The 57,671-nt window shown below is 44.3% G+C and carries 52 protein-coding genes, 5 tRNA genes and 2 pseudogenes (1 of these 59 cut by a window edge); 25 read left to right on the forward strand and 34 right to left on the reverse strand.

Annotation, left to right across the window (positions count from 1 at the left end; all coding sequences use genetic code 11):
* The 4 genes from AR383_RS02230 to AR383_RS02245 form a co-directional block, all read right to left on the reverse strand.
* On the reverse strand, positions 1-55 hold the beginning of the coding sequence (locus AR383_RS02230) for a cbb3-type cytochrome oxidase subunit 3 (RefSeq protein ID WP_055731660.1). It extends 128 nt beyond the left edge of the window; the window shows 55 of its 183 coding nt (coding positions 1-55); it begins with the start codon at positions 53-55; its stop codon lies off the left edge, out of view.
* Between the two features lie 11 nt (positions 56-66).
* Complete coding sequence (ccoO, locus tag AR383_RS02235; protein WP_055731661.1) at positions 67-669, reverse strand: cytochrome-c oxidase, cbb3-type subunit II; 603 nt, start codon at positions 667-669, stop codon at positions 67-69.
* Position 670: 1 nt separating this feature from the next.
* Complete coding sequence (ccoN, locus tag AR383_RS02240; protein ID WP_055731662.1) at positions 671-2,104, reverse strand: cytochrome-c oxidase, cbb3-type subunit I; 1,434 nt, start codon at positions 2,102-2,104, stop codon at positions 671-673.
* A 643-nt stretch (positions 2,105-2,747) separates the two neighbouring features.
* The gene (locus AR383_RS02245; RefSeq protein ID WP_055731663.1) at positions 2,748-3,104 is read right to left on the reverse strand and encodes a YibL family ribosome-associated protein; all 357 of its coding nucleotides are present in this window, start codon (positions 3,102-3,104) and stop codon (positions 2,748-2,750) included.
* 192 nt (positions 3,105-3,296) lie between these two features.
* On the opposite strand from AR383_RS02245, the gene AR383_RS02250 reads away from it, so the two are divergent.
* Positions 3,297-4,589: a tyrosine-type recombinase/integrase gene (locus tag AR383_RS02250; protein ID WP_055731664.1), complete on the forward strand. Its 1,293-nt coding sequence runs from the start codon at positions 3,297-3,299 to the stop codon at positions 4,587-4,589.
* 347 nt (positions 4,590-4,936) lie between these two features.
* Positions 4,937-5,341 carry a DUF3653 domain-containing protein gene (locus tag AR383_RS02255; RefSeq protein ID WP_055731665.1) on the forward strand — a complete coding sequence of 135 codons (405 nt, stop codon included), beginning with the start codon at positions 4,937-4,939 and terminating at the stop codon, positions 5,339-5,341.
* 56 nt (positions 5,342-5,397) lie between these two features.
* On the opposite strand, the gene AR383_RS02260 is transcribed toward AR383_RS02255, so the two are convergent.
* The 3 genes from AR383_RS02260 to AR383_RS02270 form a co-directional block, all read right to left on the reverse strand.
* Positions 5,398-5,760: a hypothetical protein gene (locus tag AR383_RS02260; protein ID WP_055731666.1), complete on the reverse strand. Its 363-nt coding sequence runs from the start codon at positions 5,758-5,760 to the stop codon at positions 5,398-5,400.
* Positions 5,757-5,951, reverse strand: a complete 195-nt coding sequence (locus AR383_RS02265) for a hypothetical protein (RefSeq protein ID WP_055731667.1) — start codon at positions 5,949-5,951, stop codon at positions 5,757-5,759. Before AR383_RS02265 ends, AR383_RS02260 begins: the two co-directional genes overlap by 4 nt.
* A 401-nt stretch (positions 5,952-6,352) precedes the next feature.
* Entirely contained in the window at positions 6,353-7,906 is a 1,554-nt protein-coding gene (locus AR383_RS02270; RefSeq protein WP_229711039.1) for an arylsulfatase, read from the reverse strand.
* A 640-nt stretch (positions 7,907-8,546) separates the two neighbouring features.
* On the opposite strand from AR383_RS02270, the gene AR383_RS02275 reads away from it, so the two are divergent.
* From AR383_RS02275 to AR383_RS21665, 3 genes and pseudogenes are all read left to right on the forward strand, one after another.
* Positions 8,547-10,877 carry a S8 family serine peptidase gene (locus AR383_RS02275; protein WP_055731668.1) on the forward strand — a complete coding sequence of 777 codons (2,331 nt, stop codon included), beginning with the start codon at positions 8,547-8,549 and terminating at the stop codon, positions 10,875-10,877.
* Between the two features lie 317 nt (positions 10,878-11,194).
* Positions 11,195-11,338, forward strand: a pseudogene (locus AR383_RS21660) (DUF2061 domain-containing protein); the annotation flags it as partial.
* Between the two features lie 42 nt (positions 11,339-11,380).
* The gene (locus tag AR383_RS21665) at positions 11,381-11,581 is read left to right on the forward strand and encodes a DUF2061 domain-containing protein (protein ID WP_198150229.1); all 201 of its coding nucleotides are present in this window, start codon (positions 11,381-11,383) and stop codon (positions 11,579-11,581) included.
* A 119-nt stretch (positions 11,582-11,700) separates the two neighbouring features.
* Here the strand turns inward: AR383_RS21665 and AR383_RS02285 are convergent, their stop codons facing one another.
* From AR383_RS02285 to AR383_RS02315, 7 genes are all read right to left on the reverse strand, one after another.
* Positions 11,701-12,195, reverse strand: coding sequence for a P-loop nucleotide/nucleoside kinase family protein (locus AR383_RS02285; protein WP_055731670.1), 495 nt, complete (start codon positions 12,193-12,195; stop codon positions 11,701-11,703).
* A gap of 267 nt (positions 12,196-12,462) precedes the next feature.
* On the reverse strand, positions 12,463-13,542 hold the full coding sequence (modC, locus tag AR383_RS02290) for a molybdenum ABC transporter ATP-binding protein (protein ID WP_055731671.1): 1,080 nt from the start codon (positions 13,540-13,542) through the stop codon (positions 12,463-12,465).
* Between the two features lie 9 nt (positions 13,543-13,551).
* The gene (gene modB / locus AR383_RS02295) at positions 13,552-14,223 is read right to left on the reverse strand and encodes a molybdate ABC transporter permease subunit (protein ID WP_055731672.1); all 672 of its coding nucleotides are present in this window, start codon (positions 14,221-14,223) and stop codon (positions 13,552-13,554) included.
* A 22-nt stretch (positions 14,224-14,245) separates the two neighbouring features.
* Positions 14,246-14,980 (reverse strand): molybdate ABC transporter substrate-binding protein, encoded by a 735-nt coding sequence (modA, locus tag AR383_RS02300; protein ID WP_055731673.1) that lies wholly within the window; start codon positions 14,978-14,980, stop codon positions 14,246-14,248.
* 169 nt (positions 14,981-15,149) lie between these two features.
* A complete protein-coding gene (locus tag AR383_RS02305; RefSeq protein WP_083481470.1) occupies positions 15,150-16,172 on the reverse strand; it encodes an NAD-dependent epimerase/dehydratase family protein in 1,023 nt (340 codons plus the stop codon).
* Positions 16,173-16,248: 76 nt separating this feature from the next.
* Complete coding sequence (locus AR383_RS02310) at positions 16,249-16,827, reverse strand: Crp/Fnr family transcriptional regulator (RefSeq protein ID WP_055731675.1); 579 nt, start codon at positions 16,825-16,827, stop codon at positions 16,249-16,251.
* Between the two features lie 94 nt (positions 16,828-16,921).
* Complete coding sequence (locus AR383_RS02315) at positions 16,922-17,884, reverse strand: GlxA family transcriptional regulator (protein ID WP_055731676.1); 963 nt, start codon at positions 17,882-17,884, stop codon at positions 16,922-16,924.
* A 101-nt stretch (positions 17,885-17,985) separates the two neighbouring features.
* Between AR383_RS02315 and AR383_RS02320 the strand changes: the two genes are divergently transcribed.
* Positions 17,986-18,540 (forward strand): cysteine hydrolase family protein, encoded by a 555-nt coding sequence (locus AR383_RS02320; RefSeq protein ID WP_055731677.1) that lies wholly within the window; start codon positions 17,986-17,988, stop codon positions 18,538-18,540.
* Between the two features lie 22 nt (positions 18,541-18,562).
* Here AR383_RS02320 and AR383_RS02325 read toward each other — a convergent pair whose 3' ends face one another.
* The 10 genes and pseudogenes from AR383_RS02325 to dmeF all read right to left on the reverse strand — a co-directional run bounded on the left by AR383_RS02325 (position 18,563) and on the right by dmeF (position 27,075).
* A complete protein-coding gene (locus AR383_RS02325) occupies positions 18,563-19,972 on the reverse strand; it encodes an ATP-binding protein (protein WP_055731678.1) in 1,410 nt (469 codons plus the stop codon).
* The gene (locus AR383_RS02330) at positions 19,962-20,618 is read right to left on the reverse strand and encodes a response regulator (protein WP_055731679.1); all 657 of its coding nucleotides are present in this window, start codon (positions 20,616-20,618) and stop codon (positions 19,962-19,964) included. The genes AR383_RS02325 and AR383_RS02330 overlap by 11 nt, the downstream gene beginning before the upstream one ends.
* A complete protein-coding gene (locus tag AR383_RS02335; RefSeq protein ID WP_157051624.1) occupies positions 20,618-21,256 on the reverse strand; it encodes a tetratricopeptide repeat protein in 639 nt (212 codons plus the stop codon). The genes AR383_RS02330 and AR383_RS02335 overlap by 1 nt, the downstream gene beginning before the upstream one ends.
* Before the next feature lie 9 nt (positions 21,257-21,265).
* The gene (locus AR383_RS02340; protein WP_055731681.1) at positions 21,266-22,072 is read right to left on the reverse strand and encodes an SDR family oxidoreductase; all 807 of its coding nucleotides are present in this window, start codon (positions 22,070-22,072) and stop codon (positions 21,266-21,268) included.
* A gap of 11 nt (positions 22,073-22,083) precedes the next feature.
* Positions 22,084-22,767: a TenA family transcriptional regulator gene (locus AR383_RS21895; RefSeq protein ID WP_055731682.1), complete on the reverse strand. Its 684-nt coding sequence runs from the start codon at positions 22,765-22,767 to the stop codon at positions 22,084-22,086.
* A 27-nt stretch (positions 22,768-22,794) separates the two neighbouring features.
* On the reverse strand, positions 22,795-24,288 hold the full coding sequence (locus AR383_RS02350; protein ID WP_055731683.1) for an AMP-binding protein: 1,494 nt from the start codon (positions 24,286-24,288) through the stop codon (positions 22,795-22,797).
* A gap of 4 nt (positions 24,289-24,292) precedes the next feature.
* Positions 24,293-24,904, reverse strand: coding sequence for a thermostable hemolysin (locus tag AR383_RS02355; protein ID WP_055731684.1), 612 nt, complete (start codon positions 24,902-24,904; stop codon positions 24,293-24,295).
* A gap of 199 nt (positions 24,905-25,103) precedes the next feature.
* Positions 25,104-25,541, reverse strand: coding sequence for a hypothetical protein (locus AR383_RS02360; RefSeq protein ID WP_055731685.1), 438 nt, complete (start codon positions 25,539-25,541; stop codon positions 25,104-25,106).
* A gap of 201 nt (positions 25,542-25,742) precedes the next feature.
* Positions 25,743-26,159: a MarR family winged helix-turn-helix transcriptional regulator gene (locus AR383_RS02365; RefSeq protein WP_055731686.1), complete on the reverse strand. Its 417-nt coding sequence runs from the start codon at positions 26,157-26,159 to the stop codon at positions 25,743-25,745.
* A pseudogene (gene dmeF, locus AR383_RS02370) lies at positions 26,156-27,075 on the reverse strand (CDF family Co(II)/Ni(II) efflux transporter DmeF). The gene AR383_RS02365 and the pseudogene dmeF overlap by 4 nt, the downstream one beginning before the upstream one ends.
* Positions 27,076-28,352: 1,277 nt before the next feature.
* On the opposite strand from dmeF, the gene AR383_RS02375 reads away from it, so the two are divergent.
* Positions 28,353-28,685 (forward strand): PBPRA1643 family SWIM/SEC-C metal-binding motif protein, encoded by a 333-nt coding sequence (locus AR383_RS02375; protein ID WP_055731687.1) that lies wholly within the window; start codon positions 28,353-28,355, stop codon positions 28,683-28,685.
* Here AR383_RS02375 and AR383_RS02380 read toward each other — a convergent pair.
* Both AR383_RS02380 and AR383_RS02385 read right to left on the reverse strand, forming a co-directional pair.
* A complete protein-coding gene (locus tag AR383_RS02380) occupies positions 28,682-29,212 on the reverse strand; it encodes a YaeQ family protein (protein ID WP_055731688.1) in 531 nt (176 codons plus the stop codon). The two genes, AR383_RS02375 and AR383_RS02380, sit on opposite strands and share 4 nt — an antisense overlap.
* A gap of 129 nt (positions 29,213-29,341) precedes the next feature.
* Positions 29,342-30,880, reverse strand: a complete 1,539-nt coding sequence (locus AR383_RS02385; protein WP_055731689.1) for a DUF3369 domain-containing protein — start codon at positions 30,878-30,880, stop codon at positions 29,342-29,344.
* 176 nt (positions 30,881-31,056) lie between these two features.
* Here AR383_RS02385 and AR383_RS02390 point away from each other — a divergent pair, with 176 nt between their 5' ends.
* On the forward strand, positions 31,057-31,536 hold the full coding sequence (locus tag AR383_RS02390) for a hypothetical protein (protein WP_055731690.1): 480 nt from the start codon (positions 31,057-31,059) through the stop codon (positions 31,534-31,536).
* A complete protein-coding gene (locus AR383_RS02395; protein ID WP_055731691.1) occupies positions 31,536-32,276 on the forward strand; it encodes a GGDEF domain-containing protein in 741 nt (246 codons plus the stop codon). Before AR383_RS02390 ends, AR383_RS02395 begins: the two co-directional genes overlap by 1 nt.
* Before the next feature lie 64 nt (positions 32,277-32,340).
* Here AR383_RS02395 and AR383_RS02400 read toward each other — a convergent pair whose 3' ends face one another.
* Positions 32,341-33,531 carry an amino acid aminotransferase gene (locus AR383_RS02400; protein ID WP_055731692.1) on the reverse strand — a complete coding sequence of 397 codons (1,191 nt, stop codon included), beginning with the start codon at positions 33,529-33,531 and terminating at the stop codon, positions 32,341-32,343.
* Between the two features lie 215 nt (positions 33,532-33,746).
* Between AR383_RS02400 and AR383_RS02405 the strand changes: the two genes are divergently transcribed.
* Together AR383_RS02405 and tpiA are read left to right on the forward strand one after the other, a co-directional pair.
* Positions 33,747-34,523, forward strand: a complete 777-nt coding sequence (locus AR383_RS02405; RefSeq protein ID WP_055731693.1) for a YdcF family protein — start codon at positions 33,747-33,749, stop codon at positions 34,521-34,523.
* A gap of 115 nt (positions 34,524-34,638) precedes the next feature.
* Entirely contained in the window at positions 34,639-35,391 is a 753-nt protein-coding gene (gene tpiA / locus AR383_RS02410; RefSeq protein WP_055731694.1) for a triose-phosphate isomerase, read from the forward strand.
* Between the two features lie 45 nt (positions 35,392-35,436).
* Here the strand turns inward: tpiA and uvrB are convergent, their stop codons facing one another.
* Positions 35,437-37,428 (reverse strand): excinuclease ABC subunit UvrB, encoded by a 1,992-nt coding sequence (gene uvrB / locus AR383_RS02415; protein ID WP_055731695.1) that lies wholly within the window; start codon positions 37,426-37,428, stop codon positions 35,437-35,439.
* A 677-nt stretch (positions 37,429-38,105) separates the two neighbouring features.
* Between uvrB and AR383_RS02420 the strand changes: the two genes are divergently transcribed.
* The 6 genes from AR383_RS02420 (at position 38,106) to AR383_RS02445 (ending at position 40,593) form a co-directional block, all read left to right on the forward strand.
* A tRNA-Asn gene (locus AR383_RS02420) sits at positions 38,106-38,182 on the forward strand.
* 27 nt (positions 38,183-38,209) lie between these two features.
* Positions 38,210-38,285, forward strand: a tRNA-Asn gene (locus AR383_RS02425).
* Positions 38,286-38,319: 34 nt separating this feature from the next.
* Positions 38,320-38,395, forward strand: a tRNA-Asn gene (locus AR383_RS02430).
* 25 nt (positions 38,396-38,420) lie between these two features.
* Positions 38,421-38,497 (forward strand) — tRNA-Asn (locus tag AR383_RS02435).
* 32 nt (positions 38,498-38,529) lie between these two features.
* Positions 38,530-38,606, forward strand: a tRNA-Asn gene (locus tag AR383_RS02440).
* Positions 38,607-38,748: 142 nt separating this feature from the next.
* On the forward strand, positions 38,749-40,593 hold the full coding sequence (locus AR383_RS02445; protein WP_055731696.1) for an EAL domain-containing protein: 1,845 nt from the start codon (positions 38,749-38,751) through the stop codon (positions 40,591-40,593).
* On the opposite strand, the gene nrdG is transcribed toward AR383_RS02445, so the two are convergent.
* Together nrdG and nrdD are read right to left on the reverse strand one after the other, a co-directional pair.
* A complete protein-coding gene (gene nrdG, locus AR383_RS02450; protein ID WP_055731697.1) occupies positions 40,594-41,064 on the reverse strand; it encodes an anaerobic ribonucleoside-triphosphate reductase-activating protein in 471 nt (156 codons plus the stop codon).
* Positions 41,064-43,184: an anaerobic ribonucleoside-triphosphate reductase gene (gene nrdD, locus AR383_RS02455; RefSeq protein WP_055731698.1), complete on the reverse strand. Its 2,121-nt coding sequence runs from the start codon at positions 43,182-43,184 to the stop codon at positions 41,064-41,066. The genes nrdG and nrdD overlap by 1 nt, the downstream gene beginning before the upstream one ends.
* Before the next feature lie 346 nt (positions 43,185-43,530).
* On the opposite strand from nrdD, the gene rsxA reads away from it, so the two are divergent.
* From rsxA to nth, 7 genes are read left to right on the forward strand one after another with little or no spacing between them, the layout of a single operon-like run.
* The gene (rsxA, locus tag AR383_RS02460) at positions 43,531-44,109 is read left to right on the forward strand and encodes an electron transport complex subunit RsxA (protein WP_055731699.1); all 579 of its coding nucleotides are present in this window, start codon (positions 43,531-43,533) and stop codon (positions 44,107-44,109) included.
* 1 nt (position 44,110) lies between these two features.
* On the forward strand, positions 44,111-44,680 hold the full coding sequence (rsxB, locus tag AR383_RS02465) for an electron transport complex subunit RsxB (RefSeq protein WP_083481471.1): 570 nt from the start codon (positions 44,111-44,113) through the stop codon (positions 44,678-44,680).
* Positions 44,680-47,022, forward strand: a complete 2,343-nt coding sequence (gene rsxC, locus AR383_RS02470) for an electron transport complex subunit RsxC (RefSeq protein ID WP_055731701.1) — start codon at positions 44,680-44,682, stop codon at positions 47,020-47,022. Before rsxB ends, rsxC begins: the two co-directional genes overlap by 1 nt.
* On the forward strand, positions 47,012-48,082 hold the full coding sequence (rsxD, locus tag AR383_RS02475; RefSeq protein WP_055731702.1) for an electron transport complex subunit RsxD: 1,071 nt from the start codon (positions 47,012-47,014) through the stop codon (positions 48,080-48,082). The genes rsxC and rsxD overlap by 11 nt, the downstream gene beginning before the upstream one ends.
* Entirely contained in the window at positions 48,072-48,704 is a 633-nt protein-coding gene (gene rsxG / locus AR383_RS02480; RefSeq protein WP_083481472.1) for an electron transport complex subunit RsxG, read from the forward strand. Before rsxD ends, rsxG begins: the two co-directional genes overlap by 11 nt.
* A 13-nt stretch (positions 48,705-48,717) precedes the next feature.
* Complete coding sequence (locus tag AR383_RS02485) at positions 48,718-49,404, forward strand: electron transport complex subunit E (RefSeq protein ID WP_055731703.1); 687 nt, start codon at positions 48,718-48,720, stop codon at positions 49,402-49,404.
* Positions 49,401-50,036 (forward strand): endonuclease III, encoded by a 636-nt coding sequence (nth, locus tag AR383_RS02490; RefSeq protein WP_055731704.1) that lies wholly within the window; start codon positions 49,401-49,403, stop codon positions 50,034-50,036. Before AR383_RS02485 ends, nth begins: the two co-directional genes overlap by 4 nt.
* 93 nt (positions 50,037-50,129) lie before the next feature.
* Here the strand turns inward: nth and rutR are convergent, their stop codons facing one another.
* From rutR to preA, 4 genes are all read right to left on the reverse strand, one after another.
* On the reverse strand, positions 50,130-50,813 hold the full coding sequence (gene rutR, locus AR383_RS02495; protein ID WP_055731705.1) for an HTH-type transcriptional regulator RutR: 684 nt from the start codon (positions 50,811-50,813) through the stop codon (positions 50,130-50,132).
* A 179-nt stretch (positions 50,814-50,992) separates the two neighbouring features.
* Positions 50,993-52,465 carry a dihydropyrimidinase gene (gene hydA / locus AR383_RS02500; protein WP_335338381.1) on the reverse strand — a complete coding sequence of 491 codons (1,473 nt, stop codon included), beginning with the start codon at positions 52,463-52,465 and terminating at the stop codon, positions 50,993-50,995.
* On the reverse strand, positions 52,410-53,642 hold the full coding sequence (locus tag AR383_RS02505) for a Zn-dependent hydrolase (protein ID WP_198150202.1): 1,233 nt from the start codon (positions 53,640-53,642) through the stop codon (positions 52,410-52,412). Before AR383_RS02505 ends, hydA begins: the two co-directional genes overlap by 56 nt.
* 2 nt (positions 53,643-53,644) lie before the next feature.
* A complete protein-coding gene (gene preA / locus AR383_RS02510) occupies positions 53,645-54,940 on the reverse strand; it encodes an NAD-dependent dihydropyrimidine dehydrogenase subunit PreA (RefSeq protein WP_055731707.1) in 1,296 nt (431 codons plus the stop codon).
* 1,528 nt (positions 54,941-56,468) lie between these two features.
* Here preA and AR383_RS02515 point away from each other — a divergent pair.
* Positions 56,469-57,386: a hypothetical protein gene (locus AR383_RS02515; protein ID WP_055731708.1), complete on the forward strand. Its 918-nt coding sequence runs from the start codon at positions 56,469-56,471 to the stop codon at positions 57,384-57,386.
* Positions 57,387-57,671 lie beyond the last annotated feature (285 nt).

The following is a 57,671-nucleotide window of genomic DNA, read 5'->3' on the forward strand; positions in this document are numbered from 1 at the left end:
TGAAAATCGCCATTAGGAACGCAGTATATAGGCCACTAAATGTACCAAAGTCCATAAACTAACTCCTTATTTTAATGCTGTACCTAACACTTGTAAGTAAGCGATAAGCGCTTCCATTTCAGTTTTACCTTCAACGGCGTCTGCAGCGCCGGCTATATCTTCATCGGTGTAAGGTACACCAAAATGATCTCTAAATAGCGCAAGCTTATCGGCAGTTAATGAACCATCTACCATGTTATCGGCTAACCAAGGAAAACCGGGCATGTTTGATTCAGGTACAACATTTCGTGGATTAATAAGGTGAACACGGTGCCACTCGTCGGAGTAACGTTGTCCTACACGCGCTAGGTCTGGCCCGGTACGCTTAGAGCCCCACAAGAACGGATGCTCCCAAACACTTTCGCCAGCAACAGAGTAGTGGCCATAGCGTTCGGTTTCGGCGCGGAAAGGACGAATCATTTGGCTATGACAGTTACTACATCCCTCACGAATGTAGATGTCACGGCCTTCCATTTGTAGCGCGGTGTAAGGCACTAAGCCTTCAACGGGTTCGGTAGTTTCGGGTTGGAAAATAAGCGGTGTAATTTGCACCAATCCACCAAAACTAATGGCAATAACAATGAAAATAGCCAGCAAACCAACATTTTTTTCAATTAATTCGTGCTTCATGTTATGCCTCCTGCGCCAGTTCAATTGCTTTTAACGAACCTTTCTCAGCAGTAATAGTTTTAAAGGCGTTGTAAGCCATAACCAACATCCCGCTAAGGAAGAACAAACCACCAACAAAACGAACAAAGTAGAAGGGGTAAGACGCTTGCAGCGACTCAACAAAGGAGTAAGTTAGAGTACCGTCTTCGTTAACCGCACGCCACATCAAGCCTTGCATCACACCAGAGATCCACATTGCTACGATGTATAACACCACGCCAATGGTAGCTAACCAGAAGTGAGTATTAATCAGCTTGATGCTGTACATACGGTCTTGACCGAATAGCACAGGAACCAAGTGGTAAATACTACCGATAGACACCATAGCAACCCAACCTAAGGCACCAGAGTGCACGTGACCTACGGTCCAGTCGGTGTAGTGTGAAAGAGCGTTAACGGTTTTAATCGCCATCATCGGGCCTTCAAAGGTAGACATACCATAGAAAGACAAAGATACGATCAGGAAGCGCAAGATAGGGTCGTAGCGTAATTTATGCCACGCTCCAGACAGAGTCATAATACCGTTAATCATGCCGCCCCAAGAAGGCGCGAACAAAATTAGCGACATCACCATACCTAAAGACTGAGCCCAATCGGGTAAGGCTGTGTAATGTAGATGGTGAGGACCTGCCCAAATGTAAATTGAGATTAATGCCCAGAAGTGCACGATAGACAAACGGTAGCTGTATACTGGGCGGCCAGCTTGTTTCGGCACGAAGTAGTACATCATACCCAAGAAGCCTGCGGTTAATAAGAAACCAACCGCGTTATGGCCATACCACCACTGCACCATGGCATCTACTGCACCTGCATAGATAGAGTAAGACTTAGTCATGGTAAGCGGAATGGCGGCATTGTTAACAATGTGCAATACCGCAACAGTAATAATAAACGCACCGAAGAACCAGTTCGCTACGTAAATGTGCGAGGTTTTTCTTTTAACAATAGTGCCAAAGAATACGATCCCATAGGCAACCCACACTACCGCAATGGCAATACCGATAGGCCATTCCAATTCAGCGTACTCTTTCGAGGTAGTAAAGCCCATGGGTAGGGTAATCGCCGCAGATAAGATAATTAATTGCCATCCCCAAAATACAAATGAGGCAAGAGGGCCACCAAATAAGCGGGTTTGACAGGTACGCTGTACCACGTAGAAAGAACAAGCCATTAATGCACTGGTACCAAATGCAAAAATAACGGCGTTAGTGTGGAGGGGGCGTAACCGGCTATAGGTTAGCCAAGGAGTATCGAAGTTTAGAGCAGGCCAAATTAATTGCGCAGCAATTAATACGCCAACACCCATGCCAACAATACCCCAAACAATGGTCATTACAGTAAACTGGCGTACAACTGTGTAGTTGTAATCAGTCTCCGTGCTAGCTGCTTGGTTCATAAATACATGCTTCCGTTGCTATTATTATTTGTTTAAGCGAGTTAAATGCAGGTGCATTAACAACATGAAACGAATTGTTAAACCACATTTTCAATAACATTTGTTAAATGCATAACATTAGTAGCTTAACGGCGCGATCATACTTGATTGATAGGGCAAATAACAGTTTGAAAACCCCCTTATTTGCATAAGTTCGCTAATTTTTTAACAAAAAATTTCCAAGCAGATACGTGCATTGATCTGGATCAATTATGGCTGGATTTGTTACAAATTGGCAATCTGAATGTCCCATAGCAAGAACTCAATATTAACAAGGTGTTTTCCAGCTAGTGATACCGCGGATTCTTATCAGCCTTAAATGCAACAATACAGATGCAAAAAGGAGCTGAACGCCGTCAAATTGTAGCAAAGTGTTACAGTGGGGTTAATTGCTTCACGTAAGACTAGCCACAGTGAGCGCGCGTATGAAAAACTAATTTTTTATTAGCATCGGGGGGGGAGTGTCTGCAAATGTCGAAGCATAGTGCTTTGCCAAGCCAACATCGACACAAGCGGGGAGAGCAATATCACTACGCATGTTAACTAAAGCTTGTGGTAAACGCGCTGTGATTAACATGCAGAGTCCGGCAAGAAGGGGAGCGTTTTAAAACTCCTTACTTGCGAAGCCCGTGACTTCTTTAATACCCATTTCACGACCCAATTTAGTCATAGGGTGAACCACCACTAAGCCCTTAACCGATTTTTTTAGTTTACCCATGTCGGCCTGTTCTTGTTTGGTTAAGACGCGACTAAAGGGAAGGGTGCTTAGTTCTTTTCCCTGTTGGTTAAGCTGCTTATTGAGCTGTGCTTTAACACTATCACGCTTTTTACTTAGGGCTTCGATAGTTTTATTAAATTGTTTAACCACATCAACATCACCACGTTCATGAGCAGCATTAAGTTTTCTGTTGGCGACATCCAATTTGTTATGAATGGTTTGCAGTTCGTTTTTTAAATTCATGTTGGTTCCTAAAGGTGTTGATGCGTGCTCATCGCAGAAGCTTAGCAGGCGCGAAGTATAGCAGCAAAATTTGGTCACGTTCAGATTTGTTCTATTTAGTATTTTTAGCAAGCTTATTGCCGATAATGCTATTTATCGGCAATTGCTATATAGTAGGTTTATATCCATAAAAATCATTAGGTTAGTCTTATTATGTCTTATTTGCTGCCGCCCGCGATTCCTTTGTTTGATTCAATTCAACATTTAGAAGAAGGTAACGCCGTAGTTAACCAACACTTAGCAGAGATAAGCGTAAACGCCGTGCCCGATGCCGGTTATGTGTATGAATTTGCGGTGGATTGGTTGCTAGAACAACGCTTTAGTGAGAATAATTACAAAACTTACCGCAGCGAGCTAACCACTTTTCTTCATTGGGCCTTTAAGGTCGAAGAAATATCGCTCAGCGACATTACTCGGCGAGTATTAAGCCGCTACCTAGAATATTGTAGCCAACCACCGGAAACATTAATTGCCTACAGAAATGTGGCGCAATTTATTACCGACAAGCAACTTAAAGAACGTTTACCAAATCCTTTGTGGCGACCGTTTTTAGGCAAAAAGCGAGATGGGATTGAGCAAAGCTATGCGATTAGTGAAAAAGCGCTGAAGACTAAATTGGCTATTTTGTCGGCGTTTTATGCTTATCTAATCAATGAAGAATACACCGAGCGAAATCCCGCCATGGCCCTGATGAAAAACGGCCGCTTCAAACATACCAGCCAACACCTTGTTAGTGGCGAAGATCAAGACGATATTAAAGCTTTCAGCGATTTGCAGTGGTCCTACGTGATGGCGGCTGCCAATCAACTGGCAGCCAGTCATCCAGAAGAAAATGAGCGAATTCTATTTTTGGTCAGCCTAATGTACGGCTGTTATTTAAGGATTTCTGAAGTCGCGGCTAAACCTGGCTTTTCGCCGATTATGGGTCAGTTTAAACGAGATACAAAAACTGGAGTTTGGGGATTTTATATTCCGCGCAGTAAAGGCGGCAAAAAACGTAGCGTTGCTGTCTCCAAACAACTGCTTAAAGCATTGCAACGTTACCGCACGTTTTTAGGCTTAACGCCACTGCCAACGCCGAATGACAAAACGCCACTATTTATAAGACACCGCGCACCAGGTCGCGGACGTGACAGCGGAATTCTCAACGCCAACTTAGGAGTAAGACAATTACGCGAGCAAATTTACACAGTGATTGAACATGCCGCCAACTTAGCGCAACAAGATGGCTTTGAGCAGGACGCTAACGAAATGCGTCAATTAACACCGCATAGTATTCGCCATACCGGAATATCTCACGATATTAATTTAGTTGGGCGGCCGCTAGCGCATGTACAAGCCGATGCCGGACACGACAGTATCGACACCACATCGCAATATCTGCATACATCTAGAGTTGAACGACATCAGTCCGCTGAGAATAAGCCATTGGACCACTTAGCTTAATTTGTATATTTCACCGATAATCACAGGCCAAACTTTGCAGAATATCAAAAACCAACCCATTGGGCGCATAATGTATATTATGTTAAATTGAATATATTGGTTTATATATAAATCAATCACTTACAAATACTGCAATTGCCGGACTCCCCAAGCCCCTTGTTTACTGGGGTTAATGTCAATAAATGTTGATTTTGCTCACTAGCAACAAAAACTAAATGTTATGTAATGAAAATCTTTGTTTATGCACTTTCGGCAATAGTCGCCTAACACAGCAATTTCATTATAAAAATAATTTTGAGAATTATTGCAACTGTGAGCTATGTCACGCATATAAAGGAGTTTTGCACATGATTAATAGCCAACTTTACCCAACGTTTAACGGTTCAGACTTGAAAAACTATTTCGATTCACCGGCACAGGTCGCCGACTATTTTGGGATTCCAGAGCGCACCGCTCGCGATTGGTACAGAAAGAACCAAGCGCCGAACACAGCAAAGCGCCTAATGGATGTTGCCGCAAGTGGATTTTTGCCTTGCTCTTTGGGTTGGGAGGATTTTCGGATTTTTAACGGGCTTCTATATACACCCACAGGCCAATGCCTTAAGCCTGAGCAGCTTAATGCTATTTGTCAGGCATTTGACCTACCTCAATATGAGCGTGTCCAAAAGTGGCTAAATGGTCGAAGGACTGCGAAAGTCCCGGATTGGGTTGTTGAAGAACAAGTTAATGCGAAGGTTGTCTCATTTAAGTAAACCTAATGCTAAAGCGCCGGTAATTAACATTATCGGCGACTAGCTCAGGATACCATTCAGCGAACTTCAGTTAGCGCCTTAGCCATACCTTTATCTATAAGTTGTAAAGCCTTTCCCTGCGCTAAATCGCCATAGTGCTCCAAATGACAAGTAACTATGTACTGTTTTCCCCCTTCGCCACAACAGATTGAAAAGGTGAGATATCTATTACTGAGACTCTCTTTGAATACCTGAGTACCTGAAATCATTTTAAAAGATGGCTCTCGATATGGTAGGTAATTAACACAATTGCTAACCCTGTCTATTGCAGTTCCCACATTAAAAGAAAGGTTAGTGCTAAACGTATCTCTGCCCGAAGGGGTCAAGCTGGGTGATATATTTGCATTTACAGCATACATCGGCATAAATTCGCGCTTCATTCTTTTTCCTCGCTAAAGCTCTTGGCTATTTTCTCTTGTATATTTTCGTTGCACACAAACCGCAATTTTCCTTCCTCAAGCAAAATCTTAGTTGCAGCAAATTCATCATCAGTTAAAAACGTCTTTAATCGCTTTGCCGCTAGACCAATTACCCCTTCACTAGCTGGCCTAATATTTTTTCGTATCGGCATAGATACCTCTATTCTGATAAATGTATACCACTACGTTACCACAACAAATTAAAAGCTAGCCTTAAGTTTTTTGTAACGAGCTTAGTGAATCTATAAAAAAACCCGCATTAAGCGGGTTTTCTTTATTTAAACAACTTAAACGCTTCTTGCGGCTGGTTTTGCGCTTGGTGGAGCGTTTCTTTTTAGCGGTTTTGGCCTTGGCTTTCACCTTATCAATGCCACCGCCTTTGGTGTATTTGTAATCTGGCTTAAACTTGCCTGTTGGAAATTCTACGCAGAGTTCATAATAGCGATGTGAGTATTGTCCCCATGGTTCGGAGTTGTCTCAGGGATCTCTTGGCTATTAAGTTGATAAACTGGAGCCTAATCATATTTGAATAGGCTCCATCAATACCCCTTAGTTATTCGCGTCCCTTTTGTAGCTCGCTAATCAGCTCACTAAAGTCGTGGGTATCAGCTTTTTGCACTGGCGGGTAATCTTGTAGTGACTTGATATGTTCCATCAGCAGCTTTTGTACAGGCTCGTTTAACCATTGTTTTCGCTGTAAAGCTTGTGAACGATCGATCGTTGAACTGAAAGACTCATATGGGTCCATATGCAAATTGTAAATAATCGGGAATTTTTGTTTTACATACGGTTCATAGTAGTTTTCGCTAGTTTCAAAATTTAGCTTCCACTGTTTATACCGTATCGCTTTGATGCTGGACTCGTAGTAATAGATAAAGTTATCTCGAGCGCTGTCTTGGGTTTTACCTTCCCAATAATCCAGATTATTTACACCATCGATGTATTGTTTCCGTTTTTTCAGCATTTTTTCACGTACATCTGGCGCACCAGCGGCTGCCGATAAGGTAGTAAAAACATCCATATGTGATTGCATGCCAGTTCGAACTTCACCAGCAGGGATATGACCTGGCCAGCGAACAATCATAGGGACTCGAACACCACCTTCATATGTGGTCATTTTCTCACCGCGAAATGGCGTTGTGCCACCGTGTGTTTTAGCACTGTGCTCAGGACCATTGTCAGTGGAGTAAACAATAATCGTGTTATCAAGTACTCCCATTTTCTGCATAGAGTCCAGCAACTCACCTATTTGCATGTCATGTTCAATCATGCCGCTACCGTAGGCGTCATGCTCGGTATTTGAGTCGGCAGCTAAGTAACGATGAGATTCTCTGAGGTGGGTAAACATGTGCATACGACTGGTATTTAACCAAACAAAAAACGGCTTGTTGCTGTCTTTGCTTTGTTGCATGAAGTTTTCTGCCGCTGCGATAAATTCATCATCCACGGTTTCCATACGTTTAGTCGTTAGTGGACCAGTATCTTCACACTTCTGTTTACCTACTACGCCAAAGCGCGGATCCTCAGTTTTATCGACCTTGTCGGTCGCATAACAATGTAGCACCCCGCGAGTACCGAACTTTTCCTTAAACGCTGGGTCTTTGGGATAATCATATTGCTCAGGTTCTTCTTCGGTATTTAAATGGTAAAGATTGCCAAAAAATTCATCGAAGCCATGAACAGTAGGCAAGTGTTCATTGCGATCGCCAAGGTGGTTCTTACCAAACTGGCCACTACGATACCCCAGTTCTTTTAGCACTTCTGCTAACGTTGGCGTCTTTTCATTGAGTCCAAGTTTTGCCCCCGGTCGTCCAACGGTAGTCATACCGCTACGAATTGGATATTGGCCTGTAATCAGAGCGGCTCGGCCAGCAGTGCTTGAAGGCTGGGCGTAATGCTCTGTAAACATAATCCCTTCGTTGGCTAGTCGGTCGATATTTGGAGTTTGGTAACCAATCACCCCTCGCCCATAAGCGCTGATGTTAGTCCAACCAACATCATCGGGGAAAATGATTAAAATATTGGGTTGCTTTGCTTCTGCGGCCCTTACCGCAGGGGCGAGGCTCATTGAAGCCAACAAAGCCGTTGCTAGTAATGTTTTTTTCATTTAAAAGTACCTTAAAAATTTACTTCTTTTAGAAATAATTGTTCTAGACACTATCGACATCACTGCTTTACGTTTAAATATCTAGCCTAGTAGTAAACAAGTTTTAAACGTTCATACATATTGTTTTCAAAGACGATAACTGGTCATTCAGCCAGTTATATTTTGAGTTAGTCGACAAATTTGAAAAACTTAACGCAACGCTAAATATAGACCATTTTTAATGGCCCTTAGCTTGATTCTTGATTCTTGATTATTGTCTTTATAAGAGGTTATTCCCCTTAAATCACTGATATTAAAACTGCTACTGTATAAATTAGTTCAATATATGACAAAGGAAACGCGTCAATAATCTTAGGTGGCAGACACCGGCCAGGAATGACTTAGGTAACTTAGTGTGCTAATCGTACGCTTAGGTGGAGCTATTTAGTTACCAGTGCCAGATTGTTTATCTGCTAGTACATAAAACCTAACTCAAATAGAGCCTGCCACATGCCCTAGCCCTGCTCTTTTTTGCGGATCTCGTAGTAAACCATGCTGCTTTTCAACTACTCCAACCACTAGGCATTAGCCACTCGTCGCTAAGCTAGCCAACTATACTTCTGGTAAGTTTCGAAATCGCCCACTGAGTTGGAGGTCTATAATGCAATTTATCAAATTTTTAGGCTTTGATGCTGTTAAATGGCTTCTGCTATTAACAGTCTTTGTAGTACCTCCAGCCTTAGCTAGCGTAGATAAGCAACCGCAACTCCGACCCGGCACGGTGCTTTATAAAATCAATAAGAATGCTCAAGCGGACGAGCTTAAAGGATTGAACGCGCTGCTTAAAAGCCAAGGACTGATTAAACAAAAAATATTAAATGGCAGCCAAATCACTATCGCTACCTTCCAAGATCATGGGCGTGAAACAGCGATTGCTAAGATACTCAAGCACAGTGGCTATGTGGAATTTGCCGAGCCTGATTACGCCTTACCGCCCAGCTTGCAAGCTAATGATCCAGATTTTGCGCTGCAATGGCACCATAACAATGCCAAAACCGCCCTAGCTTGGGATGTGGCCACCGGTAGTAACGCAGTATTAGTAGCGGTGTGTGATACTGGATTCGACGTTAACCACCCAGATCTTGCTGCCAACCTGCGAACCGATTTGGCCTTCAATGCTCAAGATGGCTCTAACTATATTCATGATGCCAACGGTCATGGCAGCGGTACAGCGGGTACCCTGGGTGCGGTGGGCAATAACGCTACTGGTGTGGCCGGAGTCAATTGGCATGTAGACATTATTCCAGTTCGCATCGCTATTAGTGATAGCAACAGCTCTGCTTACATCTCTACTATGGCGACTTGTATTGAATACGCCGCGGATAATGGGGCGCGTGTGGTCAACCTCAGTTACGGCGGTATTCAATATTCCTCCATTGACGCAGCGGCGCAGTATTTACGCGCACGAAACGGTTTATTGTTTATGTCTGCCGGCAACGATGGTCGCGAGTTTAGCACTTATCCAGACTACATCAGTTTTGTCGGTGTGGCAGCTACAGATAAAAACGACAACCGTGCTAGCTTCTCAAACTGGGGCACATACGTTGATATTACCGCGCCAGGGGTAAGCATTCGTACCACCTATAAAAACGGCCAATATGTTTACTACAGCGGCACTTCGTTCTCATCGCCACTGGTAGCGGGTGTGGCGGCGCTAATGGTAGCGGCTAACCCCGCGATTACAGTCAGTGAGCTTGAAAATGGATTGTTTTCCACCGCGACGGATATTGGCACAGCTGGCGATGACAACGTTTATGGGCATGGCTTGGTAAATGCTCAAGCCGCGGTAAATTACGCCTTAAATCTGGGCAATAGCGTCGCACCAGTCGCCACTATTGATGTAGCTAATAACTCAGTACCTTATGGCACTGCGATAGAATTAAGCGCCCTATCGTCTTATGATGAAGATGGCAGCATCGTGTCTTACCAGTGGAACTTGGGTGATGGCACCAGCTCAAATCAAGTAGAGCTCAGCCACCTCTATGCGGCGGCGGGTACTTACCAAGTGAGTTTAACGGTCACCGATAATGATGGCCTAAGTGGCAGTGCTACACAATTGGTTCAAGTCACTAACAACCTACCTGTTGCCGTTATCAATGACTTAGCCGCGAGTTACCCTATCAACCAAAGCATTGCTTTTAACGCTTCGGCCTCTAGCGATAGTGATGGTTACATTAGCCTCTATGAATGGGATTTTGGCAACGGAGCAACAGCCACAGGAGAAACGGTGGATTATGCCTACGCTTCAGCAGGAGATTACATTGTTACGCTTACTCTAACCGACAATGCGGGTGGCATGAATAGCGCTACGGTGAGTATTCAAATTACCGATCCTAATGTACTTAACGCGCCCAGTAGTTTAAGCGCTTCAGTTGAAGCGGCGATTGTCACTTTGAACTGGTTAGATAACAGCAGCACTGAAGACCACTTTATTATTGAAAGAGGCGTGAAATACCGAGGCAAACTACGCTTTGAGCAAATAGCCACCTTGAGTGCAGACTCCACCACTTTCCAAGATGCGGTGCCAGACAGTGGTGAATATAGCTATCGGGTTAAAGCGGTCAATAGCTACGATGAAGCGTATTCAGACACCATTAAGGTCACGGTGGATACCGGTGGTGCTGTGCCTCCCGAGCCAGAGCCAGGAGCAATGTCTGCACCTAGTAAGCTAAGCGCTGTACAAACTGGTGCGCTGGTTGAGCTTAACTGGCAGGATAATTCTTCCGACGAGTTGGGCTTTTATATTGAACGCGGTGAAAAAACCAAAGGGCAAATCCAGTTTTCTCGTATTGCGGTGGTCGTTGCGGGGATCTCGTCATTTGCCGATGATGTCAGTTCACTCGCCTCTGGCAACTATGCCTACCGCGTACAGGCCTATCAAGATGGAGAAGTCTCGGATTTCAGCAATGTGGTAGAGCTGCGTATTAAGTAGCGAAGCTAGCTTCAGCCTATTGATAAGGCCGCCGGGGTAGCCGGTGGCCTTATTAGCCCTGAGTATATGCAGCCTTTAGCTATCTGATTCACGGCTATAGTTGGCCGCACACCAGGCTTGCAAATTCTGCTTTTAAGCTGCGTTAGCTTAGAAGAAGCCACAGATCGCACGGCCAATTATTCTATAACGCCTATTAACACCTCATTAAACAATCGCCTATACCTATCATAAGCATAGAAACAGTCGCTTTTACTAAATGATAATAATTATCAATACTAAGACTGTAGTAACAAATACAGTTTAAAGAGGACACAACGATGATTAAAACAATAACTTTTGCCGCAATTCATTTCACTATCGCGACCTTGGTGGCATTTATCTTAACCGGCGATTTTTTGTTAGGTAGCTTGATCGCCATGATTGAGCCCACCATCAATACCGGTGCATTTTATGTTCATGAGAAAATTTGGCAAAAAGTGCCTCAGTTAAAGCGTCATGAAGCCATGACCCAAGTAAAAACCGCGAGTTTCGCCGTTATACACTTTAATGTGGCCTTCAGCGTGACTTACTTGTTAACTGGTGATGCCTTTATCGGTGGCCTAATGGCAACCGTAGAGCCAACAATTAACTCTTTTGCCTACTTCTTCCATGAAAAAGTGTGGTTAGCCAAAATGCGGACTCAAAACCACGTAGTTTGTGCTTAAATCGTTTGTTGTGTTTCCTCTACTAAAGCCTCTGCAAAGAGGCTTTATCTTTTCTCGGCGACTTGCTGCTTAGTTAGATCTAAACTCATTCCCTAGCCCGTGTATCTCTTTGCCTCATATTATCCGCCTAAGCATTGTTGGATGTTTGCGCCTTCTGCTTCGCTTGGCGCTTCAAAATAGCTGGATACATGGTGAAACATGGTTTCAGTATCAAATTGGGCTCGCTCAGGCTGCTCAATACGACGTTGCGCGAGCTGCGCTAAGCATTGCCGATCACTCAGATTTAAGTAAATAAGTTGATGCTCACAACCGAGCTCCGCGCATAGTGTTAAAAACCAGCTACGTTGTTGGCGAGTATTAGCCGGGAAATCCATTACCACAGCGCAGCCAGTCGCTAATAGCTGTTGTACATGTTGTTTAATAAAGGGCTTTATTTGCCGAGATAAGTTGATGTAGTCGTCAAAGCTGTTGATTTGCTGAGGGTAATGCGCCGCTAACCACTCATCTTCAGATATGAGAATCGCCTGCTGTTGCTTGGCGAGTGCTTTAGAGCGGGTCGACTTTCCCGCGCCCATTTTACCGCAGAAGAAAAATAATTTGCCTAGTTGTGCCATACGCTGTGTTGTCTCTTTTTTGCCCTTAAGTAGGCAGTCTACAAAACTTAAAGAGTTAGGCTAAGTAATATTTAGCTGATTGAACAAATTCGAACTGTGGCGGCGGGTGTTTGTTTAGCCCAGTTGTTCACGCCGTTATATTGGCAGCTATAAGCCAGAGTTGTTAGTGCTACGAGATTCATCTAAGTCTCGGTTTATCTAACTAAAGCAAGCTTGCTCAGCATATCAGCCTAGGTGAACAGCAGTGCCGACTTATCTATATCGAAGCTAAGATAAGGCCACCGATTTAATCGAGCACCACACCGACATACCCAGTTTTAGCCCTAAATCATTCAGTGATTTTCGAGTGATGTTGGCTAACAGGTGGGCTCCATTGCTTAATTCTAATACCAGCAATTCGTGACCATTGGCTTGGTCGGGCGAGCGTTGCTCTACAATCACTGCGGGCAAGCGATTGATTACCGAGGTATCTTGCGGCTGGTTGAGGCTAATTGATACGTCTGAAGCTAATACCCTACAGCGATAACGCTCACCTATCTTGCCTATGTGTCGGGGGGCCAAAATGTTTAAGCCGTTCATATCTAGTTGGGTAATGTCGTAGTCTAAGTAGGCTTGTACTTTGGTATCGAAAATACTGCCTAGCTCGCTATCAAATACCGATTCTAAGCGAGGGTCAGACATCACTTTAGGTGCCGCGTCACTCACCACCACCGAGCCCTTGTCAAATACCACGATGTGATCGGCTAAGCGCGCGAGCTCTTGCACCGAGTGCGTCACATACACAATGGGTATCGATAGTTGGTTACGTAGCCGTTCTAAATAAGGAAGAATTTCTTGTTTGCGCTTAACATCCAGCGCCGATAACGGTTCATCCATCAGTAATAAACGAGGAGAGGTTAACAAGGCACGGGCAATTGCGACTCGTTGTTTTTCACCACCCGATAATTGGTGAGGAGCACGATTTAATAGATGCTCTATACCCAACAAGGCGGTCATCGCTTCGAAGCTAATTTTTCGCTGTGACTCTGCGACCCGTTTCAGGCCAAACAGGAGGTTATCTTTCACCGACAAATGAGAAAACAAGCCAGCTTCTTGAAACACATAACCCAATGGTCGCTGATGTGTTGGCAAAAACTGTTGTTTGCTGGAGTCTTGCCATACCTGGTCGCCAATGGAGAAATACGAATGCTCAAACTGCTCTAGTCCTGCCATGGCACGCAAACAGGTGGTTTTGCCCGAACCAGATGGACCAAACAATACGCTAATGCCTTTATCGGGCAAGAGTAAATCAACGTCAAGAACAAAGCCTTGGCGTCTAATACAAAATTTTGCGTAAATCTCGCTCACAGCTTGTCCTTAACTAAAACGAAGTCGATAACGGTTGTTCACCCAATGCATCAACAATAAAGAAGCAAAAGAAAACAGCATTAAGCCGCCGGCCAACAGGTGCGCCTTGCCGTATTCCAAAGCTTCAACATAGTTGTAGATCTCCACCGACATTACTCTGGTTTTGCCCGGAATATTACCACCAATCATCAATACTACGCCGAACTCTCCCAAGGTATGACAAAAACCCATAATGGACGCAGAAAAAATCCCCGGCCAAGCTAATGGCAAGGTAACGTGAAAAAAGGTATCGCTTGGGCTGGCTCGCAAAGTGGCCGCCACTTCGGCGGGTTGAGAACCAATGGCTTCAAAGGCATTTTTTAAGGGTTGAATAACGAAAGGCAGCGAGTGAATAGTACAAGCCACGGCAATGCCAGCGAACGAGAATGGCAGTTGCGCGATGCCCAATTTATCTAAAGCTTGGCCAAAGGCGCTATTGGGACTGAGTAACACCAATAGATAAAAGCCCAGCACGGTAGGCGGTAATACCATGGGCAAGGTACATACGGCCTCCACCACGCCTTTAAAACGGCTTTGGCTGTGACTTAGCCACCAACTAATTGGAATGCCTATCACCAGTAGTGCGGCGGTAACGATAAACGCCAGCTTGAGCGTTGTTGCAACCACTAACCAATCGACCATATTACCGTCCTAGCCTTTAAACTTACTGATATCCATAGCTTTTTATAATCGCTTGGGCGCGCTCAGTTTTCAAATAATTTATAAAGGCATTTATTACCGGGTTATTTTGCCCCTTTCGTAAAATCACCGCATCTTGCAAAATGGGCTGATAATAATCTATGGGAACTTGCCACACCGAGCCCTCACGATATTGACCTTGCTTAAAGACTTGGGACTTAGCCACAAAACCTAATTCGGCGTTGCCACTAGCAATAAACTGATAGGTAGGATTTAGCCCATTACCCAACACCAATTTGGCTTGAACTGCCTGCCATAACGCCATCTTGCTTAAGCTTTGCTGGGCCGCGAGCCCATAAGGGGCCAACTTAGGGTCGGCTATAGCTAAGTGAGTAAAGTCTTGCTGGGTAAGAAGGCTGACAAGATCAAGCCCCGGACTTGTTGACCAAAGCACTAAGCAGCCCTGTGCGTATGTAAAACTGCTAGAACCCAAGCCCTTCTCTATTAGTGTTTGTGGGCGCAAGGTATCTGCAGCGAAAAACAAATCAAATGGTGCGCCATTAACAATTTGCGCGTAAAGCTGACCGGTAGAGCCCGTGCTTAACTGTAAGGCATGCTCGGTTTGTTGACTAAAATCGGCATTTAAGGCCTTCATTGGCCCATAAAAATTGTTGGCAACGGCGACAATCGCGCTAGCTGCATACAGCGGCTTGAACCAGAAACAAAGCACAATCAAGCTAATTCGCCATAACCTAAGCATATACATCCTTATACAAGACAAGCAAAAGTGTAGTTTTAACACCTAGATTGGCGCAAAAATTTCATGCCAATCTTAGCATCATCCGATATCTGGGTTCACGGTTAATCGTTCTCGCAAATGATGTCTTCTTCTGGCTCAATTAAACACGGGCTTGGGTTTAATCAAGGCCTCAACTAGACGAGGCAGATGGTTCGCGTAGCCGACTCTGTTTGCTTTCGCTCATCAAGGCTTTAACCACTTGTTCAGCAGGCCGCGGCCGATAGCCCAGCTCGGTTTTAGCCTTATCAATGCAAAGCAGTTCGTCCTTTTTAAAATAGTGGCGAACATTGCCCCTCATTAGCAATGGCGGCTGGCCGCTGATGAAGGCCCAACTTTCAAATAATGTCGCCAGCAATAATTGCAATGATTTACCCAGCTTGTTAGGAATTTTAATCAAAGGATTAATCTGATGGGCTAAGTGGAACAGTTCAGTGGTACTCATAGATTGTTCAGTACCTAGGATATAACGATGCCCCACCCGGCCTTTTTCGGCAGCTAGAATCATCCCCTTGGCGACGTCTTCAACATCGACAAAATTAATATGGTACTGCGGATCGAAGGGTAAGCTATTACTTAAGATTTTATCGATTAAATTCATGGTAGGAGTTAGCTGACGATAAACGTGCCCACCAATCATGGCAGATGGTAATACACTAACCATATCAATATTGAGTTGTTCAGCTAGCCTCCAAGCTAGCTGCTCGGCAGCGTTTTTTGATTTGAAATACATATTGGGAAAATGGCTTCCCCAAGTACTTTCATCCATCACGGCTTGGTTTGCATCTAAAGCTGCAATCGAACTGACATATACGACTTTATCGACACCGTATTCTTTAGCTAGCTCGAAAACATTTTTAGTCTGGGTTAAATTAGCCTGAAGAATGTCTCGTTTGGGATGTCTAGACCAATGAGAAAACACCGCAGCAACATGAAATAAAATATCTACATCGCGAAAAGCACTGGCTAGAGATTGGCGGTCAAACATATCTGCATAAACAATATTGCAATCAAGTCCGATAAACGGCCTTTTATCGTTTATATTCCTCACCGAGCCTTTAACCTTGAAGTGTCCGTGTTTAAGCAACTCCCGTAGCAAGTTGTTTCCCAAATGTCCATTCGCACCAGTCACCAGAACGTGTAGTTGGCTAGTCATAAGCACTCCTATTAATAGTTAGGACTTTAAGCTAACAAACTCGCGCATAATGGAATTTCACAAATGTTAAAAGCGTTTAAATAAGCGCTAATTTTTTTCTTATACGGCTAAGCGAAGGCTGAGTGATGCCTAAAAATGATGCAACATGCCCCAACTGAACTCGCGATTCTAGGTTAGGAAAACTAGCTACAAAATGCTGGTAGCGCTGCTCGGCAGATAAATGTAGGTAAAAGCTGGCCTTGTCTACTTTTTCTGCTAGTAAATATTCTGATATACGTCGTACCAAACTCGACCACTTTGGCAGTTCGCGACTTAGTTGCTGATCAGAGAGTTTGCTAAAGTAAACAAATTCCAAATCGCTAAGTGCTTGAAAATAAAATTGGCTTGGGCCTTGTTGTTGATAACTCGTTAAGTCTACGACAAATTGATTTTCTGCATGAAAGCTCTTAACTATTTCATTACCTTGTTGGTCAAAATAGAAGTCGCCAACCACACCGCGAAGAATGAAATAAATTTTGTTAGAAATGTCGCCCGCCCGCAATAGGAAGGTTTTTGCAGGTACTCGGCCAAACTTTAAATGAGACTGAATAAGCTGTTGCTCAACATCATTAAGCTGCTCAAATTCTTTTAAATAGGTGATAAATGGGCTAGTCACAGTAGTCCTTAAGCGGCTTAGCTCAACCAGAAATGTGCTGATAGATGATGATACTGCCTTATAGCTGAATTTTCGACCACAGCAGGCTCGAAATTTAACTATCCCTTGAAAAGCGTCGTCGGTATTCTCCGGGGCTTAAGCCTAAGGTGCGTTGAAATAGTTTGCGAAATGCACCGCTATCTTGGTACCCGACTTGCCAAGCTATGGTGTCGATTGGTAAACGAGTAAATTGTAGTAACTCACAGCCTTTGGTCACTCTGAGTTGCTGGCAGTATTGCGACACGTTCAGGCCACAGGCCTTATTGAAACGACGCTGAAAGGTGCGCAACTGCAAGCCTGCTAAGGCGGCGAGTTGGGCGACACTAAGTGGCTGAGCAATATGCTCTTGAAGCCAATGTTGTACCCGCAGTATCGCTTTGTCGCCGTGTTGTAGCTTTGGTGAAAACAAACTGTAATAGCGCTGTTCTTGTCTAGGAGGGTCAAGTAACAGACTGCGTGAAACATCGAGCATGCAAGCGGGTCCACATAACCTTTCCACCAAACTTAAGCCTAAATCGGTCCATGCCATTACTCCTCCTGCGGTAATGATGTCGCCATTATCGACTAATAGTTTGTCGATATCCCATTTCACTTGAGGAAACTGCTTGTTTACTTGTTCACGATATTTCCAATGGGTGGTAGCTGCTCGTCCATCTAGTAAACCAGATTCGGCCAGCATAAAAACGCCCACGCAAACACTGGCAAGTATTGTTCCCTGAGAGTGAAGTTGAGTTAGAAAGGGGGCGTGCGCAGCTAGCTGTGGCGGCCCAGCTAAACTGGGAGGTACGATTAATACCGCCAACGTTCTATTGTCAGCTTTCGGCGCTGTATCATATATACGCTGAGCAATGGACTCGCTTAACTGCCAATGACTAATTCGTAACTGAGTTTGGCTTGTATTTTGCGGCCGCTCAAGGTAGCGCTGAGCCATACCAAACAGATCGCTTAAGCCTAATACCGCCGACTGCTGGGCTTGTGGGTAGTTTAAGATCCCTAATTCAATAATGCTGTTTTCCATAATTGTCGCTTTTAGCCTGAATAATGTCATTTATGCCACCAGACAATTCTGCGCCTTCCGGCAACAATGTCAATCTATCAACACAGACTAAGGACGCCAGCATGAAGCAAACCGCACTGTTATTAATCGACTTACAGCAAGAATATGCAACCGAGGGCCTGCTGCCCCTAGAGAACATTGATGAAACCAGCAGCAAGGCCGCGCAACTGCTGGCCTTTGCTCGTCACCATAACTATTTGGTGATACATATACATCATGTTAATCGCCAGGCAAAAGCTAGCTATTTTAAACCTGATTCAATCGGGGTTAAGGTGATTCAAGGAGTAGAGCCAAAAGGGAGTGAAGCTGTCATCATTAAGCATCGCCCCAATGCTTTTGTGGAAACCGATTTACAAACACGTTTAAGCAAACATGGCATCACCAATCTAGTTATTGCCGGGGCAATGAGTCATATGTGTATAGAGGCAAGTACCCGAGCCGCGGTAGACATAGGCTTACAATGCACGGTGATTGAAAATGCCTGCACCACTCGCGAGCTGGAATTTAATGGTGTAACCGTTCCGGCTAAGCAGGTACATGCTGCTAGCATGGCGGCGCTGGCCTTTGCCTACGCCGAGGTGGTGCCATATGAGCAATATATCAGCGCTGTGGATTGAATTCACGGCTGCGACAATCAAGCTATTTAGCAAAGCTAACTAGAAAGGTATTTTTATGGTTAGCCCGGGGCAACAACGCTAATTCAGCGTTGTGTACTGCGACAATGTCTTTACATATCGACATGCCTAAGCCAGCGCCGTTTCCTTGGTCGGAATGGCCCCGATAAAAAGCCTCAAAAATACGTTCGCGGGTGGTGTCGGGAATTGCCTCGCCGTTATCACAGATCAATACCTCTACTTGCTGGGGCTGGTTTTTGAGTTGCAATTGAATTTTGCTGCCATGCCCAGAGTAACGAATGGCATTATCCACTAGATTGCGGAAAAGAACTTCTAATAAAGCCGGATCGCCTAGTACTTCGGCGGTATCGGCTTTCAAGCTGATTTCTTGCTGTTGAGTCAGTGCCAGAGGAACCAAATCGGCAATAATCTGCTGTAGTAAAGGCTTGAGCCTAACCGTGGTAATTTGCGAATGGGATGATGAACCATCCACCTTGGCAAGGGTAAGTAATTGATGAATCAACCTGTCGGTACGGTCGATGCCCAACAGTAGATTATGCAGATCACGCTCGCGCTGCTTGGGATCTTCGGTTTGCATCGCATTTTCGACGTTTAAGCGCAAAATAGTTAACGGGGTTTTTAATTCATGGGCGGCAGCACGAGTAAAGCGTTTCTCTTTCTGCCAAGCTAACTCTAACTGAACTAACAAGGTATTAATCGCATCCACTAGGGGCTGGAGCTCTATTGATTGATCAGCCACATGGATCCGATCTAAACAATGGGCGCTACGTTGTGCCATGGCGATGCGCAGTTGGTCAATGGGTTTAAAATACTTTCTGATTAACCATAATAACACCACCAACAGCGTTGGCAGAAGGAACAGCTGCTCGACCAAAGTGGATAAGGCGATTTCATTGATAATTTCTTCACGAATGCTTTGATTCTCACCTGCCACAATGTACTCGCCTTGACGCTTATCGTCTGGAAAGGAGAGCTGAAAGGTTCGCCATTGCTCTCCTGAGACGAAGGTATCGGCAAAACCTTTAGTGGTAGCCGATTGCGATAAAGCACTCAATTCTGAGGCCGAGCTCCACAGTAACTTTCCGTCTCGATAGAACTGAAATACTAAAAACTGTTCATAGGGGTGGCCAAAGGGGGTCGGTTGGCTATCGTGCTCAGCCAGTTGTTCAATGCGCTGCATCCACAAATCAAAATCATTACGCTGATTAAGCACCCCTTTTTCCGCGTTGGATAAGGACATGGCCAGAAGCATTAATTTGGCCGATTGGCCTAACCTAGCATCATAGACTTCTTCGACTTCGCGCTTGGCTGAGTTAAAACTAAAATACAAGGAAATGATGAGCAATACACTCACCAAAATACCCACTGAGAGGGTCAGCCGGCGTTTGATTGAATAAGGAGTACTATTTTTCAAGAATATAACCTACGCCACGAATCGTTTTTACCGCCACTGTGGGTATTTTTTTTCGCAAATTATGGATGTGAACTTCAATGGCGTTATCGCTAGCGCCTTCGTCCCAGCCATGTAATGACTGTTGCAGTTGCTCTTTGCTTTGTACCCGTCCGGCATTAGTCAGTAATTGGGCTAAAATTTTGTATTCATTGCGGGTCAGTTTTAAAGGCTGTTGCTCAAAACAAATGGTTTGTTCCGATAAGGATAGGGCCAACGGCCCCACTTGGATCAACTGGTTGGCCGTGCCGGAGCGGCGCCGAATAAGTACTCTTAACCGAGCTAACAACTCTTCCAGTGCAAACGGCTTACCAAGGTAATCATCGGCGCCGGTGTCTAAACCTTGCACCCGGTCTTCAATATCATCACGCGCGGTTAATATCATAACAGGAAGATCGTAACCGGCTTGACGGATTTGTCGTAACAGCACAAGCCCGTCAATATCGGGCAAGGTCAAATCTAATATCACCGCGGTAAAATCTTCAGCTTTGAGAGCATTCACCACACCAGCCGCACGGTCTAGCCAGTCAATAGTATAGCCATGGCGACTTAAGGAAGTCACCATGGATTGCCCCAATAAGCTATCGTCTTCAATTAGTAATAAGCGCATTAGTCGGTTAGTTTCGCCATCTTAAGGTTGATTTCTTGCCTGCGACCTTGGTCCGCTAAAGGACGCTCTGCCCTTGGTGCGGCATTTAAAGCCTTAGTAAAGTACATTTTTGCTTCTTGGTTACGCCCTTCTTCTAACAAAAAGTCGCCATAAAAATAGTTAGGGTCAATGCCATTGGGATTAATGGCTAATGCCTGTTTTAACAATTGTTCAGCTTTGCCGTCATCACCGAAACCAATCGGCCACCCCGGTACTTTATAGTATAGAGAACCTAGGCTGGTATAGGCAGAACCGTCTAAAGTTTCTGGCGCGGTTTCAATTACTTGTTCTAACAAGGCCTTGGCCTCTTTGGCCAACGATAACGCGCCCAGGCCTCCTTTTACCCCCGCCAATGAAGCCTTATTAATCGCTAACCATACGGTTAACGCTGGCGTAGGCGGTTCATGGGCTAGCACCTCTTCGGTATGCTGAACTAGTGTTTGAAAACACTGCTTTTGTTCAGACTTTTCCGGCGTATTATACTGGCAAATAGCCCAATTACTTTGAATTTCTTGAAGTTTTGTTTGGTTTGCTTGCGCTGGCAGACTGCTTAAAGTAGATAGCAGCGCCAATGCGCTAATAACGGAAATTGATCTCATGATGCACTCCTAATGCTTAACCCGGTTTAAATGCTGATGAATACTTTCTTTTTGTTTATCAATTGCCGCTGCAACCAAACGAGGAAACAATTGATTAAGCCGAGCAAAAAATTTCTCAGGCCAACCAATCCATTTACACGGAATTTCCTTACGCAACATCGTTAAAAGGTGCTTGGCTACTACCTCGGGGCTATCGGTTTTATTACCTAGTTGTTGATTTAAGCGATTAACGGCTTGGCTATTTAAGGCGGTATCGGTGGCTCTGGGGGCGAGATAGAAAGAGCGGATCCCAGTGTGACTCAATTCTCTATCTAGTGCCTCAGTGAAACGTTGTAAGCCGGCTTTAGCTGCACAATAACTGGTATAGCCGGGGTAGCCAATTGAACCAAAGGTGGAACCGATGTTAACGATATACCCCGGTTGTTTAAGGTGACTCAGCAAGGCTTGGCAGATTTGCATCGGCGCTAGTAAATTCACCTTTAACTCTTGCTCGATTTGTTGTGCCGAACGCTGGCTAAGTAAGGCAAAGCTGTTGTAACCCGCATTGTTTATCAATACATCAATCGCTTGACCTTGCTGAGCCAAGGCTTGCGCCAATTGCTTAATTGCCAAAATACCTGAGGGGCTGGAGATGTCAGCAAGCAAAATTTGGTGCTGTTGGCTATTAGTAAGTTCACTTTGCAAGGTACTTAAGCTGGCTTGGTTTCGGCCAACTAATATCAGCCTAGCCCCTGCTGCAGCCAATGCTTTGGCAGTAGCTTGGCCAATTCCGCCACTGGCGCCAATAAGCATAACTTGGCTGTTGTTAATGTTCATTCTGGCGTACCTCAGGCAGCGTCTTGGGTGCTAAATAACGACAGTGTTTGCAACATATCGTGGTACAAACTAAATACCATGTTAGCGGCATCAATAATGACTTGTTGGTCTTCGCTGTTATCAACTTTGTTCATTAAAGATTCGAAGAATTTTAAGTGTTCATGGTCTAAGACGCTGTGTGAAGTTAAATAGCTCATGGCGCTGTCAGGTAAATTAAGTTGTTGCTGAATTTTTTCAGCCATTTGTCCACCAATACCTACACTGGTGCCCTCTAATACCCAAACCATACCAAATAGTGCCAGTGGATTATGACGGTCAATTTGATGATATAAATATGCCACCATCAACTCTATGGCTGGGCAAACCTTACCCTCGCCTTCATTTTTACGAACCGCTTCGGCATCAGCGCCACACGCGGCAATATCGGCTAAGATCCACTCTTGATGGCCTTTCTCTTCATCAATGTACTCGGCAATAGCCTCTCGTAGCCATTCCTGTTCGCTTGGCAGGCGTCCACCGCAAGCCATGAGTAAGGGCACGGTATGTTTAACGTGATGGTAAGCCTGAGTGAGAAAAGCGATGTACATAGACTTTGAAATCTGCCCCTGTTGTACCTGCGCAATCACAGCAGCAGAAAGTAATTGCTGTTGCTTTACAGCAGTCGCTTGTTTGAGTTGTTCAAAAAATGAAGCCATGGGATTTTCCTTTTTAATATTAATTGGTTACGACTTTGGTAAATCGATTCGAGTCACCATTTGTCTATGGAAACTCACGTTTGATAGGTTTTGCGAAAGTAATTCACTAACCGATTGCTCTAACTGGTCACGGCGAATTTTGCCGTTGGCTGTAAACCAATTGGGTATGGCATGAAGCGTTTCTAACTGTAAGACTTGGCTAATTCGGGCGTAATCAGGCAGTTTGCTATTGAGCTCACTGAGCTTTGCATCAATGTTGCTGATGTGTTGGCTCACCGCACATAACTGCTCTTGGCCATCGCCAGTGATAAATAACGGCACCCCTGGCAGTAAGGCCTGCGCTTCAGACTCTATCCACTCTGGAGAGATGTTGCGGCCAAAGGCAGTTACTAACAGGTTTTTCTTGCGGCCCAATAAATGCACGAAACCTTGTTCGTCGATAGCGGCTAAATCACCCGTTGCCAACCATTCTTCAATAAACGGGGCATTTAAATAGCCTAGGGCGCTATTACCTTTAACCAGTAACTCGCCGTCTTCGGCTATTCGTAACTGTGAATGACTTAAGGCTTTACCACAACTGCCCGCTTTAAAGGCTTTAGGAGTGTTTAAACATACCACCGAGCCGCATTCGGATAAGCCATAACCTTCGTAGGCAGGAATGCCTAAGTCATGGGCTGCACTAATCAGTTGGGCCGAGACACGAGCGCCCCCCACTGCGACAAACTTTAACGACTGGGCCAATTGGCTATTGCCTTGCACCAGTTTAATTAAGGCCAACAGTAAAGCGGGAGTAAGCACTAAACTCTGCGGTTGAATGTCGGCGAGTTGTTGGGCGAAGGCGGCGGCGTTAAATTGACTTGAGCCGAGTAACCCGAGTTTCCTTCCTGGATAGACATGTACGCTAGCGCCGAGCAAAATCGGCACGTAAACACCGGTGATATTTTCTAGCAAGGTTGATAGCGGTAACAAGACAAGATGTTTTTCCGCTAAGCCCATAACGGCTTCAGCCAAGGATTGTGCCACATTGGACAAATGCTGCTGGCTAAGGCAAACCCCTTTTGGATGGCCAGTTGAGCCGGAAGTGAACGTGATTTTGCAGGTATCCGCTAATACAGAAGCCGGCATAACTCCAACGCTGCGATAAACCCTTAGTCCAGCTAAATGCCCCAAGCATTCGACACTTGCTTGTTCTGACCAATCTCCAATGAGTAGATCGGCACCAGATTCGGCTAAGCTGTGCTGTACTTGTGTGTAACTAAAGAAAGTCGGAATGGGCACAATCACAAGATTAGCGACCATGGCAGCCAAATCAATCAATATCCAGCTAATGCTGTTCTCTGCTCTTAAGGCCACTACCTTTGCATTAAGGCTAGTAAGATAGGCAGCGACAGCAAACACTTCTGCGGCCAGTTGTTGGTAAGTCAACTGTACTGTTTCGCCTTGGGCGTTTTCACCAACAAAGGCGAACTGCTCAGGCTTGTTGTGGGCGTGGGCCTTTAAGGCATCTATGATTGTATTCATCGAGTTAAGCCTGCTTTTGTTTTAACTGCTGCAACAGGCGAAGCCGCTGTAAACCTTTGCTTAAACTGCCAGCATAAACTTTGGGATGAGTTTCGTAATAAGAGCCCCAAATATTTTGCGCATCGATTATCTTTGTTGGGCTTGCTTCGGCTATTAGTTTTGGCTCAAGCCCTAGGCGCATCATCAAGGCATGTAGGGGATCGGTTGCGGTGAAAATACACCACTCAAAGCCCTGCTCCACCAACAATTCAGCAATCAAATAAAAGTGTAACGGCGATAAGCCTTTAGTGAAGGAAGCAAGGTGACCAAACTCCACCAAATTGGCGCGGCTAAGGGAGCAATTAAACAATTCAGCCACATGCTGTTCTGCGGGGCGCTCGAGGTATTGTTCTAAGTATAAAGCTTCATTTTCAGCGGCTCTGAATCCACAAACAGACAAAATGGCATTGTTATCTATTAAGGCTAAATACGCAGGCATGCTTTGTTTAACATTCGCCATAAAGGCCAGTTGATAACGTTGTTGAACATGAGTAACCACATTCTGCCACATAGGGTGATCAGGACCGACAATGCTTAACTGTGAGCTCGTTGCCGCCTTTGATTCGGGATACTTCATGAGCGTTTCCTTTGATTGCTAACTAAGCAATAAATTAGAACGCGAAACTTAAGAAACCCTTAAGAAAGTCAATTAACTGAGTTTGTTTTACAAATTGGGTGAAAAATAAACAGAAGAAGTGTAAGGACGTGAAGGAGTTGAAGATATGAAAGTTAAAATAGCGAAGGCTTTGTCGCAACGACAAAGCCTAACAAGGGGCTTATTTCAAAGTCACTACTTCTCCGGTTAGAGCTACACCTGCCATTAATGCTCCGGCTCCACACTGGAAGGTCTTTTCGCTAGACGTGAGATTGTTTTTATAGTTGGATTTAATATTAACGACAGCATTGCCCCCTTCACGCACTGCGCGATCCTTCAATGCAATCATTGCTGACAAAAAGGCCCAGTTACAGGCTTCTTCATCTGTTTTATTAAAAGCGTTGGTTTTTTTACTGGTTTTGAACTCACCATATTGCTTTGTGGCTTCGCCATAGGCCTGCTCACCAAAATAAAACGCAATATTCTCACCTAATTTGGCTTTAGCTGTGCTAGAGCTAAGCGCCTTTTCCAAAGAATAATCATTAATATCATCTCTAGCGAAGCTAGGTGAACTAAAGGTGAACAAGGCAGATAAGGCCAAAACAACAAACTTTTTCATAACTAACAATATCCATATAAGCGTTAAAATTTATTAGGTAATTAACCAATAATGAAGCTATTAACTAATTTCTGATACTTTCAATCGAACGAGATTATTTGATAAAAATAATATAATCAAGGAATTAGATGAAGAATTTATCACCTTAGGAGAAAATGGCTTGAACCAAGCGAACAATGAAAATAACCGGTAACTAAAATGTTAAAACTCGTTGTTAATTTTATCTAAGCTGTCCAGTAACACTGCCATTTGCTCTGGCTCAATGTGTTTGCTGAGCTCTTTAACTAAATCGAGATGCAACTGATTATGCTGTTGATAAATGGCTTTACCTTGCTCAGTCAATACCACCACTATCGCCCGTCTGTCTTGAGGGTCGGCCACCCGTTCAACCAGTTCTGCAGCCACTAACCTTTCAATTTGAACAGTTAGCGTGCCGGTGGTAATCGCCAATTTTTCGGCTAAGTCTTTCATTCGTAGTGCTTGATGGTGACCTAGTACTTCAATGGTATGAATTTGCGCCAAACTATAAGGCGTATCTTTTACCACTGACTGTTCCCAAGACGACATTTTGTCATAAAACTCGGTTAACGAACGATTCAACTTTTCAATATTTTTCATTTGCTTAAAGGCTGAACTTCCAAAGTAAGATGATCGATTTTATCAAACTTCTGCAACATTCGCTGGTAATCTTGAAAGCTTTTGTTGGCTTGATCTTGAATCGCTATCGCAGCCGAATAGTTATTCGCACTCACCTTCCAAATATGTAGATCTGTCACCTTAGCGGTTTTAGATAAGGCTTGCTTCACAGCTACGCAATAGTCAGCATCGATGCTTTCATCTAATAAAATAGGGCTAGTCTGTTTTAGTAAATTGAATGTCCATTTGGCTATCACTGAAGCCCCAACCGCTCCCATGATGGGATCTAACCAAGTCCATCCCTGGTATTTACCAAATAACAAAGCGACGATAGCCAGTACCGAGGTAAGCGCGTCAGCTAGCACATGGAAATAAGCCGCTTGCAGATTGTGGTCATGGTGATGATGGGGCTCAGCGGAATGATGCTGATGTTCTGAGTGATGTGGCTCATGGTGGTGATCATGTAATAACCACATACTCACGCCGTTTACCACAAAGCCGATAATAGCTACCAATATAGCCTGATCAAATTGAATGAGTTGTGGGTTAAATAGGCGATGCGCAGATTCTACCAACATCACTAATGCGACCAACCCTAGTGCAATAGCGCTGGTATAGCCTCCTAGAACACTAACCTTACCTGTTCCAAAAGAAAAACGGTCATTGTTAGCATGCTTCTGGGAATAACGATAAGCAAACAGCGTGATACAAAAAGCCGCAGCATGAGTGCCCATATGCCAACCATCGGCCAGCAGCGCCATAGAGCCATAGAGCCATAAACCGTGCCGGCGATGATTTCTACAAACATAGCAATAATCGTTATCGCTAAAACCCAAGTAGTACGCCGCTCTCCTTGATGATTGTGCGAACTGAAATTGTGATGGTGTTCCTTTACCATAATCTTAACCTTTTAGTTTGATTTTCAAACTATACTAAGGTTAAATGATTTGATAATCAAACTAAATGTTTAGCCCACTTAAGCTTATTCTCGTGGAATCGGCTTAAGTACGTTTTAAATGTTGCTCTCCGGCCTGTTTGCCCTTTTGAATATCTGTTTATTCATGCTGAGGCGTTTAACCGGAAAGCTATCAGGTGGAGCGATAACCCTATTATTGGCGTCTTTGGGAGGGTGTCATATAAAATCCAGAGATTGATTATAGTTATCCGCCCTAATTAGCATCGATTCGGCAATACTAGGGTATTTAGCTAAGAGATGTTTCATGACTCGAGGGAAACGAGTAGGAGACATTTTATAGCTGGTGGGGTGCGATAATATTACGGTAATATCTCGAGCCTTCGGCGGTAGGCCTCTCTTGCCGGAGTCGAATCGGCCAATCCCGTCGGTATAGCAGCCGCCAGAAAAACAAGGCGTTTGTTTGTAAAATCACATTCGATAAAGTGTCTGGTTTTATTTGGTAGTAATCAGCCGTGCCAGTGTCGACGTTAGTAACGGCGACATAAATGGAATGTTAGAAAACAAACGCTCTTGGCTAAATGGATAACGTACATTGGACTCGTGCCAGAGCCATTTTACGTCGATTAAATGGCCACCTTTAATAAATCGAATCGGGTTGTAAAACTGTTTGTCTGTCGTCATTTCGGTGATGATTTGCTAGCTACGCTCAGGTGCATTAGCCAAATATCCAACTAAGTATGCCGCACCAGCCGAAACGCCTATGGCAAAGTCAAAAGGTTGAAAGGATGGGTTCATGACGGTGTCCAACACCCCGCTGGCAAAAATTCCCCGCAAATTTATCTTTAATCAAATTAAGTGAATCGCTTACTAAAGAGAAATGGCTATATACGATACTTTTAACAGTCTTTAACTAGACAAATTCATCCTTTGAGTAGGTTTGTCACAAATTAAAGTGATTACTTTGCTTAATTCTAGTTTAGTGGATTTGTCAAACTGTCAGATCTTACAGTGACGCGAATTGAGCTTAAGTGCTTTAATTTAAATAACTATTCGTTAAAAGCGTTTAGTTCTTGCGTTTCTCAACTAAGGAAGGTTGGATAGCAACGCTCCCGCTCGCCTATGTTAGTTGATATGTTTTTTTAAGTTGCCACTAAGCCCTAGTGGCTTTTTTTTGCCTGTCTTTCGAACCAATGTTTAGTTTATTTATTTAGCCATTTGCTGTATAAGCCCGCGTAGCAAGCTATTAGCGAGGTAATCTTATGTCTAAATTTTTCTATAAAGGTCGTATCGAGAAAAAACCCAAACATCAAAGTTTTGGTTTTAATACTAAGCGAGAAATTAAACCAGGTACGGCTGAAGCGCCGCTTAGCTTATCGGTTCATACAGAAGAAAAGAAGCAACATCTGTTGGCGGTGGCTCAACAGGAGAACATTGTTGTTGAAATCACCGTTGACCCTGAGCAAGAAGAACGCTTAAAGCAACTCGACGTTTATTTAAAAAAGCCTGAAACCAAGCGGCAAGTTAACACCACAAAACGAAATGACCCTTGTCCCTGCGGCAGTGGAAAAAAGTATAAAAAATGTTGTGCTTAGCTTAAGGCTTGCCAATGAAGCTCTATTTCATTGTTACTGGTGGTGACATAAGCAGACTGTTCGGTGATGGTTACTGACATATCCATGGTGCGCTCAACAAAACTCGCTAAGCGGGTAATTTCTTGCCAGTCAAACTGCCAAAAAATAATGGGAAGTTGTTTGCTTTTGCTTGGTAGCTGCTGCCACCAAGTGCTTGACTTGGCATTAAAGCTATAAACTTTAACCTGTTTAGCCGAGCGTGCTGCTTTTTTTAATCGTTCTGCTGTGGGTTCGCCCACATCTATCCATAATAAGGTGTCTTGCTCCAACGATTTATGCCAAATATCGGGCTGTTCTACTTCACTCAAACCTTTGGTAAAGCAAAGCTCAGGATCTGCGTTCAAACAAAATGCCATCACTCTTGCCATCATCCGTTCTAAGGTTTCCGAAGGATGTTGAGCAATGGTGAGATTAAGTGTGTCGTAATAATTACGGTTAAGATCAGATAAAGATATCCGCAATTTATAAATAGTAGGTTTAAGCGCCACTGCTGTGCCTTTATCGGTAGGTTGCCTTAGCTACTGCAGCCAAGTTAAACAACAGTGGAAGAATGCGCTTTTTAGCTAAAAAATTCAATAACTAATCGTTAGGAGCCCTGTTCAAAAGCAGCGTCTAAATTAGTCCGGGTAATTGTTTCTGATCTCTACAAACTCGTCAAAATTTTCGATTAATATATCAACCAGTTTAGGGTCAAAATGTTTACCTTTCTGCTCGAGGATAAAGGCCTTAATTTCGTGATTATTCCATGGTTCTTTGTAAGAACGCTTAGAGCCTAGTGCATCAAATACATCGGTAATGGCCATAATGCGTCCCACTAAGGGAATATCTTCACCGGCCAATTGTCTTGGATATCCGCTACCATCCCATTTTTCGTGATGACATAAGGAAATTTCTGCGCCAAGTCGAGCAATAATTTTATTTGAACCCGCAAGTAAGTCATGGCCCACCTGAGCGTGCGTTTGCATTACAGTCCACTCTTCAGGGTTCAACTTGCCAGGCTTGTGTAGGATGGATTCGGGAATGGCAATTTTACCTAAGTCGTGCAAGGGCGCCGCGTGCTTTAAGGCTTCAACATATTCTGTTTCAAAACCTAATTTTTTGGCCATCAACTCACAGATTAAAGATACCCTTTTTACATGTGAGCCGGTTTCTTTACTACGTTGTTCAATGGCGTCGCCAATAATAAATATCAGTTCTTTCTGAGTCTCTTGGATCTCTTCCTTAATGGTGAGATTTTCAAAAGTAAGAGCAATGTTAGTGGCAAACACCTCTAACAGCCCTTTTTCAATTTCATCGAGCGGCTTTTCGTGTTGTACATACAACAGACTGACACTGCGACTATCGGTGGCATAAAACCCAACATAACAATTTTCGGTAACCAGCGTTTTCTTCTCTTCTAACGCTTTTTTCAATAACAGTTTTACGTTATCAGGAATTTTGGTGTGGTCGAAGTCATCTTCGTTGTGTTCGTTGGTAACAAAATCACCAGTGGCAGCTAATACATTGAATGACTGATGTCTCAGCACATCTTCTGTAAGGGTGGTGATATACATCGCCGAGCCTTCAAGCTGAAATAACTCCACTAGTTGTTTTAGTACTGCAGATCCGAAATGAAACAGTGTTTTACTTTTTAACACCAAAGAGGTGGATTCGATGACTTGCATTAAACCGCGACGATGACGCTCAATAAACAAAATATCACGGTATGAACGAATTGCTGAGTAGGTAATCGTTTTTAATTTGGTGGCGGTAAGCTCGGTTTTACTTTTGTAATCGTTGATGTCGTAATCTTTAATCACCGATTCTTCGGGAGCTTGACCTGGCTGACCTGTACGTAGAATTAAGCGTGTGGCATGGTTTTGTTTGGTTTCTCTAATCCAGCGCACAAGCTCAAGGCCGGCATGGTCGGTTTCCATTACCACATCAACTAAAGCAATCGCGATGTCGTTGTGTTCATCAAACATTCGTTTTGCTTCATCGGCACTGTAGGCAGACAAAAACTCTAGCTGATAACCATCAATTTCGACATCGGAGAGAACTAACCGCGTTACCGAGTGAATTTCTGCCTCATCATCAATTACCAAAAGCTTCCAAGTTGCTTTGGCCACATCTTCCTTGGGTTCCTCGACATCGTCGATGAAAAGAAAGTCACTCATGCCCTACTCCGTATTCCATAGTTACAATAAAATTAGATCAGCAAATCCATAATATCAAAGACTATTATCAAGATAGTGTTGAAAACTTAGAGGCTAAACCATTATTCACTGCTTAGGTGATTCAAAATTGTTAGATTGTTCGATAAAATCAACGCAAACTCAATAACTTGAAATTCATGGAAAGTAAACTAACTAGCACCAATATTTGGCCACCAACTATTATTTTGGCCGTAGCTAGCGCAATGCTTATTTGGTATGCGGAACTGTCCTCTAGCTTAAAAGACATCATTTATTGGATGCCTTACGGCTTGGCAGCAGTAACTGCAATGTTGGCGATCCAGTTTAATCGTCGCCAACTTATCGTTGTAGTACTGGTTAATACCTTCAGTTATTGGTTAATTGTTCAATACTTACAGCAACCTTTAGATGTTCCCGAAGCCAAAATGGCTTTCACTTTGGTTTGCGTGTTTATACCTTGCAACATGGTATTGAACTTGCTGATTAAGGAAAATGGCAGCAAAACGCTACGCGCTTTCCTACATTATTGGATGTTAATCGTACAAGCGCTAGTTATTACGATCCTAATTAACTATTTATCAGTAGATGCCCAGTCTTTAATTGAAAATTGGTTTGCCCCTCGCCCATCGACGGTTTAGTGATTAGCAGTAGCGCCTTGGCAATTAGCACCTTGTGCTTAGTTATCGCCTTTGTGCGTTTAGCGCATCGCCCAACCAGCTTAACCATAGGCCTGTTTTTTAGTTTTGTAGCGAGTATTTTCCCCTTAGCTTTCCTCGACCGCGAGGCGATTTCCTCGGTATTTTTTAGCGCCTCAATGTTAATTGTGCTCTATAGCGGCTTTAGGGCTTCTCATGAACTGGCCTATCGAGATGAACTAACCGGTTTACTTGGCCGACGGATGTTATTTGAACGCCTTGCAGGGCTATCCAAAAACTACACTCTAGCAATGGTGGATATCGACCACTTTAAAAAGTTTAACGATACCTATGGTCATGATGTTGGTGATGATGTTTTAGCAATGGTGGCCTCTAAATTAGACCAAGTAGAAGGCGGAGGTCAGGTGTTTCGTTATGGTGGAGAAGAATTTACCGTATTGTTTAAAGGCAAGAAACTCGATCACGCCATTGCATTTTTAGATGACATTCGTGAGCTCATTGCCGAAACGCCCTTTGCCATTAGGGATAAGAGTAACCGAGAAAAGGCGAGTAAATCGGCGCGTAAAGAAAACACCAAACCGAAAAATACCGTGCAAATAACTGTTAGCATTGGGGTGGCGGAAAAGTCCAACCAGCACGCGAACGCCGAAGAGGTGATCAAAGACGCAGATAAAGCCTTATACAAGGCTAAAGATAAAGGCCGAAATATTGTTGTTGGCTAATTTAAGATAAAAAAACGCCAAGTGAAAATACTTGGCGTTTTTTTATATTCTGGCTTTGTCTGTTTTACACTACTGCAGCAATTGCTGTGCAAAGCGCATCCATGTTGTCTTTAGTCATACCCGCTACGCTGATACGGCCAGAGCCTACGATGTAAACACCGTGTTTTTCTTTCAACTCTGCCACTTGCTCTTTGCTTAACCCAGAGAACGAGAACATACCGTTTTGACGCTGAATAAAGCTGTAATCACCGCTAGCGCCTTTGGCCGCTAAAGTTTCAACAAATAAATCACGCATTTCTTTGATGCGATCGCGCATTTCAGCCACTTCTGCAATCCATTGGGCTTTAAGCTCAGGATTTTGCAAAATGGTGGTTACTACCGCTGCGCCGTGAGCTGGTGGGTTTGAGTAGTTAGCACGAATACCAGCTTTAACTTGACTGAATGCCGTTGCACCCCGCTCTTTATCTTCAGCAACCAGTGTGAAAGCACCAACGCGTTCGTTGTACAAACCAAAGTTTTTAGAGAAAGAACTGGCAACCAATAGCTCTTTAATTTGCTCAGCAAATACACGTAAACCAGCGGCATCTTCTTCCACACCAGTAGCGAAGCCTTGGTAAGCAAAATCAAACAAAGGTAGTACTTTTTTGCTGGCGCTTAAAGCTGCTAGGGCTTTCCATTGCTCAAGCGTTGGGTCAATCCCGGTTGGGTTATGACAACAACCATGGAATAACACTAAGTCGCCTTCTTGCACTTGCTCTAGAGATTTCAACATAGCGTCAAAATCTAGATCTTTGCTGTCTGCGTCATAGTAGTCGTAAGGTTTAACTTCTAAGCCGATGGCTTTGAAAATATTGCCATGGTTGGCCCAAGTTGGGTTGCTTACCCAAATAGTACGAATACCTAAATGGTTATAAGCGAATTCGGCAGCATTATGCAGAGCACCTGTGCCACCTGGAGATTGAGCAGTAAAAGCACGTTGGCTGCTAACGATTTCGCTATCTTCACCAAACAACAACTTTTGTACTTCTTTACCGTAGGCCGCATTACCTTCAATACTAAGGTAGGATTTAGTGCTTTCGGTTTCTAGAAGGTGTTTCTCTGCAATCTTAACCGTATCTAAAACAGGGGTTTGACCCGCTTCGTTTTTATAGATACCAACCCCTAGATTAATTTTTTCGGGACGTGAGTCTGCTTTAAAAGCTTCAGTTAATCCTAAAATAGGATCCGCTGGGGCGGCGATTACGCGCTCAAACATAGTTTCCTCTCTGCTATAAACATTCCTGTATCCAGCGAAGATTACCTCAACTAAACAAGGCTGTCTTTAGTCTCAGAACAAAATAACGGGAAAATTTTGATTTTACGCATTAATTTGGTTTAAGCGTTTATTTTTGTTAATTTGACAGCTAGGGATTTCCCCCGAGGAAGTCATTCGATTAAGATGCTAACAAGGCTTTTTAGAGAAGTAACTTTATGGAATTAAGTTTAGGTTTTGTTGTAAAAAAATGGTTAGGCTCGCTGCTTATGCCACTCAACATTTGTATTCTCCTGTTGTTACTCTCGTTCTACTTTGGCATTACCCGCCGCCCCTATCGAGCAGCGCTTAGCTTGTTCCCAGCCTTAGCGATTTTATTGTTAACCAGTAATCCATGGTGGGTTAATCAACAGCTACTGAAACAAGAACGCGCCATTCAAGCGCCCACTGAGTTAGTGAATAGCTTCGATTTTGTGGTGGTATTGGGTGGTGGTCATATTAGCGACCCGGCGTTATCGGCCACCGAACAACTCAGTCGCTCTTCATTTGCGCGAATTACTAAAGGCATCGAGCTAAGCCGAATCAATCCACAAAGTCGTTTAATCGTTTCTGGTTATGGCGGTAGCGATCCCAACAGCAATGCCGAGTTGATGGAAAAAGTGGCTCGTCAGGCAAATATTCCGCCAGCCAACATCATTACGATCCCAAAAGCCAAAGACACCGAACAAGAAGCGGCGGTAATTTCTACTTATATTGGCCAGCGCCCTACCGCCTTAGTGACCAGCGCCACCCACATGCAACGCGCACTACAACAATTTCAACGTTATTCAAATAATATTAGCCCTGTGCCTACCGATTACCTCGGTAAAGAAATCCAGGGAGAACAACGACTTTACGAATTCCTACCGGATTCTCGTTTTATCTACCGCTACGATGCGCTATGGCATGAAAAGTTGGGCATTTGGTGGCAACAAATTCGTGCTTATTTTTCGTAATCGTTTGTTTTAGATCAGCTATAGCCAGTTTTAGCGGAATAATTTTGCTGAAACACTACGTTTTTGTAAGAAATTCACTATAATCGAGCCAATTTATTTAAAGGAGATACGCACAATGAGAACACCTCTTGTAATGGGTAACTGGAAACTAAACGGTACTAAAGATTCAGTTACCGCATTAGTAAACGGCTTAATCGAACCTGCTAAAGCAGCTACTGGCGTGCAAACTGCTATTTGCCCACCTGTTGTATTTTTAGGTCAAGTTGAAGCCTTAGTGGGTGATGCTCCTATCGCTTATGGCGCACAAGATGCAAGTGTTAATACTTCTGGCGCTTTCACCGGTGAAAACTCACCAGTAATGCTTAAAGAATTTGGTTGTACTTACAGCCTAGTAGGTCACAGCGAGCGTCGTCAGTACCACAACGAAACTGACGAAGTAGTTGCTGCTAAATTTAAAGCTATCCAAGAAAATGGTCTTGTTCCTGTACTATGTATTGGTGAAACCTTGGAAGAAAACGAAGCTGGTAAAACCGAAGCTGTAGTTGAAACTCAACTTAAAGCTGTTATCGATCTTTGTGGCGTTGAAGCTTTTGAAAACGCGGTAATTGCTTACGAGCCAGTTTGGGCTATCGGTACTGGTAAATCAGCGACTTCTGAGCAAGCTCAAGCAGTTCACGCTCACATTCGTGGTTGGTTAGCTTCACAAAACGCTAGCGTTGCTGAAAAAGTTCAAATTCTTTACGGTGGCAGTGTTAAAGCCGCTACAGCTAAAGAATTGTTCTCTCAAGCTGACATCGATGGTGCCCTAGTAGGCGGCGCATCTTTACTAGCTGACGAGTTTGGCGCGATCATCGCCGCTGCAAACTAAGACGGTTTAAAATAATCAAGAGCCGCTGATATCAGCGGCTTTTTTTTAACTCAATTTCACCAATTGCTGCTGCATTTTAGCGATTTCATCACGTACCGCAGCCGCTTGTTCAAACTCCAACTCCTTGGCGTGATTAATCATCTGTTTTTCTAGTTGAGCAATACTCTTCAATAAAGAATCTGCCGACAACGCTGCGTATTTCGCTTTACCTTCAGCCGCGGTAGCTAGTTTGGTTTTACCAAAGTTACTAATATCGGCCACTTTCTTGTTGAGTTTCTGCGGCACAATACCGTGCTCGGTATTAAAGGCCTGCTGAATGTCACGGCGGCGATTGTTTTCGCCAATCGCCCTCTCCATAGAGCCAGTTATCTTGTCTGCATAAAGAATAGCTTTACCTTGCGGGTGACGAGCGGCACGACCAATGGTTTGAATTAACGAGCGCTCCGAGCGCAAAAAGCCTTCTTTGTCTGCATCTAAAATTGCCACCAAAGACACCTCGGGCATGTCTAGGCCTTCGCGCAATAAGTTAATACCTACCAGTACATCAAACACCCCCATGCGTAGATCACGGATGATCTCTACCCTTTCAACGGTATCGATATCTGAGTGTAAATAACGCACTTTGACTTGGTGTTCTGTGAGGTACTCACTAAGATCTTCAGCCATGCGCTTAGTTAAGGTCGTCACTAATACCCGCTCATCTATCGCCGTGCGTAAGCGGATTTCTGAGAGCAAATCATCAACCTGAGTATTCACTGGCCGCACTTCAATCTCTGGGTCCAATAAGCCGGTTGGCCTTACTACCTGCTCAACAAACTCTTGATTGGTTTTATCCAACTCGTATTGGCTTGGCGTTGCCGACACAAAGATGGTTTGCGGGGCTATTTGTTCAAACTCTTCAAATTTTAGAGGGCGATTATCCAAGGCTGAAGGCAAACGGAAACCATAGTTAACCAGGTTTTCTTTACGCGAGCGGTCGCCTTTATACATGGCACCAATTTGCGGCACGGTGACGTGGGATTCGTCGATAATCAATAATCCATCGGCGGGTAAATAGTCGAGCAAGGTTGGTGGTGGCTCGCCAGGGGCGCGATTGGACAGATAACGAGAGTAGTTTTCAATGCCTGAGCAATAACCCAGTTCATTCATCATTTCGATATCAAACAGGGTACGCTGAGAGATACGCTGCTCTTCAATCAGCTTATTGGCGTCTAGCAATTGTTTCTTACGCTCGTTTAACTCCTCTTTAATTGCATTAATCGCGTTCAAAATGGTCTCTCGCGGCGTGACGTAGTGAGTCTTAGGGAAGATAGTCACACGGGCCATTACTTCTTCCTCTGCGCCCGTTAGCGGGTCAAAGCTACTTAAACGCTCTACCTCGCCATCGAATAATTCGATGCGAATGGCGTTTTTGTCTGATTCGGCAGGATAAACATCAATTACGTCGCCTCGTACGCGAAAGGTAGAACGCTGAAAAGCGGCGTCATTACGTGAATATTGCAGCTCAGCTAAACGCCGTAAAATAGCACGCTGATCGATAAGGTCACCCACACTCAAGTGCAACATCATCTGCAAATAAGATTGCGGGTCCCCCAAACCATAAATCGCCGACACCGAAGCAACGAGTACCACATCACGGCGTTCTAATAAGGCTTTCGTGGCAGATAGACGCATTTGCTCGATATGAGAATTCACCGATGCATCTTTTTCAATAAAGGTGTCGGTGGTGGGTACATAAGCCTCTGGCTGGTAGTAATCGTAATAAGAAACGAAAAATTCCACCGCATTATTAGGGAAAAACTCTTTCATCTCACTATAGAGCTGGGCTGCTAAGGTTTTATTGGGCGCGAGAACGATGGTTGGACGGTTTAATTCGGCAATCACATTAGCTACCGTGAAGGTTTTTCCTGAGCCGGTGACACCTAATAAGGTTTGGTGAGCGAGCCCATCTTCAAGGCCTTCAATCAACGCTTTTATGGCAGTGGGTTGATCCCCTGCTGGTCGATAATCTGAGACTAAATCGAAAGATTTTTTCATTTGTTGTTTCCAGTTAAAGACAACGAAACGGCGCAGCCATTTTACGCGAATCTGCTAAAGATTAAATAAAGCTGAGATAGCAATTATTAGGCAAATTTAACGCTCTTAGCAGAGAATATCGCGATAAAAATTTAATTAGAATATTACCCTTAAATGTGGATAGAAACCTGCCTGTAACAAAAAGTAATGCACACCAAGTTTGCATAAAATACAAGAGTTTTTTTTAGCACGCCTATAATTTGAGCTTTTATACTAACTAATTTATAAGTTGTTGAATTCATTACAGTTGCTTGAAAATCAGACGCAGATCATATTTCGCTGTAAGTCGCGTAATCAGTGGCCTAGAGCAAACTGATAGCTTTTAATTCACACACTTATCCACAATTTCGGTGGATAACTCGCTCTAGCTCGCATTAACAAAGGCTTTTGTTAATTGTGCATAAATATTAGGCGATCTAGTTTTGCTAGGTTCTTGTAATTTTTCACCATCCATACACGCCTTTTAGCAAGCGACCAGATAGTGTTTTTTTAGACCAAGCGTACAAGATTCGATCACATCCATGGTGCAACTGGATGTAAGTTGAGCAAACAAACACAATTTATCAATTTTGATGTAGAATTAGTTGACACTTATAGGGGCAATTATTACTATGCGCCCCGCACTTAAGCAAAGCGATTCCCCAGTAGCTCAGTTGGTTAGAGCGGTGGACTGTTAATCCATGTGTCGTTGGTTCAACTCCAACCTGGGGAGCCACTCTCTTCGCTTAGGTATAATCAAGATTCCCCAATAGCTCAGTTGGTAGAGCGGTGGACTGTTAATCCATGTGTCGTTGGTTCAAGCCCAACTTGGGGAGCCAATCTTGATTTAAAATAGGTGAAATATTATATGATTCCCCAATAGCTCAGTTGGTAGAGCGGTGGACTGTTAATCCATGTGTCGTTGGTTCAAGCCCAACTTGGGGAGCCAATCATATAAAAAATAATCTTACGATTCCCCAGTAGCTCAGTTGGTTAGAGCGGTGGACTGTTAATCCATGTGTCGTTGGTTCAACTCCAACCTGGGGAGCCACTCAATTATCGTAAGCCGCCTATTACTCCCCTTCCCCAGTAGCTCAGTTGGTTAGAGCGGTGGACTGTTAATCCATGTGTCGTTGGTTCAACTCCAACCTGGGGAGCCATTTTCGCTATTTCCCCTCATTTCGTACCAGCTTTAATGCATTTCCCGACACATTTATATTATTAATCCTAAGCATCTGATAGATAAGTCTATTGTTTGCATGTATTATTAAATTGAGTGTTTATTTTATAGACAGGAAAAATATGAAAGGGCTTCGAACATTTTTTGTCGCAAATGCTTTTTTATTTATCATGTTATGGCTGGCTGTAGTGGCGGTTCATCTGCAACTATTTAAAGCCGACCTCGCTAGGGAAGATCAGCAAATAACAGAGCTACTCTCTTTGCAATTAACCGACCCTAGCCAGTTAACCACAGACAGCTTACGATTATTACGCGACCAACATAACCTTACTTTTATTTCTACCCAATTGGCTGTAGACAATACCCTCGCGTTAGCTGGCGCCTCGCAACATTGGTTACTAGAGTTGGTCGAACCCAGTAAAACACGCATGAAAACCATAGCTGTGGGTAAATATCGGGTTAACTTTAAACCGTCTTTCGAATTTGTTAGCGATAGCTATTTAAGGCTTTATTTAAGCATCGCTGCCCTTTGTATATTGGGTTATCTATTAACCAGTTTGTTGTTTGTTCGCTCCGTATCCTCTATTAAATCTAAACTGAAAAAATTAGTGAATGCCGACCGCTTAACCGACGATACCCCAGTATTGGGTAATGTTGGCGAGTTAATTAAAGAACAGAAACTTAAATTTACTCAGCAAATCCGTCAGCAAAAACATGCTATTCAACAACTGGAACAACAAGTCGCACTCGATCCTCTCACCGGGCAATTAAACCGCCATTCGTTTCGCCAAGATATGCAAAAAATGCTCAGTATGCAACCAAATAACACGGTGTTGTTTTTGGTTCGGGCTTCTCAGCTACAAGACATTAATAAGGCGCGCGGCCATCAAGCCGGTGATGACTACATCAAAGACATATCTAAAATCGTAGACAGTAGCCGTAAAGACTACGTGAACAGCCAGTTGTATCGCTTACTGGGAGCCGAGTTTGCGTTAATCATTCCCAAATTTGCGGCTAGCCGAGTCAGCCATATCGCCCAGGATCTACGCGCCGCCCTGACCGAATACAGTAATGCTAAACATTTACAAAGTGCAGCCTATGTTGGGGTCACCGAGCTTAAAAAAGACGACACGATAGAGCGCGTCATTTCTCGCGCTGATGCGGCATTAGCAATAGCACAAAGCTTGTCACCTAATGCTTGGGAAGTGGTATTAGACGATGATGAAAATTTAGAGAGCAGTGACTTACAATGGCAACAAACAATTGATTACTTGATTGCCAAAAGCAACTTCAAGATTGCCTCTCAAGCGATTCAGTCGATGCATCGAACCATGCCGGCCTATCATGAAGTGTTTATTCGCTTTATTTCCGACCAACAGCAACAATTGCCTACCGAAACCACCCTATCGATGGCACAGCGCTTAGGTAAAATTGAGCAATTAGAAAAAGCTACCATCGCTTATGTTCTAAAAACCATATCCGATCAAAACGCAGATTATCGTTGGGGGATAAATCTTAGTAAGTTGATTCTAACAGATCCTGACTTCTGCGCTTGGCTTACTCAACACTTACAACGTTATCCTAATCTTAAGTCCCGTGTGGTATTTGAATTAGAAGAAGAAACACTAGACGCGCACATTAGTAATGCCAAAAAGCTGTTTGAAGTATTACGCCGCAATAGCTGCCATACTGCCATCGCCGACTTTGGCAATGGCATTGGTTCGTTCAAACTGTTTAAAGAGCTAAAACCTAACTACGTAAAAATCAGTAGCGACTTAGTACAGCAGCTCGAGGCGGACAAAGCTAACCAGCAATTCGTGAGCATGTTGGTAGAGGTATCACATCGTTTGGGATGTCAGGTGGTAGCCCAAGGCGTTGAAACCTTAGAGCAAAAGCAATTGCTTGAATCAATGTACGTAGACAGTATGCAGGGCTACTTAATTAGTCGCCCCAAATTGATTTCTTAATTAACGCAGCGGTTGTTGGTGAATCACTTGATTACTACTGCCCCGCCACACTAACTTAGCGTCGGCTAAATCTTTTTCAAACTTGCCATCAATCAGTGTATCTACCATTTTAACAATGGTTTGTTGCTGTGTATTTAGCTCATCTAAACGATAGCCGGTCCACATCCAAATATCTTTTCCCGGACATTCTTCGCGAACTCGCCGCACCAGCGCTTCAATGCTATCGAGATTTTTCGGATATAGCGGGTCACCACCACTTAAGCTTAAACCGCGACGTCTAATACGGCTATCATTTAAGTCATCGATAATCTTTTGCTCTAATTCGGGGCTAAAGTAGTGCCCAGCATCACAAGACCAAGATTTTTGGTTATAACAGCCTCGGCAATGATGCTCGCAACCAGCCACGAACAAGGTACAACGCGTACCTTGTCCGTTTACCACATCAATAGAATGATAACTGAGATAGTTCATTAAAGATGTTTTACTCGACGTTTAACTTCTTCTTGTTTGCCGTAGTTAAACGGGCGAGCATCAGGGCTACCCAAATAGCCACACACTCGGCGGGTAACTGATACCTTGCTAGATTCTGAGTTGCCACACGATGGGCACTCAAAGCCTTTGCTAGTGCAGTTAAATTCACCGGTAAAACCGCATTCATAACACTCATCAATGGGCGTATTGGTACCGTAGTAAGGTACGCGGCTGTAGCTGTAATCCCACACGTCTTCTAAGGCGTCGGTATTATGTTGTAGGTTGGGATATTCACCGTAACAAATAAAGCCACCACTACTAACCGCTGGGTACGGTTGCTCAAAGTCGATTTTATCGAAGGGGTTTACCTTCTTCTCAACGTCCAAGTGGAAGCTGTTAGTGTAGTAACCCTTATCGGTAACACCTTCAATTACGCCAAACTTTTTAGCATCAAGACGACAGAAACGATCGCATAAGTTTTCGCTCGGCGTGCTATACAAACTAAAGGCATAACCGCTTTCTTTTTCCCAACGTAAAGTGGCTTGTTTTAGAGCGGTAACAATACCAATGGCTTTTTGTTGAAGCTGCTTGTTATCGTATACGTGCTCATCGTTGCCATACAGCGCATTAACCGTTTCGTGCAAGCCGATGTAACCCAGAGAAATAGACGCTCTACCGTTTTCAAAAATAGTGGACACATCATCTTCAGCGTCCAGCCTTACACCACAAGCGCCTTCCATATAAAGGATCGGAGCCACTTTAGCCTTAACCCCTTTAAGGCGAGAAATACGGCTATCTAAACCAAGCTTAGCCACACTCAAACGCTGGTCCAGTAGTTCAAAGAAACGCTGCTCGTCGCCTTTGGCTTCTATCGCAATGCGTGGCAGGTTAATGCTCACCACACCCAAGTTATTGCGACCATCGTGGATCTCTTTGCCCTCTTCTTCATACTGACCGAGGAAGCTACGGCAACCCATTGGGGTTTTAAATGAACCAGTGACTTCAACCACTTTGTCGTAATTTAAAATATCTGGATACATGCGCTTAGACGCACATTCTAAGGCCAGCTGCTTAATATCGTAGCTAGGATCGCCTTTTTTATGGTTTAAACCATCTTTAATGGCGAAGACCAACTTAGGGAATACCGCTGTTTTGGCATTTTTACCTAAACCGGCAATCCGATTTTCTAAAATAGAGCGTTGAATTAAACGTGAGGCCCAGCAAGAACCTAAGCCAAAACCAAAGGTAACAAATGGCGTCTGGCCGTTAGCTGTGTGTAAGGTATTTACCTCATACTCTAATGATTGGAAGGCATCATGACATTCTTTTTCTGTTTGAGCCTTAGCGTAAGCTTCGGCATCGGCGATATTCCAACGCTCGGCAATTGCTAAGTGCTTGTCGTAACTCTTTTGCACATAAGGCGCGAGAATTTCATCAATTCTATTAATGGTAGTACCGCCGTAAATATGGCTAGCTACCTGGGCAATAATCTGGGCAGTTACCGCAGTAGCGGTAGAAATAGACTTAGGCGTTTCGATTTCGGCATTACCCATTTTAAATCCACCGGTCAACATGCCTTCTAAATCGATTAGCATACAGTTGAACATCGGGAAAAACGGCGCGTAGTCTAAGTCGTGGAAGTGGATCTCACCGGCTTCGTGGGCTTGCACTACATCACGTGGCAATAAATGGGTTTTGGCGTAGTGTTTAGCCACAATACCGGCTAATAAATCACGTTGAGTAGGGATCACCTTGCTGTCTTTATTCGCGTTTTCGTTGAGCAAAGCGGCGTTGCTTTGCTCAACCAAACCACGAATTTCAGCATTCAATACGCTGCGCTTATCGCGCGCAACATCACGATCATGACGATATTCGATATAAGCACGAGCCAGTGTTTTATTATCGCTTTCCATCAAATGGTTTTCTACTGAGGCTTGAATATCATTAATATCCACCTCAGGAAAGTTCACAAACTGCTCGGTCACTTGCTGAGCAATTTGTAATGCAACTAAGTTATCCTTAACTCCTAGGGCTTCAGCTGCTTTTAACACTGCATCGACAATCCGTTTAGCGTCGTAAGGTACACGGCTTCCGTCTCGTTTTATCACGACTGTTTTCACGATTTACGCTCCAATATTTTCTCACTGATTCAATAAAAAACTTGCAAACCACGCCGCACAAGGCTTCGCAGCCAATGCTAAGTAAAAAAAGCACTGAATGTGATGGTTAACCATATGTAGTGGTAGTAAATTGTAGTATCCACTAGATGTAGTAGTCGAGAGATTTTGTTTTTAAAGTTATTACCAATGATCAAGATCAACCGAAGCGTAAAAAGTAAATTTGATCGACCAAAAATGCTCCATAAATCACAGCAAAAAATTGCTTGCTTTTCCACATACAACTCACGGTTGTTATAGCGCCCACAAACGAGGATAATAGCGCTTTGTTTCGCTGCGTCTTAATTCAATGACTGAATATTTTTTGTTATTAATCAGTACCGTGTTGGTAAACAACTTTGTCTTGGTCAAGTTCCTTGGCTTATGCCCTTTTATGGGAGTATCAAGTAAGGTTGAAACAGCCATCGGTATGGCTTTGGCTACTACTTTTGTGTTGACTCTAGCCTCAATGTGCTCCTATTTAGTCGAGCAATACATCTTGGTTCCGCTAGAAATCGAATACTTGCGTACCATGAGCTTTATTTTGGTGATTGCAGTAGTGGTACAGTTCACCGAGATGTTTGTCCAAAAAGCCAGCCCGGCACTGCATCGGGTACTGGGTATCTACCTACCCCTGATCACTTCAAACTGTGCAGTATTGGGCGTGGCCTTACTCAACGTAAACGAGCAACACGATCTTTTCCAATCGATCATCTACGGTTTTGGCGCAGCTGCAGGTTTTTCTTTGGTGCTTATTCTGTTCTCGGCTATGCGCGAGCGGTTAGTGGTTGCCGACATTCCAGTGCCATTTAAAGGCGCCGCGATCGCCATGATCACCGCCGGTTTAATGTCTTTAGCCTTCGTTGGTTTCACCGGATTAATTAAGTAGTATATCAAGTATGTTAGAAGCCTTAATTGCAATTACTTTACTCGCGCTGGTATTTGGTGGGATCTTAGGTTACGCCGCCATCAAATATAAAGTTGAAGGCAACCCCATTGCCGACCAAGTAGAGTCCTTACTGCCACAAACCCAGTGTGGGCAATGTGGCCACCCCGGCTGCAGACCTTACGCAGAAGCCATCGCCAACGGCGAAGCGATTAACAAATGTCCTCCCGGTGGCGAAGAAACCGTCGCTAAGATCGCCGATTTACTCGGCGTTGAAGCCATTCCGCTCGATGCGGCAGCAGTTAAAGAAGACGACCGTAAAAAAGTTGCTTTTATCGTTGAAGAGGCCTGCATTGGTTGCACTAAATGTATTCAGGCTTGCCCAGTGGATGCCATCATGGGGGCCAACAAACACATGCACACGGTGATCAGTAAAGAATGTACTGGCTGTGAGCTTTGTGTGGCGCCCTGCCCAACCGATTGTATTGAAATGCGGCCGGTACCCGTTACCACCAAAAACTGGGATTGGAAATTGAACCAAATCGACGTTTCAATTATTGAGGCCGACAAATAATGCTGGCTTGGTTAGACAAAATTAAACAAGGCTTCACTTGGAGCTATCAAGGTGGTGTGCATCCAGCAACCCACAAACAAAATATTAACTGTGGCAAGCCAAAAACCTTGGCACCGCCGCGTCACGTCGTTATTCCAGTACAGCAGCACATTGGTAGCGCTGGAAAGCTCGTCGTAGAGCCTGGTCAACGAGTAAAAAAAGGCCAAGCCCTAACTCAATCGCAGTTTTTTCAAGCCCCACCTGTCCATGCTTCGCTGGCGGGCACTATCGTTGCCATCGAACCTAGGGTCTCTGCACATCCCTCGGCCCTGCCCGAGCTAAGTGTGGTTATTGAAGTAGACCAACAGCAACAAGATTGTGCTTACCTAAAGCCGTTAACTGAACAGGAACTCACCCCCGAGCTTATCTGCCAGCGAGTACATCAAGCAGGTATCACTGGCATGGGCGGCGCAGGCTTTCCCACCGCCTTAAAAATCACACCTAACAAAGAGCTGGATGTATTAATCATTAATGGTGCGGAGTGTGAGCCCTATATCACCGCAGACGACTGCTTAATGCGCAATTATGCCGAAGAGCTGCTACGTGGCGTTTCCTTACTGCAAACAGCACTACAGCCCAAATTAACCATTATCGCGGTGGAAGATGATAAGCCAGAGGCTTTAAAAGCCCTGCGTGAAGCCAGTGATGAAACGGTAATAGTGCGAAACATTCCCACCAAATACCCTTCTGGCGGTGAGAAACAGCTGATTCAAATTCTCACTGGCAAGGAAGTTGGCGCAAAACAACTACCGATAGATATGGGCATTTTAGTGCATAACGTGGGTACCGCTTATGCGATACACCGCGCGGTAGACCATGGCGAGCCACTTATCTCGCGCATTGTGACCTTAGCAGGCGAGCGACTAAGTCAAGCCGCCAACTATTGGATGAGTATTGGCACCAGTGTTGCCGACATCATTGATGAGCAAGCCGCCCACGCCTCTGAAGGCCCAGTCATTATGGGCGGTTCGATGATGGGCTTTATGTTGCCCAGCACTCAAGCGCCGGTGATAAAAACCACCAACTGTTTAATCTTAAATAAGCCCCAGCCAACGGTTCAAGAGTCACCTTGTATTCGCTGTGGCGAGTGTGCCCAAGCCTGCCCGATGGGATTATTGCCCCAACAACTCTATTGGTTTGCGAAGGGCGACGAGCTAAATAAGGCGCGTGAATACAAAATCATGGATTGTATTGAGTGCGGCGCTTGTGCCTTTGTCTGTCCTAGTAATATTTCCTTGGTTGAGTATTACCGCACCGCTAAAGCGAAAATTAAGAGCGAGGATCAGGCCAAACAAGAAGCGGAACTGGCGAAACAGCGTTTTGATGCTCGCCAAGCACGCTTAGAAAAAGACAAGGCCGAGCGTAAAGCCAAACATCAAGAGGCGGCTTTGCGTCGTCAAAGCCAAGCTCAAGCTAGTAGTGAAGCTGATAAACCCGACCCAGTAGCAGCTGCACTTGCCCGCGTTAAACAAGCCAAGCAGGCAGCGCCAGCCGCTAAACAAACAGATAGCGGCGAATGGGTACCCGATAATCAAGAGGCAATTGCCGCAAGAGAAGCGCGCAAAGCACAACGGCGAGCCAAACTAGCCGCAGAGGACCAAGGCCCAAGCGACGAAGCAGCGTCTAGCTCAAGTAACCCTGCGGTGGCTGCTGCCATAGCCCGCGCCAAAGCCAAAAAAGCGCAGGCTGAACAAGAGCCAAGCGCTAGCGAAACTAAGCCAGCGGGTTCTAGTAACCCTGCGGTGGCTGCTGCCATTGCTCGTGCCAAAGCTAAAAAAGCGCAGGCCGAGCAAGAACCAAGCGCTAGCGAAACTAAGCCTGCGAGTTCTAGTAACCCTGCGGTGGCTGCTGCCATAGCCCGCGCCAAAGCTAAAAAAGCGCAGGCCGAGCAAGCTGCTGAGGCAAGTGCAGCGCAAGATAAAGCCGCAGAGCTAGCAGAACAGACGCCAAAGCGGCCTAATTCCGCTGCAGTTAGTGCAGCTATCGCCAAGGCCAAAGCGAAAAAGGCAGAGCAAGAGCAAAGTGCGGATCTAGAGCCAAAGGTAAAGCCAGAAGATACACCTAAAAAGCCTAAATCGGCAGCGGTAGCAGCCGCTATTGCCAAGGCTAAAGCTAAAAAGGCGCAAGCTGAGCAAGCCACCAGCGATGAACAAGATGCCAGCGAGAGTGCAAATTCCGGCAGCACAACAGAAGCGGCGCCTAAAAAAGCCAAGTCTGCCGCAGTCGCCGCGGCTATTGCCAAAGCCAAAGCAAAAAAAGCCGCAGAACAACAACGCCAAGAGAAGCCATTAGATGATCAATAAACCATTACAAAGCTCTCCCTTTGTAAGAAAACCCATTCAAACCAAAACCTTGATGTTTTGGGTAATCTTGTGTTTGTTGCCCGGGCTGGCGGTGCAAAGCTACTTCTTTGGCATTGGCACACTAAGCCAAGTATTACTGGCTGGTCTAACGGCAGTAATTGCAGAAGCCTTGGTGCTAATACTGCGTAAGCGGCCTATTTTCGCCACGCTGGCAGACAATAGCGCCCTAGTCACAGGTATGTTACTGGGGCTAGCCCTACCCGCTTACGCGCCGTGGTGGATAGCCGTAATTGGCACAAGCTTTGCCATTTTGGTGGTTAAGCACCTGTATGGCGGCTTAGGGCATAATATCTTTAATCCAGCCATGGCAGCCTACGTATTATTGCTAGTGTCGTTCCCGGTCACCATGACCAGCTGGATGCCGCCGCAAAGTTTATTAAGCGAAAGTTTATCGAGCCTAGACGGCCTAAACTTAATCTTCAGCGGTTTTACCATCGACGGCTTTAGCCTGAACCAAATTGCCAGTGTTGATGGGCACACCTTAGCGACTCCTTTAGATGAAATGAAAACCCAATTGTCTTTGGGTTACACCTCCAGTGAAATTAGCCAAAGCCCCACCTTTGGTTTTCTTGCGGGGGTTGGCTGGCAATGGATTAACCTTGCTTATTTAGCCGGAGGTTTAGCCTTGATCTACCTTAAGGTGATCCGCTGGCATATTCCGGTGGCTTTTTTAAGCACCTTATTATTGCTAAGTGTGGCAGCGGCCATCATTAGCCCCGACCATAATACGCCAGTATTAGTACAGCTATTTTCTGGTGCTACCATGTTGGGTGCGTTTTTCATTCTTACCGACCCGGTCAGCGCCGCTACCAGTAACCGCGGCCGCTTGATTTACGCCAGCTTAGTTGCGGTATTAGTATTTGTAATTAGAAACTACGGCGGTTACCCCGACGCGGTGGCATTTTCGGTACTACTCAGCAATATGGCGGTACCAATGATTGACCATTTCACTAAACCGCGTGTCTACGGTTACGGCGAGGGAAGTAAACATGACCAGTAAACGCCAGTCGATGATGTCTAATGCCAGCAAGCTGGCGCTGTTTGCTTTCGCCTGCACCTTGCTAGTGGTAATTGTGAATTTCTTTACCGAAGATAAGATTGCCGAGCAAATTCAGCGCCAGTTGGTAAAATCGACCAACGAAGTATTAAACCCTGAGTTAGCGGCTTCAAGCTATCAGCAGCAATGCTACGTCGCCGTAAATGAACCTTTGTTAGGTAATGCCAAGCAGCAAACGGTGCGAGTAATTAGCCAAAATCAGCAAGCCCAGGCCTTGGTTTATCAAACCACCGCGCCCGACGGTTATAGTGGCGCCATTCAACTATTGGTGGGTGTGAACAGTGACGGCAGCATTAGTGGCGTTCGCGTGGTACAACACAATGAAACACCCGGCCTAGGCGATAAAATCGAAACCCGAAAATCAGATTGGATATATCAATTTAACCAACAGCGCTTGGTAGCGGATGACGACTCTCGCTGGGCAGTGAAAAAAGACGGTGGCCAGTTTGATGCCTTCACTGGCGCTACCATTACCCCTCGAGCGGTAATTAAAGCGGTGAAAAACGTGTTGTTTTACCACAAGGCTAATCAGCAACAAATTATTCAATCGGCTAGCGATTGTTAAACAGGAAGCCAACATGAGTGAATATAAAAAACTGGCTTGGCAAGGCCTTTGGAAAAATAATCCCGGTTTAGTACAACTGCTAGGTTTATGCCCGTTGTTGGCCGTTACCTCTACCCTCACCAACGCCTTAGGCCTTGGTGTGGCAACGATGTTAGTCTTAATTGCTTCCAATACCACGGTATCGTTAATTCGCCAGTGGGTCGCTAAGGAAATTCGTATTCCGGTATTTGTAATGGTCATCGCCTCATTTGTAACCTGTATTCAACTACTGATGAATGCCTTTACTTACGGCTTGTACCAAAATCTCGGCATATTTATTCCGCTCATCGTGACCAACTGCATCATCATTGGACGCGCCGAAGCCTTTGCTGCGCGTAACGAAGTCAAACCCGCCGCCTTCGACGGCCTAATGATGGGGCTGGGCTTTACCATAGTACTTATGGTGGTAGGCGCAATTCGCGAACTCTTGGGTAACGGCAGCTTATTTTATGGCATAGAACTATTACTAGGCGACTGGGCGTCGTTTCTTTACATTCAGGTCGTGGATTTTAACGAACACTTTTTAGTGGCCATTCTGCCGCCGGGCGCATTTCTGGTGATGGGCTTCATCATCGCTATAAAAAACATCATCGACAACCGTGTGGCCAACAAGCAGCAGGCCGTTATCGTTAGCAATGCAGAAAACTCCCAAACACTATGAATAAAGAAAAACGTTTAGAAATTCTGACTCGCTTACGCGACAACAATCCGCACCCCACGACTGAGCTTAATTTTGCTAGCCCCTTTGAATTATTGGCAGCTGTATTATTGTCGGCTCAAGCCACCGATGTATCAGTAAACAAGGCCACCGATAAGTTGTTCCCGGTAGCCAATACGCCCGAAGCCATTTATGCCTTGGGTGTTGAAAAGCTAAAGGACTACATCAAAACCATTGGTTTGTTTAACTCCAAAGCCGAAAACCTAATTAAAACCTGTAAGATCCTTATCGAGCAGCACGGCGGCCAAGTACCGGAAAACCGTGAAGCGCTAGAAGCCCTGCCCGGCGTTGGCCGTAAAACCGCCAACGTAGTACTCAATACCGCCTTCGGCTGGCCCACCATTGCGGTTGATACCCATATTTTTAGGGTGAGTAACCGCACTAAATTTGCCATGGGCAAAAACGTGGATTTAGTAGAACAAAAGCTACTAAAGGTAGTGCCTAAAGAATTTAAGGTGGATGTACACCACTGGCTGATTCTACATGGCCGCTACACCTGTGTAGCACGCAAACCACGCTGTGGCTCCTGCATCATCGAAGACTTGTGTGAGTTCAACGAAAAAACCAGTGACTAGGTAACAAGCCGTTTTAGGGCAGATCTTCTGCCCTTTTCAACTATTTACCGTTCTGGGAGTCGCGGCTAGACAAGGTGTTAGGCTGAGTCTGTCTTAACACAGACCATCTATAATCAATCGCTGAATAGCACTGCAAGTTTCTTCAAAGAATTTTTTATTACTGAGATCTTTTCCGGTAATCGCTTTTATTTGTACGTTAAAGTCAGCGTAATGCTGAGTAGTGGACCAGATGAAAAAGATCAGCTGAACAGGATCAATAGGCTTAATTTTTTCCTGACTTATCCAACGCTCTATGACTTTAGATTTTTCATCGATGATGTTTTTTAACTCTCCCTTAAGATAGTTTTTAAGGATCGGCGCGCCTTGAATAATCTCAAGACAGAATAAGCGAGACGCTTCTGGTTGGTCTCGGGAGAGCTCTAACTTAAGGCGAATATAGTTCTCAAGCGCCGTCTTAGGCTCATCCACTTCATCAAAACCGGCTATCGGCGCTAACCAATCGTTTAAGATATTTTCCAGTATGGTCAGATATAGCGCTTCTTTAGATTTGAAGTAATAAAATAGATTAGTTTTAGAAATGTCGGCACTGCTAGCGATTTGCTCCATGGTTGTACCATGAAACCCAAATTGAGAAAAAACGGAAAGTGCCGTGTTTAAAATAAACTGCCTTTTATCGTCAAAGGTTTTACGTCTACGAGCGCCAGGTTGAGTACTCACACGAGTTTTCTTTAATGTTTCAACCTGAGTGCCTTTTAAAGAGATGCCAGCTTTAACCATCTGTAGTGCCACTTCCTTTTAATAACAAGATAATCTGCTGCCTAATAATATCGCGTTTAGCCAACCCTAAGTAAACGAGCATAATCGGAGCTCAGCATAGATAAAAGCTGTCATCGGATATGAACCCCTACCATGCGGGTTTTGCCACGGTAGGGTTCGTAGTTAGCTTACATTTAATATCAACCTCGATTGGCCTTTTCCCGCTTAATAAATTTCCCCCAACCCGCTTCACCAACAAAATCACCGTGATCGTAAACTAAGCGCCCTCGTGAATAGGTTTGGATGGGATAACCTTTTAATTGAATGCCTTCCCAGATGGTGTGGTCATAGTCGGAATGCATATTATCTACTGAAATTGTAAAGTCGATTTCAGGGTCATAAATAACAATGTCGGCATCTTTACCCACCGCGATACTGCCCTTATTCGCGCAACCAAAAATCTTAGCCGGATTGGTGGAACACAATTCAATCGCCTTGTTGAAAGAGATCTTTCCTTGATTGGCCGCCGACAGCATATAAGGATAGAGGTTCTCTACCCCTGCACAGCCATTGGGTATTTTGGTGAAATCATCTTTGCCCCAATCTTTTTCATTGGATTGAAATGGGCAGTGGTCGGTTGCGACTACATCAATGCCACCATTTTTGATTGCTTTCCACAGCGCGTCTTGGCTTTGCTGCGCCTTCATCGGTGGTGAGCAAACAAAGTTTCGGCCATCTTCGCGTTTATACACATCGCAAGTGAACTCTAAATATTGCGGACAGGTTTCAATGAAAATATCACTGTTATCCTTTTTCGCTTCAATCGCGGCCTCAAGCCCTTCTTCATCCGCCATATGCACCAAATACAGCGGTGCTTGAAAATGCTTGGCCCAATGCACAGCGCGTTTATCGGCTTCTGCTTCGACATATTCTGGACGGCTCAAATAGTGATACCAGGCTGAGGTTTTTCCTTCAGCTAAAAAGCGCTCAATATTGTAATCAATCAAGTCGGGATTTTCGGCATGCAGATTGATCATGGCTCCCACTTCTTTGGCTTTAAGCATCAATTGAACGAAGGTACCATCATCTACCATCATGCCTTCTTTTTTATAAACGAAGAAACACTTAAAGCTGCTGATCCCAGACTCCACCGCCGCAGCCATTTCTTCCAAAATAGCACCCTCGTTTAAGTCGGTGATAATGCAATGGTAGGCATAGTCGACACAGGCTTCTTGCTCGCAAATTGCTTTTTTAGAATCAATCACCTGCTGAATGCTCATGCCTTTGCGCTGCATCGGATAATCAAATACCGTAGTCACTCCGCCACAAGCAGCAGCCCGAGTGCCCGCCAAATAACTATCGGCTGAGGTGGTTCCACCAAATGGCATTGCCAAATGAGTATGAGCATCAATTGCCCCCGGTAACACCAACTTGCCGCTGGCATCCACCACCTTGGCGCCTTCTGCCGCTAGATCCACACCAACCGCAACGATTTTGCCATCGCGAATACCGACATCAGCTTTAACTGTGTCACTGGCCGTTACTACCGTACCGTTTTTAATAATTAAATCCACGTGAGCTCCTTGCCTTATTGGGCGTCTGCTTTTAATACTGCATTTAGTAGTACCGTTGCACCGGCGGTACACTGCTCGGGGATGAGTATTCCAACTCACAGTGCGATAGGCCGTCCTTTGACTGCACAAAAATCATCGTTGTTGGCATCATATAAGCGACAAACTGGGCATCGTGCCCGGCGCCGGAATGCACCATCTGATGCGACACGCCGGTTTCTTCGGCTGCGGATTTAACAAAACCCACTAAGCTTTCATCCCAATAAACCGTATCGCGATTCCACATTTTATCGACCTGGCAATCACAGCCAACCCATGTTTTATCGGCACAGGATTTAACAACGGCCAATACCTTGGCTAATACTTCCGCGCTTTCATGGCGTACATCAATACAAAAATCCACTTCATCGGGCACGCAAGTATGCACATTGGGATGACATTCAATTTCACCGGTGGTGTAGACCAAATCGGCATAACCCAATTTGTCGATTTCATCATGTAAGTAACAAATGGCCTGCGAAGCGGCATATAAGGCATCGCGACGTTTTGGCATAGGGAATGTGCCGGCATGTACGGTTTGTCCATAAAAGCGTAAGCGATAGTTAAACATGCCTAAAACACAATCCACTACCCCTATATCTTTGCCGGCATCTTCTAAGATAGGGCCTTGTTCGATGTGAATTTCAAACATGCATTGGTAATTATCGGGCGAGAGTCGCTTAGCCACCTCACCTTTAAAACCCGATGCATCAAGCGCCTGACCAAAGGTGGTTTGTTTATCCAGCACGCTCTTAGACTGCAGCATGTCTTCTAATTTAAATTTACCTTTCACATCTTGGGGTAAATAGTCATAACACACCACCCCCGATACCATCATCGCAGGCGGATAAAGAGAACCTTCCTCATTGGTCCAAATCATCGCAGTAAGCGGGTGTTTATGCGGAATATTTTGTTCAGCAACAGCCTCTAACACTTCCATTGCAGACAATACACCCAAAATACCGTCGTAATTACCGCCATTTTTAACTGAATCAGAGTGAGAGCCCATCACGATGCGCTTAGCATTCGCATCGCTGCCAGCAAGGGTTGCATAGACATTAGCCACATCATCAATTTCGATGATCGCGCCAATCGCCTCCATTCTTTTGATAAATTCGTTTCTTGCCAGCACGTCCTCGGGAGACAGCGTATAGCGGGTAATGCCGCCATGGCCAGCATCACCAAATTGGCTAAAAGTGGTGATTTTATCGGTCATTCTTTCTAAGCTACATTGATACATATTTATACCTCTAATTCCTTTGATAAAATTCCGTCAGTCAAAGCAAACTCACCGTTACTGATAATCTGTTGCCAGGTTTTCACCGAATCGCTAACCGACACATCTTTCATTGAAATGCAGTCGCGCGGGCACACCAGCGAGCACAAATTGCAGCCCTTACACTTATCGGTATTAATCACCGGAATGGGGTCACCGCTTTTGGCTTTCCTATCTGAAATGTCTATTGATTGATAAGCGCCATCATTACAGGCGGTATAACACTTGCCGCAACCGGTGCACCTTTTCTCATTAATGGAAGCCACCACCTTGTAGTTCATATCCAACTCGCCCCAATCTTTATATTGAGCCAAGGCCTTACCGCGCAGCTCATTCACGCTGCTCATACCTTTGGAATCAAGATATTTTGAAAGGCCTGAAATCATCCCTTCTACAATGCCAAAGCCGTGGTGCATCACCGCAGTACACACCTGAACCGAGGTACTGCCCAAGGCAATAAATTCGGCGCAATCCTTCCAGTTATTTATTCCGCCAATACCAGACACCGGTAAGTTAAACCAATCTGTTCGACCCAGTGAGGCCAACATATGCAGCGCTATTGGTTTCACCGCAGTCCCACAATAGCCACCATTGGTTGCGCCATTTCGCCCTTTGGGATAGGGAATGAAATCTTCTAGGTCCACGCCAATAATTGACTTAATGGTATTAATTAGGGCCACGCCATCGGCTTGACCATCGACTGCGACGCGTCCTTGATCACGAATGTCCGCCACATTGGGGGTAAACTTCATCAGTACTGGCAAGCTGGTGGCTTCCCTTACCCAGTGCATGATTTCTGCCGCTACTTCAGGCTCTTGGCCAATGGCCGAACCCAAACCTCGTTCGCACATGCCATGAGGACAACTAAAATTAAGCTCAAATCCATCTACGCCGGTATCTTCCACACGGCGGATCAGTTCGATCCACTCGGCTTGAGTACCCGCCATAATCGAGGCAATCAGCGCATTGTCAGGGTAGAGCTTCTTAACTTCGGCCATCTCTTTAAGGTTGATACTTAAGCCGCGGTCAGATATGAGTTCTATATTATTCAAACCTATAATCTTACCCTTGCCACCTTTCAAAGCGGCATAGCGGCTATGTAAATTTTTAACCGGATTACCCACGGTCTTCCAAACCGCTCCCCCCCATCCTGCATCAAAGGCCCGCATGATTTGCCCACCGGTATTGGTGGGAGGTGCCGATGCCAACCAAAACGGGTTAGGACTTTTAATGCCGCTGAAGTCGATTTCTAAATTCGCCATATGTTTCTGGTCCCTATAATTTGAACGATAAATTCCTTTTGGTTTTAATTAATTCAGCTAGCGTTCCTTTGCTATAAACACAGTGCTTAAAATGAAATTCCAGCCATTACAAACTTAATATAAACACACTAATTAACTCATTCTGACGATATGTTTCGTTATAAAAAACTAGAGCTTGTTTAATGCATGTTGCACAGCAAAGAAAAAATATCATTCAAAATGTTATTGGAATGTTTTTTATTCTAAGCTGATGAATCATATAGACATTTAATACCCATTACATAAAAGCATTAAATATACCAAATGAAAAAGTAACCATTTATCAATATCTTAAATCAAACCAAATAATCTCATATGGACCAATTGGTCTATATTGGTGCTGGTTATTTTATATACGCACCAAAATTGTGGGTATTAAGGCTAACTAAGCTAGGGATTAAATGTAAATTTAATGTAACTTAAGCTCACTCGGCTTAGGACTTGGCTGTGAATAATTTATGATTGATTCGTCATCACCTTTTAAGAGCGCATTGTTAGTAGGTAATTAAAGGCTCCTAAAATAGGCTCGATTCCTCAAAAAATAGCAATACACTCCAGCTTACTTAGCGAGCTACACAGAAAGCAATTAAGGTGAATACAATAGGAGTTAAAAGACAACAATTAGTACTAATTGCCCATTCCCAACTATATGTATAAACAACCACAATCTAAGTATATGTATCTGTTATTTAGATAATATTTACAGATAACCAGTCTGCTTGTGGCTTATACCAAAGCTATTTTGCTTCGCTGGAGAATTTGATTTGTAGACGATTGGGTAATCAATAGTGAGTATCTGGCTAGATAAAAAACCAACCACTTGGCAAAGTAGTTACTGTTGAATTCGAGCTGAGCCACCTAATCTGCCAGCCACTTGGGCAACTGATAACTATTTTAGCTTCGGCGCGGCCACCTTAACACGCCAGGGCTACGCTATCTCACTGATTAGACTCAATAAGACAAGTCAGCGTGACCAAACGCTAGAAAATGTAAAACGTCGAGATGTATTCAAAATGACAACGGCTGGCGCAACGATTCTTGGCTTAAGCTCTTTTGTAGCTAGCAAGGCTATGGCGGACTCAAGTATAGCTCCTAGCACTGAACGCAGCACAACCCAAAGAGTTGATGATTATCCCTAGTGCTAACTAAACCGAATTGTGTGAGCAAGTGGGTATCATCCCCTTTGATAAGCTAAGCCGCTCTTTAAAGAACACCTAGCTTAAACCCAGACCGACAAAGCCACTCATTAAGTGGCTTTTTTCGGATGAGAGACAAACTAAATAGCTGCTCTCTGGATTAGCCTAAATCTACAAACCCTAGCGAATGTAAAACAAGGAAAACACTGACACTTTTTCTGGTAACAAGCTATAAGCTGCCCGAGATAGAGATAATAAAAATGTTTATATTAATGTGACATAAATCAAATTTACTTGACTTCCACAGCCGTCCAGTCTCAAATAATAGAAGGTGCTCACAGGGAATCAGTGAAATGCAACGCCTAGAAGTCTCAATACTACTCCGTGCTTTTTCTATTTTCGCTATTGTGGCAAGCCATTTTGGTTTCATAGCGCTTACTGGTGGTGCTTTTTACCTTATAGCGCTTTCCGGTTACAATTTTGTCCGTTTCACCCTTCCAAAATTTGGTTTTTCTGCAGACAAGCCTGAAAGCGTAGACGGGATTGGCTTTTTACAAAAATACTTCCGCTTCGTTATAAAAATTATTGTACCAACTTGCCTCTACATGATTCTTCTTTACACTGTTTTCGGCGAATTTCATTGGTTTGGTCTGTTCTTGATGGGCAATTGGTTAGGCCCTAATTACGCCCATGGCTTCAGTTACTGGTTTTTAGACGTGCTTATTCAGATTTATGTTCTTTTTGCATGCCTGCTAATCATTAAGCCCGTGCGTTGGCAATTAACCCTTGCCCCCTATCGCTTCTTTGCAGTTGCAACGGTCATTTCTGTGCTTGTGCGGTTTCTGTTCCTATCACAATTTGACACTAGTGCTTTAATGGATCGCCTACCACATTTGATGTTCTATATGTTCGTACTTGGTGCCCTTATCTCTCTCAGCAAAACTACAACACAGAAATGGCTAACTACTGGGATACTTACTTTGGTGTGTTTATATGATTTGCTCCATGATTTTGGGGGCAATGTAACTGTAATGTACTTTGGCTTGCTAGCAACCTTATGGGTGCCAGCGATTCCATTTCCAAAGTTACTTGCTCTTCCAATCACCACTATCGCAATGTCATCACTGTTTATTTATCTCTGCCATTTTCAAGCTCGTAGTCTTGTCCAAAAGATACTGCATGACCCTAGCCCAGCAATATGTACTTTTTTTTGCCTTAATCGTTGGGATAATTGCAAGCGAATTATGGAAACGTCGACATCGGCTATTTAATAACGTCAAAGCCCGTGTATTTACCAGAGTCAAAGCGTAACAGCGGGCGATACTTTTACATCACAACCAATGCTATTTGCTGCGAAAAGGCCTAGTTACCTGAAAGCCAAACCGACAAAGCCACTCATTGAGTGGCTTCTTATTCTTAATGAATCGCCCTACTTAAAGACGCCAGATAGTTGTCAGCGAACCGATTTTCAATCATCAGTTGATAAACACGGGGCGTCCATATATGTCTCAATTAATTATTTCAAACCGACAGGCCCTTAATATCTTCTAGCTCCA

The organism is Agarivorans gilvus, from assembly GCF_001420915.1.
Lineage (GTDB): Bacteria > Pseudomonadota > Gammaproteobacteria > Enterobacterales > Celerinatantimonadaceae > Agarivorans > Agarivorans gilvus.

Excerpts from the sequence above, each read along its gene's own strand:
- rsxA (WP_055731699.1), top strand. The coding sequence starts at position 43,531 with ATGACTGAATATTTTTTGTTATTAATCAGTACCGTGTTGGTAAACAAC.
- AR383_RS02355 (WP_055731684.1), bottom strand. The coding sequence starts at position 24,904 with ATGAAGTATCCCGAATCAAAGGCGGCAACGAGCTCACAGTTAAGCATT.
- rsxG (WP_083481472.1), top strand. The coding sequence starts at position 48,072 with ATGACCAGTAAACGCCAGTCGATGATGTCTAATGCCAGCAAGCTGGCG.
- AR383_RS02340 (WP_055731681.1), bottom strand. The coding sequence starts at position 22,072 with ATGAACATTAACAACAGCCAAGTTATGCTTATTGGCGCCAGTGGCGGA.
- AR383_RS02315 (WP_055731676.1), bottom strand. The coding sequence starts at position 17,884 with ATGGAAAACAGCATTATTGAATTAGGGATCTTAAACTACCCACAAGCC.
- uvrB (WP_055731695.1), bottom strand. The coding sequence starts at position 37,428 with ATGAAAAAATCTTTCGATTTAGTCTCAGATTATCGACCAGCAGGGGAT.
- AR383_RS02350 (WP_055731683.1), bottom strand. The coding sequence starts at position 24,288 with ATGAATACAATCATAGATGCCTTAAAGGCCCACGCCCACAACAAGCCT.
- ccoN (WP_055731662.1), bottom strand. The coding sequence starts at position 2,104 with ATGAACCAAGCAGCTAGCACGGAGACTGATTACAACTACACAGTTGTA.
- AR383_RS02305 (WP_083481470.1), bottom strand. The coding sequence starts at position 16,172 with ATGACTAGCCAACTACACGTTCTGGTGACTGGTGCGAATGGACATTTG.
- AR383_RS02330 (WP_055731679.1), bottom strand. The coding sequence starts at position 20,618 with ATGCGCTTATTACTAATTGAAGACGATAGCTTATTGGGGCAATCCATG.
- AR383_RS02365 (WP_055731686.1), bottom strand. The coding sequence starts at position 26,159 with ATGAAAAATATTGAAAAGTTGAATCGTTCGTTAACCGAGTTTTATGAC.
- modA (WP_055731673.1), bottom strand. The coding sequence starts at position 14,980 with ATGCTTAGGTTATGGCGAATTAGCTTGATTGTGCTTTGTTTCTGGTTC.
- AR383_RS21895 (WP_055731682.1), bottom strand. The coding sequence starts at position 22,767 with ATGGCTTCATTTTTTGAACAACTCAAACAAGCGACTGCTGTAAAGCAA.
- AR383_RS02270 (WP_229711039.1), bottom strand. The coding sequence starts at position 7,906 with ATGAAAAAAACATTACTAGCAACGGCTTTGTTGGCTTCAATGAGCCTC.
- AR383_RS02265 (WP_055731667.1), bottom strand. The coding sequence starts at position 5,951 with ATGCCGATACGAAAAAATATTAGGCCAGCTAGTGAAGGGGTAATTGGT.
- ccoO (WP_055731661.1), bottom strand. The coding sequence starts at position 669 with ATGAAGCACGAATTAATTGAAAAAAATGTTGGTTTGCTGGCTATTTTC.
- AR383_RS21665 (WP_198150229.1), top strand. The coding sequence starts at position 11,381 with ATGACCCAAGTAAAAACCGCGAGTTTCGCCGTTATACACTTTAATGTG.
- AR383_RS02250 (WP_055731664.1), top strand. The coding sequence starts at position 3,297 with ATGTCTTATTTGCTGCCGCCCGCGATTCCTTTGTTTGATTCAATTCAA.
- AR383_RS02405 (WP_055731693.1), top strand. The coding sequence starts at position 33,747 with ATGGAATTAAGTTTAGGTTTTGTTGTAAAAAAATGGTTAGGCTCGCTG.
- AR383_RS02245 (WP_055731663.1), bottom strand. The coding sequence starts at position 3,104 with ATGAATTTAAAAAACGAACTGCAAACCATTCATAACAAATTGGATGTC.
- rsxD (WP_055731702.1), top strand. The coding sequence starts at position 47,012 with ATGATCAATAAACCATTACAAAGCTCTCCCTTTGTAAGAAAACCCATT.
- nrdG (WP_055731697.1), bottom strand. The coding sequence starts at position 41,064 with ATGAACTATCTCAGTTATCATTCTATTGATGTGGTAAACGGACAAGGT.
- AR383_RS02515 (WP_055731708.1), top strand. The coding sequence starts at position 56,469 with ATGCAACGCCTAGAAGTCTCAATACTACTCCGTGCTTTTTCTATTTTC.
- AR383_RS02400 (WP_055731692.1), bottom strand. The coding sequence starts at position 33,531 with ATGTTTGAGCGCGTAATCGCCGCCCCAGCGGATCCTATTTTAGGATTA.
- AR383_RS02445 (WP_055731696.1), top strand. The coding sequence starts at position 38,749 with ATGAAAGGGCTTCGAACATTTTTTGTCGCAAATGCTTTTTTATTTATC.
- AR383_RS02260 (WP_055731666.1), bottom strand. The coding sequence starts at position 5,760 with ATGAAGCGCGAATTTATGCCGATGTATGCTGTAAATGCAAATATATCA.
- preA (WP_055731707.1), bottom strand. The coding sequence starts at position 54,940 with ATGGCGAATTTAGAAATCGACTTCAGCGGCATTAAAAGTCCTAACCCG.
- AR383_RS02485 (WP_055731703.1), top strand. The coding sequence starts at position 48,718 with ATGAGTGAATATAAAAAACTGGCTTGGCAAGGCCTTTGGAAAAATAAT.
- tpiA (WP_055731694.1), top strand. The coding sequence starts at position 34,639 with ATGAGAACACCTCTTGTAATGGGTAACTGGAAACTAAACGGTACTAAA.
- AR383_RS02390 (WP_055731690.1), top strand. The coding sequence starts at position 31,057 with ATGGAAAGTAAACTAACTAGCACCAATATTTGGCCACCAACTATTATT.
- AR383_RS02285 (WP_055731670.1), bottom strand. The coding sequence starts at position 12,195 with ATGGCACAACTAGGCAAATTATTTTTCTTCTGCGGTAAAATGGGCGCG.
- AR383_RS02320 (WP_055731677.1), top strand. The coding sequence starts at position 17,986 with ATGAAGCAAACCGCACTGTTATTAATCGACTTACAGCAAGAATATGCA.
- AR383_RS02275 (WP_055731668.1), top strand. The coding sequence starts at position 8,547 with ATGCAATTTATCAAATTTTTAGGCTTTGATGCTGTTAAATGGCTTCTG.
- AR383_RS02375 (WP_055731687.1), top strand. The coding sequence starts at position 28,353 with ATGTCTAAATTTTTCTATAAAGGTCGTATCGAGAAAAAACCCAAACAT.
- AR383_RS02360 (WP_055731685.1), bottom strand. The coding sequence starts at position 25,541 with ATGAAAAAGTTTGTTGTTTTGGCCTTATCTGCCTTGTTCACCTTTAGT.
- AR383_RS02335 (WP_157051624.1), bottom strand. The coding sequence starts at position 21,256 with ATGAGATCAATTTCCGTTATTAGCGCATTGGCGCTGCTATCTACTTTA.
- rsxC (WP_055731701.1), top strand. The coding sequence starts at position 44,680 with ATGCTGGCTTGGTTAGACAAAATTAAACAAGGCTTCACTTGGAGCTAT.
- AR383_RS02255 (WP_055731665.1), top strand. The coding sequence starts at position 4,937 with ATGATTAATAGCCAACTTTACCCAACGTTTAACGGTTCAGACTTGAAA.
- modB (WP_055731672.1), bottom strand. The coding sequence starts at position 14,223 with ATGGTCGATTGGTTAGTGGTTGCAACAACGCTCAAGCTGGCGTTTATC.
- AR383_RS02505 (WP_198150202.1), bottom strand. The coding sequence starts at position 53,642 with ATGTATCAATGTAGCTTAGAAAGAATGACCGATAAAATCACCACTTTT.
- AR383_RS02385 (WP_055731689.1), bottom strand. The coding sequence starts at position 30,880 with ATGAGTGACTTTCTTTTCATCGACGATGTCGAGGAACCCAAGGAAGAT.
- rutR (WP_055731705.1), bottom strand. The coding sequence starts at position 50,813 with ATGGTTAAAGCTGGCATCTCTTTAAAAGGCACTCAGGTTGAAACATTA.
- nth (WP_055731704.1), top strand. The coding sequence starts at position 49,401 with ATGAATAAAGAAAAACGTTTAGAAATTCTGACTCGCTTACGCGACAAC.